This is a genomic window from Acidovorax radicis, assembly GCF_020510705.1.
In the GTDB taxonomy this organism is placed as follows: domain Bacteria; phylum Pseudomonadota; class Gammaproteobacteria; order Burkholderiales; family Burkholderiaceae_C; genus Acidovorax; species Acidovorax radicis_A.
Genome location: NZ_CP075184.1, coordinates 345,459 through 401,872, shown reverse-complemented (window position 1 = coordinate 401,872; position 56,414 = coordinate 345,459). Strand labels below are relative to the sequence as shown.

57 protein-coding genes (2 of these 57 cut by a window edge) are annotated in these 56,414 nt (G+C 63.4%); 22 read left to right on the top strand and 35 right to left on the bottom strand.

All coding sequences use genetic code 11. From position 1 onward, the window contains the following. The 18 genes from rplP to KI609_RS01705 all read right to left on the bottom strand — a co-directional run. Positions 1-346, bottom strand: partial view of a 50S ribosomal protein L16 gene (rplP, locus tag KI609_RS01790; RefSeq protein ID WP_010467180.1) — the 5' portion only. It extends 71 nt beyond the left edge of the window; the window shows 346 of its 417 coding nt (coding positions 1-346); the start codon lies at positions 344-346; its stop codon lies off the left edge, out of view. Positions 347-348: 2 nt separating this feature from the next. Next, positions 349-1,230 (bottom strand): 30S ribosomal protein S3, encoded by an 882-nt coding sequence (gene rpsC / locus KI609_RS01785; protein WP_226446517.1) that lies wholly within the window; start codon positions 1,228-1,230, stop codon positions 349-351. A 15-nt stretch (positions 1,231-1,245) separates the two neighbouring features. Continuing rightward, on the bottom strand, positions 1,246-1,578 hold the full coding sequence (gene rplV, locus KI609_RS01780; protein ID WP_007847806.1) for a 50S ribosomal protein L22: 333 nt from the start codon (positions 1,576-1,578) through the stop codon (positions 1,246-1,248). 9 nt (positions 1,579-1,587) lie between these two features. Next, on the bottom strand, positions 1,588-1,863 hold the full coding sequence (gene rpsS, locus KI609_RS01775) for a 30S ribosomal protein S19 (protein ID WP_099739882.1): 276 nt from the start codon (positions 1,861-1,863) through the stop codon (positions 1,588-1,590). 10 nt (positions 1,864-1,873) lie between these two features. Continuing rightward, positions 1,874-2,698 (bottom strand): 50S ribosomal protein L2, encoded by an 825-nt coding sequence (gene rplB / locus KI609_RS01770; protein WP_226446515.1) that lies wholly within the window; start codon positions 2,696-2,698, stop codon positions 1,874-1,876. A gap of 2 nt (positions 2,699-2,700) precedes the next feature. Then, positions 2,701-3,015, bottom strand: coding sequence for a 50S ribosomal protein L23 (rplW, locus tag KI609_RS01765; protein WP_010467173.1), 315 nt, complete (start codon positions 3,013-3,015; stop codon positions 2,701-2,703). Beyond that, positions 3,012-3,632 (bottom strand): 50S ribosomal protein L4, encoded by a 621-nt coding sequence (gene rplD / locus KI609_RS01760; RefSeq protein ID WP_008906425.1) that lies wholly within the window; start codon positions 3,630-3,632, stop codon positions 3,012-3,014. Before rplD ends, rplW begins: the two co-directional genes overlap by 4 nt. Then, positions 3,632-4,306 (bottom strand): 50S ribosomal protein L3, encoded by a 675-nt coding sequence (gene rplC / locus KI609_RS01755; protein ID WP_100412088.1) that lies wholly within the window; start codon positions 4,304-4,306, stop codon positions 3,632-3,634. Before rplC ends, rplD begins: the two co-directional genes overlap by 1 nt. Before the next feature lie 212 nt (positions 4,307-4,518). Continuing rightward, on the bottom strand, positions 4,519-4,830 hold the full coding sequence (gene rpsJ, locus KI609_RS01750) for a 30S ribosomal protein S10 (RefSeq protein WP_005796953.1): 312 nt from the start codon (positions 4,828-4,830) through the stop codon (positions 4,519-4,521). Between the two features lie 26 nt (positions 4,831-4,856). Next, positions 4,857-6,047, bottom strand: a complete 1,191-nt coding sequence (gene tuf, locus KI609_RS01745) for an elongation factor Tu (protein WP_226446513.1) — start codon at positions 6,045-6,047, stop codon at positions 4,857-4,859. 217 nt (positions 6,048-6,264) lie between these two features. After that, a complete protein-coding gene (gene fusA, locus KI609_RS01740; protein ID WP_226446511.1) occupies positions 6,265-8,367 on the bottom strand; it encodes an elongation factor G in 2,103 nt (700 codons plus the stop codon). Between the two features lie 151 nt (positions 8,368-8,518). After that, positions 8,519-8,992 (bottom strand): 30S ribosomal protein S7, encoded by a 474-nt coding sequence (gene rpsG / locus KI609_RS01735; RefSeq protein ID WP_092700195.1) that lies wholly within the window; start codon positions 8,990-8,992, stop codon positions 8,519-8,521. A gap of 159 nt (positions 8,993-9,151) precedes the next feature. Next, a complete protein-coding gene (rpsL, locus tag KI609_RS01730) occupies positions 9,152-9,529 on the bottom strand; it encodes a 30S ribosomal protein S12 (protein WP_226446509.1) in 378 nt (125 codons plus the stop codon). A gap of 286 nt (positions 9,530-9,815) precedes the next feature. Then, on the bottom strand, positions 9,816-10,988 hold the full coding sequence (locus tag KI609_RS01725; protein ID WP_226446507.1) for a D-alanyl-D-alanine carboxypeptidase family protein: 1,173 nt from the start codon (positions 10,986-10,988) through the stop codon (positions 9,816-9,818). A gap of 96 nt (positions 10,989-11,084) precedes the next feature. Then, positions 11,085-11,738, bottom strand: coding sequence for an alpha/beta hydrolase (locus KI609_RS01720; protein WP_226446505.1), 654 nt, complete (start codon positions 11,736-11,738; stop codon positions 11,085-11,087). A 105-nt stretch (positions 11,739-11,843) separates the two neighbouring features. After that, positions 11,844-12,203, bottom strand: coding sequence for a (2Fe-2S) ferredoxin domain-containing protein (locus KI609_RS01715; protein WP_226446503.1), 360 nt, complete (start codon positions 12,201-12,203; stop codon positions 11,844-11,846). A gap of 205 nt (positions 12,204-12,408) precedes the next feature. Then, positions 12,409-13,521, bottom strand: a complete 1,113-nt coding sequence (locus KI609_RS01710) for a VanZ family protein (protein WP_226446501.1) — start codon at positions 13,519-13,521, stop codon at positions 12,409-12,411. An 18-nt stretch (positions 13,522-13,539) separates the two neighbouring features. Beyond that, complete coding sequence (locus KI609_RS01705) at positions 13,540-13,977, bottom strand: CopD family protein (RefSeq protein WP_226446499.1); 438 nt, start codon at positions 13,975-13,977, stop codon at positions 13,540-13,542. Positions 13,978-14,316: 339 nt separating this feature from the next. On the opposite strand from KI609_RS01705, the gene hemB reads away from it, so the two are divergent. Both hemB and KI609_RS01695 read left to right on the top strand, forming a co-directional pair. After that, positions 14,317-15,324 (top strand): porphobilinogen synthase, encoded by a 1,008-nt coding sequence (gene hemB / locus KI609_RS01700; RefSeq protein WP_226446497.1) that lies wholly within the window; start codon positions 14,317-14,319, stop codon positions 15,322-15,324. A 68-nt stretch (positions 15,325-15,392) separates the two neighbouring features. Then, entirely contained in the window at positions 15,393-16,526 is a 1,134-nt protein-coding gene (locus KI609_RS01695; protein WP_226446495.1) for a magnesium transporter CorA family protein, read from the top strand. Between the two features lie 190 nt (positions 16,527-16,716). On the opposite strand, the gene KI609_RS01690 is transcribed toward KI609_RS01695, so the two are convergent. Beyond that, positions 16,717-17,406 (bottom strand): dienelactone hydrolase family protein, encoded by a 690-nt coding sequence (locus KI609_RS01690; RefSeq protein ID WP_226446493.1) that lies wholly within the window; start codon positions 17,404-17,406, stop codon positions 16,717-16,719. Between the two features lie 86 nt (positions 17,407-17,492). Here KI609_RS01690 and KI609_RS01685 point away from each other — a divergent pair, with 86 nt between their 5' ends. From KI609_RS01685 to KI609_RS01655, 7 genes are all read left to right on the top strand, one after another. Beyond that, positions 17,493-18,269, top strand: a complete 777-nt coding sequence (locus KI609_RS01685) for an SDR family oxidoreductase (RefSeq protein WP_413463361.1) — start codon at positions 17,493-17,495, stop codon at positions 18,267-18,269. 178 nt (positions 18,270-18,447) lie between these two features. Further along, positions 18,448-19,083 carry a MarC family protein gene (locus KI609_RS01680; RefSeq protein WP_226446489.1) on the top strand — a complete coding sequence of 212 codons (636 nt, stop codon included), beginning with the start codon at positions 18,448-18,450 and terminating at the stop codon, positions 19,081-19,083. A gap of 152 nt (positions 19,084-19,235) precedes the next feature. Further along, the gene (locus KI609_RS01675) at positions 19,236-19,925 is read left to right on the top strand and encodes a winged helix-turn-helix domain-containing protein (protein ID WP_226446487.1); all 690 of its coding nucleotides are present in this window, start codon (positions 19,236-19,238) and stop codon (positions 19,923-19,925) included. 66 nt (positions 19,926-19,991) lie between these two features. Then, positions 19,992-21,473: a two-component system sensor histidine kinase CreC gene (creC, locus tag KI609_RS01670; protein WP_226446485.1), complete on the top strand. Its 1,482-nt coding sequence runs from the start codon at positions 19,992-19,994 to the stop codon at positions 21,471-21,473. 74 nt (positions 21,474-21,547) lie between these two features. Then, on the top strand, positions 21,548-22,357 hold the full coding sequence (locus KI609_RS01665) for an alpha/beta fold hydrolase (RefSeq protein ID WP_226446483.1): 810 nt from the start codon (positions 21,548-21,550) through the stop codon (positions 22,355-22,357). Between the two features lie 175 nt (positions 22,358-22,532). Then, positions 22,533-24,053 (top strand): cell envelope integrity protein CreD, encoded by a 1,521-nt coding sequence (locus tag KI609_RS01660; RefSeq protein WP_226446481.1) that lies wholly within the window; start codon positions 22,533-22,535, stop codon positions 24,051-24,053. Further along, a complete protein-coding gene (locus KI609_RS01655) occupies positions 24,050-24,382 on the top strand; it encodes a hypothetical protein (RefSeq protein WP_226446479.1) in 333 nt (110 codons plus the stop codon). The genes KI609_RS01660 and KI609_RS01655 overlap by 4 nt, the downstream gene beginning before the upstream one ends. Before the next feature lie 88 nt (positions 24,383-24,470). Here the strand turns inward: KI609_RS01655 and KI609_RS01650 are convergent, their stop codons facing one another. The 4 genes from KI609_RS01650 to KI609_RS01635 form a co-directional block, all read right to left on the bottom strand. After that, positions 24,471-25,517 carry a GGDEF domain-containing protein gene (locus KI609_RS01650; RefSeq protein WP_226446477.1) on the bottom strand — a complete coding sequence of 349 codons (1,047 nt, stop codon included), beginning with the start codon at positions 25,515-25,517 and terminating at the stop codon, positions 24,471-24,473. Between the two features lie 207 nt (positions 25,518-25,724). Then, positions 25,725-26,231 carry a hemerythrin domain-containing protein gene (locus KI609_RS01645; protein WP_226446474.1) on the bottom strand — a complete coding sequence of 169 codons (507 nt, stop codon included), beginning with the start codon at positions 26,229-26,231 and terminating at the stop codon, positions 25,725-25,727. Positions 26,232-26,471: 240 nt separating this feature from the next. Next, positions 26,472-27,053 carry a hypothetical protein gene (locus KI609_RS01640; RefSeq protein ID WP_226446472.1) on the bottom strand — a complete coding sequence of 194 codons (582 nt, stop codon included), beginning with the start codon at positions 27,051-27,053 and terminating at the stop codon, positions 26,472-26,474. Between the two features lie 159 nt (positions 27,054-27,212). Next, positions 27,213-27,431 carry a CsbD family protein gene (locus KI609_RS01635; protein WP_226446469.1) on the bottom strand — a complete coding sequence of 73 codons (219 nt, stop codon included), beginning with the start codon at positions 27,429-27,431 and terminating at the stop codon, positions 27,213-27,215. Between the two features lie 389 nt (positions 27,432-27,820). Here KI609_RS01635 and KI609_RS01630 point away from each other — a divergent pair, with 389 nt between their 5' ends. Next, positions 27,821-29,683, top strand: coding sequence for a DUF1800 domain-containing protein (locus KI609_RS01630; RefSeq protein WP_226446466.1), 1,863 nt, complete (start codon positions 27,821-27,823; stop codon positions 29,681-29,683). Between the two features lie 51 nt (positions 29,684-29,734). Further along, positions 29,735-31,192 carry a DUF1501 domain-containing protein gene (locus KI609_RS01625; protein WP_226446464.1) on the top strand — a complete coding sequence of 486 codons (1,458 nt, stop codon included), beginning with the start codon at positions 29,735-29,737 and terminating at the stop codon, positions 31,190-31,192. An 87-nt stretch (positions 31,193-31,279) separates the two neighbouring features. Here KI609_RS01625 and KI609_RS01620 read toward each other — a convergent pair whose 3' ends face one another. The 4 genes from KI609_RS01620 to KI609_RS01605 all read right to left on the bottom strand — a co-directional run bounded on the left by KI609_RS01620 (position 31,280) and on the right by KI609_RS01605 (position 35,135). Continuing rightward, positions 31,280-31,996: an ABC-type transport auxiliary lipoprotein family protein gene (locus KI609_RS01620; RefSeq protein ID WP_226446462.1), complete on the bottom strand. Its 717-nt coding sequence runs from the start codon at positions 31,994-31,996 to the stop codon at positions 31,280-31,282. A 14-nt stretch (positions 31,997-32,010) separates the two neighbouring features. Next, the gene (locus KI609_RS01615; RefSeq protein ID WP_226446460.1) at positions 32,011-32,976 is read right to left on the bottom strand and encodes an MlaD family protein; all 966 of its coding nucleotides are present in this window, start codon (positions 32,974-32,976) and stop codon (positions 32,011-32,013) included. Further along, the gene (locus tag KI609_RS01610) at positions 32,976-33,857 is read right to left on the bottom strand and encodes an ABC transporter ATP-binding protein (protein ID WP_226446457.1); all 882 of its coding nucleotides are present in this window, start codon (positions 33,855-33,857) and stop codon (positions 32,976-32,978) included. Before KI609_RS01610 ends, KI609_RS01615 begins: the two co-directional genes overlap by 1 nt. 153 nt (positions 33,858-34,010) lie before the next feature. After that, positions 34,011-35,135, bottom strand: a complete 1,125-nt coding sequence (locus tag KI609_RS01605) for an MlaE family ABC transporter permease (protein ID WP_226446455.1) — start codon at positions 35,133-35,135, stop codon at positions 34,011-34,013. 277 nt (positions 35,136-35,412) lie between these two features. Here KI609_RS01605 and KI609_RS01600 point away from each other — a divergent pair, with 277 nt between their 5' ends. Further along, a complete protein-coding gene (locus KI609_RS01600; RefSeq protein WP_226446453.1) occupies positions 35,413-37,092 on the top strand; it encodes a GMC family oxidoreductase in 1,680 nt (559 codons plus the stop codon). Positions 37,093-37,143: 51 nt separating this feature from the next. Here the strand turns inward: KI609_RS01600 and KI609_RS01595 are convergent, their stop codons facing one another. Next, positions 37,144-37,491, bottom strand: a complete 348-nt coding sequence (locus tag KI609_RS01595) for a hypothetical protein (RefSeq protein ID WP_226446451.1) — start codon at positions 37,489-37,491, stop codon at positions 37,144-37,146. A 172-nt stretch (positions 37,492-37,663) separates the two neighbouring features. After that, a complete protein-coding gene (locus KI609_RS01590) occupies positions 37,664-39,046 on the bottom strand; it encodes an ammonium transporter (RefSeq protein ID WP_226446449.1) in 1,383 nt (460 codons plus the stop codon). A gap of 365 nt (positions 39,047-39,411) precedes the next feature. Here KI609_RS01590 and KI609_RS01585 point away from each other — a divergent pair, with 365 nt between their 5' ends. The 5 genes from KI609_RS01585 (at position 39,412) to KI609_RS01565 (ending at position 44,073) form a co-directional block, all read left to right on the top strand. Beyond that, positions 39,412-40,170: a sulfite exporter TauE/SafE family protein gene (locus KI609_RS01585; protein WP_226446447.1), complete on the top strand. Its 759-nt coding sequence runs from the start codon at positions 39,412-39,414 to the stop codon at positions 40,168-40,170. Between the two features lie 287 nt (positions 40,171-40,457). Then, positions 40,458-41,222, top strand: a complete 765-nt coding sequence (locus KI609_RS01580; protein WP_226446443.1) for an ABC transporter substrate-binding protein — start codon at positions 40,458-40,460, stop codon at positions 41,220-41,222. 72 nt (positions 41,223-41,294) lie between these two features. Continuing rightward, positions 41,295-42,077: an amino acid ABC transporter permease gene (locus KI609_RS01575; RefSeq protein WP_226446440.1), complete on the top strand. Its 783-nt coding sequence runs from the start codon at positions 41,295-41,297 to the stop codon at positions 42,075-42,077. Beyond that, positions 42,074-42,817: an amino acid ABC transporter ATP-binding protein gene (locus tag KI609_RS01570; RefSeq protein ID WP_226446438.1), complete on the top strand. Its 744-nt coding sequence runs from the start codon at positions 42,074-42,076 to the stop codon at positions 42,815-42,817. Before KI609_RS01575 ends, KI609_RS01570 begins: the two co-directional genes overlap by 4 nt. A gap of 362 nt (positions 42,818-43,179) precedes the next feature. Next, positions 43,180-44,073: a DMT family transporter gene (locus KI609_RS01565; protein ID WP_226446435.1), complete on the top strand. Its 894-nt coding sequence runs from the start codon at positions 43,180-43,182 to the stop codon at positions 44,071-44,073. Positions 44,074-44,152: 79 nt separating this feature from the next. Here the strand turns inward: KI609_RS01565 and mrdA are convergent, their stop codons facing one another. The 4 genes from mrdA to KI609_RS01545 form a co-directional block, all read right to left on the bottom strand. Next, the gene (gene mrdA, locus KI609_RS01560; protein WP_226446434.1) at positions 44,153-46,093 is read right to left on the bottom strand and encodes a penicillin-binding protein 2; all 1,941 of its coding nucleotides are present in this window, start codon (positions 46,091-46,093) and stop codon (positions 44,153-44,155) included. A gap of 85 nt (positions 46,094-46,178) precedes the next feature. Further along, positions 46,179-46,697, bottom strand: coding sequence for a rod shape-determining protein MreD (gene mreD / locus KI609_RS01555; protein ID WP_226446433.1), 519 nt, complete (start codon positions 46,695-46,697; stop codon positions 46,179-46,181). A 37-nt stretch (positions 46,698-46,734) separates the two neighbouring features. Beyond that, on the bottom strand, positions 46,735-47,658 hold the full coding sequence (gene mreC, locus KI609_RS01550; RefSeq protein WP_226446432.1) for a rod shape-determining protein MreC: 924 nt from the start codon (positions 47,656-47,658) through the stop codon (positions 46,735-46,737). 128 nt (positions 47,659-47,786) lie between these two features. Next, on the bottom strand, positions 47,787-48,830 hold the full coding sequence (locus KI609_RS01545) for a rod shape-determining protein (RefSeq protein WP_226446431.1): 1,044 nt from the start codon (positions 48,828-48,830) through the stop codon (positions 47,787-47,789). Positions 48,831-49,046: 216 nt separating this feature from the next. Between KI609_RS01545 and gatC the strand changes: the two genes are divergently transcribed. From gatC to gatB, 3 genes are all read left to right on the top strand, one after another. Further along, positions 49,047-49,346 carry an Asp-tRNA(Asn)/Glu-tRNA(Gln) amidotransferase subunit GatC gene (gene gatC / locus KI609_RS01540; RefSeq protein WP_226446428.1) on the top strand — a complete coding sequence of 100 codons (300 nt, stop codon included), beginning with the start codon at positions 49,047-49,049 and terminating at the stop codon, positions 49,344-49,346. Between the two features lie 11 nt (positions 49,347-49,357). Then, the gene (gatA, locus tag KI609_RS01535) at positions 49,358-50,854 is read left to right on the top strand and encodes an Asp-tRNA(Asn)/Glu-tRNA(Gln) amidotransferase subunit GatA (protein ID WP_226446426.1); all 1,497 of its coding nucleotides are present in this window, start codon (positions 49,358-49,360) and stop codon (positions 50,852-50,854) included. A 112-nt stretch (positions 50,855-50,966) separates the two neighbouring features. Then, on the top strand, positions 50,967-52,427 hold the full coding sequence (gene gatB, locus KI609_RS01530; protein ID WP_226446425.1) for an Asp-tRNA(Asn)/Glu-tRNA(Gln) amidotransferase subunit GatB: 1,461 nt from the start codon (positions 50,967-50,969) through the stop codon (positions 52,425-52,427). A 112-nt stretch (positions 52,428-52,539) separates the two neighbouring features. Here gatB and KI609_RS01525 read toward each other — a convergent pair whose 3' ends face one another. Continuing rightward, positions 52,540-53,196, bottom strand: coding sequence for a DUF4124 domain-containing protein (locus tag KI609_RS01525; RefSeq protein WP_413463407.1), 657 nt, complete (start codon positions 53,194-53,196; stop codon positions 52,540-52,542). A gap of 26 nt (positions 53,197-53,222) precedes the next feature. Next, the gene (gene pyrE / locus KI609_RS01520) at positions 53,223-53,921 is read right to left on the bottom strand and encodes an orotate phosphoribosyltransferase (RefSeq protein WP_226446423.1); all 699 of its coding nucleotides are present in this window, start codon (positions 53,919-53,921) and stop codon (positions 53,223-53,225) included. 10 nt (positions 53,922-53,931) lie between these two features. Here pyrE and KI609_RS01515 point away from each other — a divergent pair, with 10 nt between their 5' ends. Continuing rightward, on the top strand, positions 53,932-54,735 hold the full coding sequence (locus KI609_RS01515; protein WP_226446421.1) for an exodeoxyribonuclease III: 804 nt from the start codon (positions 53,932-53,934) through the stop codon (positions 54,733-54,735). 28 nt (positions 54,736-54,763) lie between these two features. After that, on the top strand, positions 54,764-56,414 hold the 5' portion of the coding sequence (locus KI609_RS01510) for a GspE/PulE family protein (protein WP_226446419.1). It continues 290 nt past the right edge of the window; only the first 1,651 of its 1,941 coding nucleotides appear in the window; the start codon lies at positions 54,764-54,766; its stop codon lies off the right edge, out of view.

The following is a 56,414-nucleotide window of genomic DNA, read 5'->3' as shown; positions in this document are numbered from 1 at the left end:
CACGGGCCAGTTCTTCGGGCACACCGACGATCTCGAAAACGATCTTGCCGGGCTGGATTTCAGCCACGTAGTACTCGGGGTTGCCCTTACCGTTACCCATACGCACTTCTGCGGGCTTGGTAGAGATTGGCTTGTCCGGGAACACGCGGATCCAGATACGGCCGCCACGCTTGACGTGACGGGAAATCGCACGGCGTGCAGCTTCGATCTGGCGGGCCGTCAGACGGCCACGGTCGGTGCACTTCAGGCCGAAATCACCGAACGCTACGGAGGCTCCCCGTGTAGCGACACCAGTGTTACGACCCTTTTGCTCCTTGCGGTATTTGCGGCGAGCAGGTTGCAGCATCTTTATTCTCCTTTGCCGTCCGCTGCTGTAGCGGGCGCGTCAACTTTACGAACGCGCTTAACGGCGGTTGCATCGGCGCCACCGGCGCCGACGGGCTTGTCGCTGCCATCGGCCGGTGCGGTGTTGCCACCGACAGGACGACGTGGACCGCGACCTGCGCCTGGACGGTCGCCACCTGGGCGGCCATCACGGCGTGGACCACGTGGGCGGCGCTCGTCGTCTGGACGCGGTGTTTCCACTGCGGGCAGATCATTGCGACCCAAGGTGTCACCCTTGTAGACCCAGACCTTGACGCCGATCACACCATAGGTGGTCTTAGCTTCGGAGGTACCGTAGTCGATGTCGGCGCGCAACGTATGAAGTGGCACGCGGCCTTCACGGTACCACTCGCAGCGAGCGATTTCGATACCGTTCAGACGACCGGACGACATGATCTTGATGCCCTGGGCACCCAGACGCATGGCGTTCTGCATGGCGCGCTTCATGGCGCGGCGGAACATTATCCGCTTTTCAAGCTGTTGCGTGATGCTGTCGGCGATCAGCTTGGCATCGATTTCAGGCTTGCGCACTTCTTCGATGTTCACTGCGACAGGCACGCCCAGGCGAATGGCGAGTTCCTTCTTGAGGTTCTCGATGTCTTCACCCTTCTTGCCGATCACCACGCCCGGACGAGCCGAGTAAATGGTGATGCGGGCGTTCTTGGCAGGACGCTCGATCAGGATGCGCGACACAGCCGCGTTCTTGAGCTTGGCCTTCAGGTACTCGCGCACCTTGATGTCTTCGGCCAGCATGCCCGCGAAATCACGGTTGCTGGCGTACCAACGGCTGGACCAGTTGCGGCTGACCGCAAGGCGGAAGCCGGTAGGATGGATTTTTTGTCCCATAGTCTTCCCGAGCCTTTAGTTGCCAACCGTCACGTACACATGGCACGTGGGCTTGCTGATGCGATTGCCGCGGCCTTTGGCGCGCGCGGTGAAGCGCTTGAGCGTGGTGCCTTGTTCGACGTAGATGGTCTTGACCTTCAGTTCGTCGATGTCAGCACCATCGTTGTGTTCGGCATTAGCGATGGCCGACTCCAGAACCTTCTTGACGATTCCCGCAGCTTTTTTCTGCGTGAAGTTCAGGATGTTCAGAGCCTGGTCTACCTTCTTGCCGCGGATCAGGTCAGCGACCAGACGGCCCTTGTCGACCGACAGACGGACGCCCCGGAGGACTGCACGTGTTTCAGACATGGTCGTTCCTTACTTCTTCGCTTTTTTGTCAGCGGGGTGACCCTTGAAGGTGCGCGTCAGGGCGAATTCGCCCAGCTTGTGGCCCACCATCTGGTCTGTGACATAAACAGGTACATGCTGCTTGCCGTTATGCACGGCAATGGTCAGACCGATGAAATCGGGCAGAACCATGGAGCGACGCGACCATGTCTTGACAGGTTTCTTGTCCTTGGTGGCGACGGCTTTTTCAACCTTGGCCAGCAAGTGATGGTCAACAAATGGACCCTTTTTAAGAGAGCGAGTCATCTGTTACCCCTTACTTCTTGCGACGCGACACGATCATGATCTGTGTGCGCTTGTTGTTACGGGTGCGATAACCCTTGGTCAGATTGCCCCAAGGATCGACTGCATGGCGGCCTTCGCCGGTGCGGCCTTCGCCACCACCGTGAGGGTGATCCACAGGGTTCATGGCCACGCCGCGAACCGTAGGACGAATACCCATCCAGCGCTTCACACCGGCCTTGCCGAGTTGGCGCAGGCTGTGTTCTTCGTTGGCGACTTCACCGATCGTGGCGCGGCACTCGATATGAATCTTGCGCACTTCACCCGAACGCATACGCACCTGGGCGTAGATGCCTTCACGGGCCAGCAGCGTAGCCGAAGCACCAGCCGAACGGGCGATCTGGGCACCGGCACCGGGCTTGAGCTCGATGCAGTGGATTGTCGAACCGACGGGGATGTTGCGGATAGGCAGCGTGTTGCCAGCGCGGATCGGAGCTTCCGAACCAGACAGCAGGGTTGCGCCCACTTCCAGGTTGCGGGGAGCAATGATGTAGCGACGTTCGCCGTCGGCATAACACACCAGAGCGATGTGGGCCGTACGGTTTGGATCGTACTCAATACGCTCAACCTTGGCGGCAATGCCGTCCTTGTTGCGCTTGAAGTCCACCACACGGTAGTGGTGCTTGTGACCACCGCCCTTGTGACGGGTAGTAATGTGACCGTTGTTGTTACGACCGGCCTTCTGGAACTGAGGCTCCAGCAGGGGGGCGTAAGCTTCACCCTTGTACAGGTGGTCACGGGTAACCTTCACCACAGCACGTTGGCCGGGCGAAGTAGGTTTCATCTTGATGACAGCCATGATTACGCGGCCTCCCCAGACAGGTTCAGCTCTTGACCTGGCTGCAGCGTGACATATGCCTTGCGAACGTTGTCGCGGCGGCCGATAGTCTTGCCGAAACGCTTGGTCTTGCCTTTGGTGTTCACCACAGAAACGCCCTTGACCTCAACCTTGAACATCAATTCCACAGCGGCCTTGATTTCTGGCTTGGTAGCGTTCTGCAGCACCTTGAACGTCACTGCATTGGACTTTTCAGCAACCATGGTGGCCTTTTCGGACACGATGGGAGCGACCAGCACTTGCATCAGACGACCTTCGTCAAACTTGAGTGTGCTCATGCGAACATCTCCTTGAGTTTGTCGATTGCACCCTTGGTGACGAGCACTTTCTTGAAACGCACCAGCGACACGGGATCGGCGTAACGGGGCTCAACGACGAGCACGTTCACCAGATTGCGCGAAGCCAGGTACAGGTTTTCGTCCACTTCATCGGCGATCACCATCACCGATTGCAGGTTCATCGCCTTGAACTTGTCAGCCAGGACCTTGGTCTTGGGCGAGTCCAGCTTCAGCGAGTCGACCACAGCCAGACGGCCTTCACGGGCCAGCTGCGACAAAATCGCAGACATGCCAGCGCGGTACATCTTCTTGTTGATCTTCTGTGTGAAGTTTTCGTCAGGCATGTTCGGGAAAATCCGACCACCCCCACGCCACAGAGGCGAGGAAGTCATACCTGCACGTGCGTTACCCGTACCCTTTTGCTTGAAAGGCTTCTTGGTCGAGTGACGAACTTGCTCGCGATCCTTCTGGGCGCGAGTGCCTTGGCGTGCGTTGGCCTGATAGGCCACGACGATCTGGTGAACCAGATCTTCGTTGTATTCACGACCGAACACGGTTTCAGGGACATCCAGCTTGGATGCGCCTTGGCCTTGGTCATTCAGGAGTTCGAGCTGCATTAGTTCGCTCCTTTGGAAGATTTGGCCTTGACCGCTGGACGAACCGTCACGAACCCACCCTTGGAGCCCGGAATAGCGCCCTTGATCAAGAGCAGTTGACGCGCTTCGTCGATGCGGATCACATCGAGGTTTTGCGTGGTCTTGGTGACATCGCCGAGGTGGCCCGTCATGCGCTTGCCGGGGAACACGCGACCGGGGTCTTGTGCCATACCGATGGAGCCAGGAACGTTGTGCGAACGGCTGTTACCGTGCGACGCGCGCTGCGACTTCATATTGTGGCGCTTGATGGTACCGGCGTAGCCTTTACCAATCGAAGTGCCTTGCACGTCGACCTTTTGCCCCACGGAAAACACGGACGTCACAGCCACCGAACCACCAGCTTGGTACTGGGCGGCGGTATCTGCGGTCACGCGGAATTCCTGGATTATCTCACCGGCTTCCACACCTGCCTTGGCAAGGTGGCCGGCTTCTGGCTTGGTCACGCGCGATGCTTTGCGCGAACCGAACGTGACCTGCAGGGCCACGTAGCCATCATTCTCTTGGGTTTTGATCTGGGTAACGCGGTTATTGGACACATCCACCACCGTGACAGGCACTGCGTCCCCATCATCGGTGAACAGACGCATCATGCCCACTTTGCGACCCAGCAACCCGAGGGAGTTGCTCAGACTCATTTGTTTCTCCAAAACTTCCACCGCCACAACTTCAATTGGCTGCGGCGTTTGCGCTCTCGTGCATGAAAGAAGGTTAATAAAACCCCGCGCGTCGCACCTGCAAGCAGGCGCAAATCGAGCGAAGCCCTAAAGTATAACGCGAACTGCTTTTTCAAGCAAGTTCGCGTTATTTCAGACACCACAAGGCAGGAGAACCCGCCTTGCAACGACTATTACTGCAGCTTGATTTCGACGTCCACGCCTGCGGGCAGGTCGAGCTTCATCAGAGCGTCAACGGTTTTGTCCGTTGGGTCCACGATGTCCATCAGACGCTGGTGCGTGCGGATTTCCAGCTGGTCGCGCGACGTCTTGTTGACGTGTGGCGAGCGCAGGATGTCGAAACGCTTCATGCGCGTTGGCAAAGGCACGGGGCCTTTGACAATGGCGCCGGTACGCTTGGCGGTATCAACGATTTCAGCGGCGGACTGGTCAATCAGCTTGTAATCGAAAGCTTTCAGACGGATACGGATTTTTTGCTTGGACATGGCAAGTTCCTTGTTCTGCTTATGAATTAAGCAATGATCTTTGCCACGACGCCGGCGCCGACGGTACGACCGCCTTCACGGATGGCGAAGCGCAGACCTTCTTCCATGGCGATGGGGTTGATCAGCTTCACAGTGATCGACACGTTGTCGCCAGGCATGACCATTTCCTTGTCGGCTGGCAGCTCGATGGCACCAGTCACGTCGGTCGTGCGGAAGTAGAACTGAGGACGGTAGTTGTTGAAGAAGGGCGTGTGACGGCCACCTTCGTCCTTGGACAGAACGTACACCTCAGCGGTGAAGTGCGTGTGGGGCTTGATCGAGCCGGGCTTGCACAGCACTTGGCCGCGTTCCACGTCTTCACGCTTGGTGCCGCGCAGCAGCAAGCCAACGTTGTCGCCTGCTTGACCTTGGTCCAGCAGCTTGCGGAACATTTCCACGCCGGTGCAAGTGGTCTTGACGGTGTCTTTGATGCCGACGATTTCGATTTCTTCGCCGACCTTGACGACGCCGCGCTCGATACGACCGGTCACGACGGTGCCGCGGCCAGAGATCGAGAACACGTCTTCCACAGGCATCAGGAAGGCACCGTCCACAGCGCGCTCAGGCGTGGGGATGTAGGTGTCCAGCGCTTCGGCCAGCTTCATGATGGCTTCTTCGCCCAGAGGACCCTTGTCGCCTTCCAGGGCGAGCTTGGCGGAACCACGGATGATCGGGGTGTCGTCGCCAGGGAAGTTGTATTTGTCCAGGAGTTCGCGCACTTCCATTTCGACGAGTTCGAGCAGCTCTTCGTCGTCCACCATGTCGCACTTGTTCAGGAACACGATGATGTAAGGCACGCCCACTTGGCGAGCCAGCAGGATGTGTTCGCGGGTCTGGGGCATGGGGCCGTCAGCGGCCGAGCACACCAGGATGGCGCCGTCCATCTGGGCAGCGCCGGTGATCATGTTCTTCACATAGTCGGCGTGGCCTGGGCAGTCCACGTGGGCGTAGTGGCGGTTGGCCGTTTCGTATTCCACGTGAGCGGTGTTGATCGTGATGCCGCGGGCCTTTTCTTCTGGAGCCGCGTCGATCTGGTCGTAAGCCTTGGCTTCACCGCCGAACTTGGCCGACAGCACCGTGGCGATGGCCGCCGTCAGTGTCGTCTTGCCATGGTCCACGTGACCGATCGTGCCCACGTTGACGTGGGGCTTGGTACGTTCGAACTTACCTTTTGCCATTTTCAAATCTCCAAAGAGCAATGCCTGTGTCAGGGTTTAACGTCTGCACCCGGTTGCTGATTCGTCCCGCACAGGGCAACAGGACGGCACCGGGTCGCAGATTGCAAGAATATTGCTACTATTTACATAGCTGTCAGCGCTTGATTGACAAGCGCTGACAGCCAACTTCAGTCAAAAAATCGAAAAGCCTGCCGGAGCAGACTTTTCCCCGGCACCTTTATTTGGCGCGGGCAGCCATGATGGCTTCGGACACGTTGCGGGGCGCTTCGCTGTAGTGCTTGAATTCCATCGAATACGTGGCACGGCCTTGCGTTGCGGAACGCAGCGTGGTCGAGTAGCCGAACATTTCCGACAGAGGCACTTCAGCGCGGATCGCCTTGCCGCCGCCAGGAATGTCTTCCATGCCTTGCACCATGCCGCGACGTGAGGACAGATCGCCCATCACGTTACCGGCGTAGTCTTCAGGCGTTTCCACTTCCACGGCCATCATGGGTTCCAGAATGACCGGGCCGGCCTTGCGGCAACCTTCCTTGAAGCCGAAGATGGCAGCCATCTTGAACGCCAGTTCGTTCGAGTCCACATCGTGGTACGAACCGAAGTGCAGCGTGACCTTGACGTCCACCACGGGGTAGCCAGCCAGCACGCCTTGCGTCACGGCTTCGGTGATACCCTTTTCCACGGCCGGGATGAATTCGCGAGGAACCACACCACCCTTGATCGCGTCGACGAACTCGATGCCCTTGCCGGCTTCGTTGGGCTCGATCTTGAGCACCACGTGACCGTACTGACCCTTACCGCCGGACTGGCGCACGAACTTGCCTTCGGCTTCTTCCACCGTCTTGCGGATGGTTTCGCGATAAGCCACTTGGGGCTTGCCCACGTTGGCTTCCACGCCGAATTCGCGCTTCATCCGGTCCACAATGATTTCCAGATGCAACTCGCCCATACCAGCGATCAGCGTTTGGCCGGACTCTTCGTCGGTCTTCACACGGAACGATGGATCTTCAGCGGCCAGACGTTGCAGGGCAATGCCCATTTTTTCCTGGTCAGCCTTGGTCTTGGGCTCAACGGCCTGCGTGATCACAGGCTCAGGGAACACCATGCGTTCCAGAATAATGGGCGCGCCGATATCGGACAGGGTTTCGCCTGTCGTCACGTCCTTCAACCCCACGCAAGCAGCAATGTCGCCCGCACGGATTTCGTCCACTTCAACGCGGTCGTTCGCCATCATCTGCACGATACGGCCGATGCGCTCTTTCTTGCCCTTGATCGAGTTGTAGACCGTATCGCCCTTGGTCAGGACGCCCGAATACACGCGAACGAAGGTCAACTGACCCACGAACGGATCGGTCATCAGCTTGAACGCCAGCGCAGAGAACTTCTCGCCATCGTCTGCCTTGCGGGTAACGGGCTTTTCGTCTTCGTCCGTACCCGTCACGTCCGGGATATCCACGGGCGAAGGCAGGTAGTCGATCACGGCATCCAGCATGCGCTGAACACCCTTGTTCTTGAAAGCCGTGCCACACAACATCGGGTGAATTTCAGTCGCGATCGTGCGGGTACGCAGGCCGAGCTTGATTTCGTCTTCAGAGAGAGAGCCCTCTTCGAGGTACTTGGTCATCAGATCTTCCGACGCTTCAGCCGCAGCCTCAACCATCTTCTCGCGCCACTCTTCGGCCAATGCCTGCAGATCTGCGGGGATCTCGGCATAGTCGAACTTCATGCCCTGCGAAGCTTCATCCCAGAGGATGGCTTTCATCTTGAGCAGGTCAACCACGCCCTTGAAGCCTTCTTCGGCACCAATCGGGATCACCACAGGCACGGGGTTAGCCTTCAGGCGCAGCTTCATCTGGTCATAGACCTTGAAGAAGTTGGCACCGGTACGATCCATCTTGTTCACAAAGGCCAGACGTGGCACCTTGTACTTGTTGGCCTGGCGCCAGACGGTTTCCGACTGGGGCTGCACACCACCCACGGCACAGTACACCATACAGGCGCCGTCCAGCACGCGCATCGAGCGCTCCACTTCAATCGTGAAGTCGACGTGGCCGGGGGTATCGATGATGTTGAAGCGGTGCTCAGGGTAGGAAAGGTCCATACCCTTCCAGAAGCAGGTCACAGCAGCCGAAGTAATCGTGATGCCGCGCTCTTGCTCTTGCTCCATCCAGTCCATGGTCGCCGCGCCATCATGCACTTCACCAATTTTGTGGTTCACACCGGTGTAGAACAGGATACGTTCAGTCGTCGTAGTCTTGCCAGCGTCAATATGGGCCGAGATACCGATATTGCGGTAGCGCTCGATGGGGGTCTTGCGAGCCATGGTGAATCCTTGGATGGGTCGTGTTATTCGGGGGACAGGGGCGCCATTGTGACGCTGCAGCCCGTCAATTTTGTGACCGCCTCAATCGCCACAAGGCTGCAGGCAAAAATGCTTGCAGCCTTGCACTTGACGACAAAAACGGCTCGTCGGTTTAGAAGCGGAAGTGGCTGAATGCCTTGTTGGCTTCGGCCATGCGGTGAACTTCGTCACGCTTCTTCATGGCACCGCCACGGCCTTCAGTGGCTTCAAGCAGCTCGTTGGCCAGGCGTTGGGCCATCGACTTTTCGCCACGCTTGCGGGCGGCTTCCTTGATCCAGCGCATCGACAGCGCCAGACGACGGACAGGGCGCACTTCCACAGGCACCTGGTAGTTCGCACCGCCGACACGGCGCGACTTGACCTCCACCATGGGCTTGACGTTGTTGATGGCAACAACAAAAGCTTCCAGAGGATCCTTGTCAGGGTGCTTCTTTTCGATCAGTTCCAGGGCGCCATAAATGATGCGCTCTGCCACTGCTTTTTTGCCGCCTTCCATGATCACGTTCATGAATTTGGACAGCTCTACGTTGCCGAACTTAGGATCCGGCAGGATTTCACGTTTGGGGACTTCGCGACGACGTGGCATTTTTCACCTCATATTGCTTCAGTTGGCATCTTTTCAGACACCGCGAGATTCATTCAGAACCCCACTTACTCGACCCACACGAAACATTCGCGCTTGGGGTCACTTCGTTTGATACCGCCAGCCAGGCGAATCAAACACCGATTTCTGGCAAACCAGGGCTTACTTAGCCTTTGGCTTCTTCGCGCCGTACTTGGAACGCGACTGCTTGCGGTCTTTCACGCCTTGCAGATCGAGCGAACCACGCACGATGTGGTAACGCACACCAGGCAAGTCCTTGACACGACCGCCACGAACCAGCACCACGCTGTGTTCCTGCAGGTTGTGGCCTTCGCCGCCGATGTAGGAGATGACCTCAAAACCGTTGGTCAGGCGCACCTTGGCGACCTTACGCAGAGCGGAGTTAGGCTTCTTAGGCGTCGTGGTGTACACACGGGTGCACACGCCACGGCGCTGTGGAGAGTTTTCCATCGCAGGGCTTTTCGAGTTGGTCTTTTCGACCTCGCGCCCCTGACGGACCAATTGATTGATGGTTGGCATGAAATACGTCCCTAAACGTGAATTTTTCGTAAAAACGAAAACGTGAATCCCCTCGGAAATTCCGAAAAGCCTTCTAATGTAGCAGCTTGCCCTCTTGGTGGCAAGCTGCTGGCGTGATGGCGCAGCGGCTTCGGATACCCGCTATCCCCACATCTGCAAGGGTTGCGAAGGGATGCGACCCGCACCGGCCCGCTCCCCAAAGAGCACAAAGCACGCCGACGGCGGGAAATGGGTCAGCCCTGGCCAGGGGCCACGCCCTGTGCGGCCGGCCTTTTCACCAAAGCAGTTATTTGATCCAGAGACGGATGGCGTCCCACGCACGGCCCAGAACGCCCGCCTGCGCCACTTCTTGCAGCGCGACCAGCGGCACCTCGGCCAGCGTCTGATCTCCCAGCGATACCTTGAGCGTGCCGACGGACTGGCCCTTGGCAAAGGGCGCTACGAGCGGGTCTGGCCGCACGATCTGGGTGGTGATCTTGCCAGCGCTACCCGAAGGCACGGTGACCACAATGGCCTCTTCCCGGCCAATCTTGAGCGTGCTCTCTGTGCCCTTCCAGATGGCCGGCGTGGCCGCCGCCTTGCCCGCATCAAAAAGCTTGACCGCCTCAAAGGCCGTGTAACCCCAGTTCAGCAGCTTCTGGCTTTCATTGGCCCGCGCGTTTTCACTGGCGGCGCCCAGCACGATAGACAGCAGGCGCCGTTGGCCCACCCCGGGGAAGTCACGCTTGGCCGTTGACACCAGACAGTAGCCCGCTGCCGCAGTGTGACCGGTCTTGAGGCCATCCACCGTGGGGTCGCGGAACAGCAGCGCGTTGCGATTGGTGCCGTTGGACGCGGGAGTGCCCGGGTAGCTGTAGTGCTTGGTGGAGTAGTAGTGCATGTACTCCGGGAAATCCTTCATCAGCCGCGCTGCAATCACACTCAGGTCGCGCGCCGTAGTGACGTGACCGGGCTCGGTGAGGCCCTCGGGGTTTTTGTAGCCGGTTCCAGTCAGCCCAAACGCCTTGGCCTGGTCATTCATGAGCTTGACGAAGTTCTCGGCCGTGCCGCCCACCCCTTCGGCCAGGGCCATGGTGGCATCGTTGCCTGACTGCACGATCATGCCCTTGATCAAATCCTCGACCGGCACCTGCATCTTGGGATCGATGAACATGCGCGAGCCGGGCATCTTCCAGGCGCGCACGCTGACGGGCAGCTTTTGCTCCAGCGTGATTTTTTTGGCGCGCAACGCGTCAAACACCAGGTAGCCCGTCATCAGCTTGGTCAGCGACGCCTGCTCCACCGGCGCATCGATGTCCTTGGCCGCCAGAACCTGATTGGCCGTGACGTCCAGCAGGATGTAGTTGCGTGCGGCGATTTCTGGCGGTTGGGGCGCCTGGGCGTGGGCAACGCCAAAAACAGCAGGTGCCACGGCGGCAAAAACGGCAAAAGATCGCAACGCTGACAGGATTCGTTTCATGGGGAAATAAGGGGCTGGAGAGGCTCTGGAAAAGGTTGAAAGAAGAAGAAAAATGGGGCACCAAGACCTGCGCCACAGCAGGCCCGGGCGGGGCTGTCAGGCGCCCGATTGCAGGTGGCGAACCACCAGGCTTTTCAAGAGCGGCAATTGTCCGTGAAAGAAATGCCCCCCTGCGGGGATGACTGTGACAGGCAGTATCTGGGGTCGGGCCCAATCCATCACGGCGGACAGCGGCACGGTGTCATCCATCTCGCCATGGAGCACCAGCGTGCGCGTGTGGGCATCCAACGGAACGGGCGCCACATTAAAACGGCTGGCCGCCGTACCCACCAGCACCGCCTGTTGCACCCGGCCTTCGGGCCAGAGCGCGGCCAGCGCGTGACAGGTCACAAACGCGCCAAACGAAAAACCCGCCAAAGCAAGGGGCAGGCCCTCGCTCTTGGGTGCCACCTGCTCGACCACGGCCAGCAGGTCTTCCAGCTCGCCCCGCCCCTCGTCGTAACTGCCTTCGGTGCCGCCCACCCCTCGGAAGTTAAAGCGCACGGTGGTCCAGCCGCATTGCACAAAGGCACGCGCCAGGGTCTGCACGACCTTGTTGTCCATGGTTCCGCCAAACAGCGGATGGGGATGTGCAATGACCGCCACGCCACGGGGCGCTGTGGCAGAGCCGGCCAGCTGGGCGCCGTCGCGCACGGCCTCGATGGCGCCTTGGGCGCCCGACAGGGTCAGGCGTTCGGTCTGGGCATTCACTGATTTGCTACTCTATTAATAGCTACCAGCGCTTGAACATCAAGCACCAGCGGCCTAAATCACTCTAAGAACGTGTTCACGTTCTAACCGGGGATGGAGCCGATTTCAGCGCCCGAGTTCCGCTGGCGGAACCAGCCGCTCCACGATCTTGCCGTTTTTCAGATGCGACTCGACGATCTCGTCAATGTCCGCGTCGTCCACGTAGGTGTACCAGGTGCCCTCGGGGTACACCACCGCAACGGGGCCGGCGGCGCAGCGGTCCAGACAACCCGCCTTGTTCACGCGCACCTTGCCCGCGCCCGCCAACCCGGCCGCCTTGACCTGCGCCTTGCAGCGGTCAAACCCCGCCTGGGCATTGTGATGGGCACAGCTGTTTTCGCCATTGGGGCGATCGTTCAGACAAAAAAAGATGTGGCGCTGGTAGTAACCGGGCGCAGCGGCCGGTGCGGAAGGGGTGTCGCTCATGCCTGCATTTTAGGAGTCTGTCGGACTTGGAGCGTCGAACGCGAAAATGGGCCCCAGCGAGGACAGTTTTTGCCGGATTTGCAGCCCCATAGCCCGGCTATGGGGCAAGAAGACGGTAAAAAATGGACCGCTGCGGTCCATTTGCAGCCGACGATTTCCAAGTCCGACAGGCTCCTATGGATGCGCCAAACCCCACACGGCCGAGTCAGCCTCCACGGCCGAGCGAGGACGGCTCGCGGCGCGAGACGAACACCACGACATACAGCAGCGTGGCATAGGGCCACAGCCACCCAAGCCATTGCCCCAAACCATAAAAGCGGATAAACCGCCCCTGCTCCCAGATTTGCAGCGTCTGCGCAAAATAGGCACTGGTCGGAGCCTGGTTCAACAAGGCCAGGTGCCAGGCGAGCACCAGCAGCAAGAGGGCTCCGCAGGTGCGGCGCGGCAGCGCGAGCATCAGCAGCGCCAGCGCCAAAGCGCCCCACACCCCGATGCGCGCGGGCAATCCCATCCACTCCCATGCGTGTATCGGGCCCCAGCTGAGCGCTGCCGACAGCGCCGTGAGCGTGACGCCCACCGCGACCACCCCCAGCGCAAACAAGGCGCGGCGCGGCGCCTGGCGGATCACACAGTAGCCCAGCAGGCAAGGGATCAGAAGCCCCAGCGTCACACACAGCAACTCGCCGCTGAGTGACAGCGGCTCCAGTGGCTCATCGCGCAACGGCAGCCAGTCCAGAAACGGTGTGTCGGTCAGCAGATCCACCAGCGCCGCCTCCAGCCGCTCCAGCACCTGGCCCAGCCCGAACGGCAGCGCCGCCGGAAACAGCAGCGCCAGGGGCCAAAGCGCCAGCAACACCATGCCACCCGTGGCATCCGAGACAAACCAGCGCGCCCGAAAATGGCTCCAGCGGTCCACCGCGCCCACACGCTCCAGCAGCGAGGCGCACAGCGCCCCCGCCAACGTGCCTGCAGCATTGAGCACCAGGTCCATGTTGGAGGGCACACGCCGGGGCAGGTAGATCTGCAAAAACTCCATGGACAGCGATATCAGAACGCCCAGCAGCGTGGCCAACAACACCACCCAGCGCTCCCAGCCAGAACGCAGCATGCCCAGCACCAGCAGGAAGCCAAGCGGCGCATAACCGGTGACGTTGATGGCCACATCAAACCCGGTCCAGTACGGCGGCGGCAGCGGGGCCAGCAGAAATACCAGCGGGTCGATACCCTGGGCCCGCCAGCCGTCAAACGGGAACAGGCTGGCAAACACGATGAGCGCCGTGTAGATCAGCGCCAGCGGCCAGGCAGAGGTCTTGTGCATGCAGCCCCTGCGCGTCGGTCAGAACGGCTTGACCACCACCAGCACCACCGCAATCAGCAGCAGCACCACGGGGACTTCGTTGAACCAGCGGAACCAGACGTGGCTGCGGCGGCTGGTGCCGTCGGCCAGCTTGCGCAGCAGCACACCACACGCGTGGTGGTAGCCGATCACCAGCAGCACCACGGCCAGCTTGGCGTGCATCCAGCCGTTGCCCTGTGACGCCGGACCACGCCCGATGCCATAGCCCAGCCACAGCCAAAGGCCCAGCGCCACGGCAGGCACAGCCAGCATGGTGGTGAACCGCATGAGTTTGCGCGCCATCAGCAGGAGGCGTTCGCGCTCGGCCACAGAGCCTGGCGCCACCATCGCCATATTGACGAAGATGCGAGGCAGATAAAAAAGACCGGCAAACCAGCTGGCCACGAAGACGATGTGAAAGGCTTTAACCCAGAGCATGGCCGCAGTTTACGTGGCTGCGGCCCCTCAGAACGTGTTCACGGTCTCAGAACCTGTTCACCAGGCCGGGCAAAAAAAACCGGCAAATCCGCCGGGCCCAAAAAAGCCCGTGTTGCATCGCTGCACCCCAGGCCCCGCTCAGGGAGGAACGCGGGGGGCGGCAAGCCGCCCGGCGCCAATTTAGCACCGGGCATTGGGTGTTACAAGCGGCAGCGTCGCAATGATGTTTGAAACCGGCGCGCCCCATACCAGTGCACCCGTGGATCCGGCTTCGCCGGTCCAGGGGGTGCGTCCCCCTTTGGGGGAAGCCGCGCAGCGGCTCAGGGGGATAATCTCGCGATGCATCTCCAAAGCCCCGCCCCCTTCCCCCAGAACCGCCCGCGCCGCCTGCGCCGCGATGCCTTCACCCGCAACCTGGTGCGCGAAAACGCCGTATCGCAGCACGACCTGATCTACCCCGTGTTCGTGCACGAGGGCCAGGGCCGCAGCGAGGCCGTAACCTCCATGCCCGGCGTGAGCCGCCTGAGCCTGGATCTGCTGCTGCCCGTCGCCGAGGACTGCGTGAAGCTGGGCATTCCGGTGCTGGCACTGTTCCCGGCCATCGACCCGTCGCTCAAAACGCCTGACGGCAAAGAGGCGCTGAACCCCGACGGCCTGATCCCGCGCGTGGTGCGGGCGCTCAAGAAAGAATTCCCCGACCTGGGCGTGATGACCGACGTGGCGCTGGACCCGTACACCAGCCACGGCCAGGACGGCGTGCTGGACGAGACCGGCTACATCATCAACGACGACACCGTGGAGATCCTCACCGGCCAGGCGCTCACGCATGCCGAGGCGGGCGTGGACATCGTCGCGCCCAGCGACATGATGGACGGGCGCATCGGCGCGATCCGCGAGGCCCTGGAGATACAGGGCCACATCCACACCCGCATCATGGCCTACAGCGCCAAATACGCCAGCGCCTTCTACGGCCCCTTCCGCGACGCGGTGGGCACGCGCGGCGCCCTGGGCAAGGCCGACAAGAACGTCTACCAGATGGACCCCGGCAACAGCGACGAGGCCCTGCGCGAAGTGGCCATCGACATCGCCGAAGGCGCCGACATGGTGATGGTGAAACCCGGCATGCCCTACCTCGATATCGTGCGCCGCGTGAAGGACGAGTTCCATGTGCCCACCTTCGCCTACCAGGTCAGCGGCGAGTACGCCATGATCAAGGCCGCTGCGGCCAATGGCTGGCTCGACCACGACGCCGTGATGATGGAAAGCCTGCTGGCCTTCAAGCGCGCGGGCGCCGATGGCGTGCTGACGTACTTTGCGCGCGATGCAGCACGATTGCTCCTGAAATAGTAGCTACTAGCGCTTACCTGTAAAGCGCTAGCGGCATTTTTTTAGTTAAACTTCACGCCCGGGCATCCATGCGCATTTTTCACATCCACAGCAACGGCGCGCAGGAGTTGTCGTTCCTGCCCGCCGAGATGCCGGCACAGGGGTTTATCTGGATCGCCTGTGCGCGGCCCGCTTTTCACGATCGCCTGGCCGAGATCCAGGGCCGACTCCAGTCGCTGGTGGGTCTGCAGCTGGTGGACCTGCATGTGTCCGATTTGCTCAATGCGCAGTTGCCCTCCCATTACGACTACACCTCGCAATACGACCTCCTGGTGTTTCGCAGACTGGCCACCGCACATGCGAGCACAAGCCAGGGTACCCCCGAAGAGCAAGGCGCTGAGCCCCCGTCGCTCAAGCGCACCGGCCCACCGGTGCTGCGGCGCATTGACACCAGCCCCGTAGGTTTTGCGGTGTTTGACCAGTTGCTGCTCACGGTGCATCCCACCGATTGCGCAGTGCGCGACGCCTACGCCACCCGCCTGATGGCGGCCCTGCCCGCCAGCCCCAACGAAGGCCGCATCAGCCCCGTGCCCGGCGCCCGCGTGCCCACCAGCCCGGCCGATCTGATGCTGCGTGTGGTCAACCTCATGGTGGACGGCTATCTGGACCTGCGCCGCGAACTCACGCGCCAGCTCGACCACTGGCAAAACGAGCTGCTCAAGCCCCGCGCGCGCTATGTGAACTGGACCTCGCTGCTCGAAGCGCGGCTGGCGCTGCACAAGCTCGACGAGATCTGCGAAGACCAGCGCACCGCCGTGCAGGACTGGATCGACGCGCTGGAGACCTGGGCCCTGCCCGACACCCCCCTGGGCCTGCGCGAGCTGGACCTGCTCAAGGTGCGCAGCCGCGACGTGCTCGAACACATCGAGCGCGTGGTGCACCACGTGCGCCGACTGGAGCAAAGCACCGAAACCGCCGTGCAGATGCACTTTTCGGTGCAGAGCAACCGCACCAACGACATCATGCGCACCCTCACGGCACTGACCGCCGTGTTTTTGCCGCTCAACCTGATCGCGGGCATCTTTGGGATGAACTTCGAGTTCATCCCGCTGGTGCACAAGTCGGATGGTTTCTGGTGGGCCATGGGGGCAATGGCTTTGATCGCGCTATCGCTGGTGGCGCTGTTTTGGCGCAAGCAGTACCTGTCGCGCACGCGAAGGTGACATGACGCGCGCGCGGCCGCCACGGGTGTCTTCCAAAGGCAAAGGCGGCCACGACCCCACCACGGCCCCATTTGTCGCCTTTAACTATCAAATGAATAGCTAAAGACGCTTTCACATCAAGCGCTTCAGCCAGAAAGTGTTGAAACCCCCTTCAACAGGCGGCCCGCACCGCCTCGGCCAGCGCGCCACCTCAGGCCAGATGGCGGTCAAAGAACGCCAGCGTGCGGTCCCATGCGACCGTGGCAGCGGCTTCGTCGTAGCTGCCGCGCTGGTCGCAGTTGAAGCCATGGTCGGCCGCGTATACATGCACGTCGACCTCGGGATGGACCTTGGCGAACGCCTGCACGCTATCGAGCGGGATCCAGTGGTCGCGCTCGCCAAAGTGGGCCAGCACCGGCACCTGGGGTTGGCGGGCCACCTCGTCGGGGGTGGTCACACCGCCGCCGTAGTAGGGCACGGCTGCCGACAAGCCCTTGAGCTGGCAGGCCGCGCGCCAGGTCAGCAGGCCGCCCCAGCAAAAGCCCACGATGCCCACCTTGCGACCGCTTTGCTGGGCGGCGTAATCGATGGCGGCCTGGATGTCGGGCATCACGCCCGGTGCGGGCAGGGTGTCCACTGCGGTCTTGAGCGCCATCCCCGCCTGCATGTCCTCAGCGGTGTAGCCCAGCTCCACCCCTGGCTTGACGCGCTGGAACGTGGCGGGCGCCACGGCCAGATACCCCCGCGCGGCCAAGCGGTCGGCCACCGAGCGGATGTGCGAGTTCACGCCAAAAATCTCCTGCACCACCACCACGGCGCCCCGGGGCGTGCCCTCGGGCTGGGCCACCCAGGCAGGCACCACAAAACCATCACTTGACGCCAGATCGACAAACTGTCCCATGCTGAATGCTCCTTGATAAGAATGGTGATCGGATTGGCCGCGATGCGGGCAAAGGCGCTGCGCGGCGGGGCGCAGAACCTGTTCCAATGCGCCATTCTTGCAGGAGACCCTATTCCGTGGAGAAGATCGCATTAATCACCGGCGCCAGCCGGGGCATTGGCGCCGCCACCGCCCTGCTGGCAGCAAAAAATGGCTGGGCAGTGGCCGTCAACTACCTCGCCAACGAGGCAGCCGCGCAGGCCGTGGTTGATGACATCCGTGCCGGCGGCGGCACGGCCATCGCCGTGCAGGCCGACGTGGCAAACGAGGCCGAGATCCTGGCCATGTTCCAGGCCGTGGACACCCAGCTGGGCCGCATCAGCGCCCTGGTCAACAACGCCGGCGTGGTGGACGTGACCGCCCGGGTGGACGAGATGGGCACCGAGCGCCTGCGCCGCATGTTCGACACCAACGTGATCGGCAGCATCGTGTGCGCCCGCGAGGCCGTGCGGCGCATGAGCACACGCCATGGCGGCAGCGGCGGTGCCATCGTCAATGTGTCCAGCGCCGCCTCGCGCCTGGGCTCGGCCCACCAGTATGTGGACTACGCGGCGGCCAAGGGCGCCATCGACACCTTCACCATCGGCCTGGCGCGCGAGGTGGCGGCCGAGGGCATCCGCGTGAACGCCGTGCGCCCGGGGCTGATCGAGACCGACATCCACGCCAGCGGCGGCCTGCCCGACCGCGTGCGCGACCTGGCCCACCAGGTGCCCATGCAACGCGGCGGCACGGCGAGCGAGGTGGCCGAAGCCATCGTCTGGCTGATGTCACCGGCGGCCAGCTACACCACGGCCACGCTGATGGATGTGTCGGGCGGGCGCTGAAGGCCCTCCGCCACCCGGTGGCGGGCCCGCTGCAGCGCAGCATGCCCGAGGGCCAAACCGCGCAGAAAACACCGCATACTCGCGCACAGCCCGGACAGTGCCACCCTCGCCTGCCCACAGTCCGAGCCCGACAAACCACCCTGCACACTGGTGCACACTTGCCCTTGGGAGCGCCCTGATGGACCTCAAACCCCTGATCACCCTGCTGGCCATCGTGAACCCGCTGGCCATCGTCCCGTTTTTCATCCACTACACGCAGGGCTTCTCGTACCCGCAGCGGCGCCGCACCATCCAGGTGGCCAGCTTCAGCGTGTTCTGCGTGATTGCGGCCTGTGCGCTGCTGGGCCTGCAGATCCTCGACTTCTTCAACATCTCGCTGCAGAGCTTTCAGGTGGGCGGCGGCATGCTGCTGCTCATCAGCGCGATGAACATGCTCAACGCCCAGCCCGCCGAGGCCAAGCCTACCACCAACGAATACGAAGAAGGGGCCGAGAAGGCCGCCGCCGGCAGCAGCATTGCCGTGGTGCCGCTCACCATCCCGCTGCTCACGGGCCCGGCCAGCATGTCCACCGTGGTGATCTACGCCGACCGCGCACAGGGCGTGTGGCAGACGCTGGCGTTGGTGGGCTACGGTGTGGTCATCGCGCTGGCCACGGCCGTGTGCTTTGCACTGGCCGACCCGATTGCACGCGTGCTGGGCAAGACCGGCATCAACGTGATGACCCGGCTGATGGGCCTGATCCTGGCCGCGCTGGCCGTGGAAGTGATGGCCGATGGCCTGGGCAAGCTCTTTCCCATCCTGATCGCGCGCTGAAAATGAGGCCCCCCCTGAGTCGCCTGCGGCGCCATCCCCCCGAGGGGGGACGACGCCTTCACTGCGGGGCGGCCCTTGCTCGGCGTCCCTGGCTTAGGCCATGCCAGTCTCGACCGCTGCGGATGGCACGCAGCACAACGGATGCTTGAGGTATGTCCGCACGGCTGCTGCTGCTCGAAGACGACCCCGCCATTGCCCGCACCGTGGCCTATGCGCTGGAGCGCGACGGGCTGGTAGTGACGCACAGCCTGCTGGTGCACGATGCGCGCCAGCAGCTGCAACGCAGCCGGTTTGACCTGCTGGTGCTGGACGTGGGCCTGCCCGATGGCAGCGGGCTTGATCTGCTGCGCGACGTGCGCAACGCCGCGCCCACGGCGGCCCTGCCCGTGCTGATGCTCAGCGCCCACGGCGAAGAGATCGACCGCGTGCTGGGCCTGGAGCTGGGCGCCGATGACTACCTGACCAAACCCTTCAGCCCGCGCGAGCTGGCCGCCCGCGTGAAGGCGCTGCTGCGCCGGGCGGGCCACGGCACGGCATCCGCCCCGCTGGCGCCCAGCCCGCTCTTTCACGACGACGAGGCCGGGCAGCGCATCAGCCTGCGCGGCCAGCCGCTGCCGCTCACGCGCCGCGAATACCGCCTGCTGGCCCACCTGTTGCGCGGCGCAGGCCGCATCCATTCGCGCGACACGCTGCTGGCCGCCGCCTGGGGCGACGACAGCGAGAGCACCGACCGCACGGTGGACACACACATCAAAACCCTGCGCGCCAAGCTGCGCGAGGTGGACCCGGCCCGTGACTACATCAGCACCCATCGCGGCATGGGCTATTGCCTTGATTTTTGAATCCAAAAAAGCCTCTGACGCTTATCCAGCAAGCGTCAGCAGCTATTATTTTTGAAGTAACGCACCATGCGCCTCGGCATCCGCCTGCTCTTTGCGTTCTTTCTGATCAACGGCATCGCCGCCTTCTTTGTGCTGCGCGTGTTCATGGCCGAGATCAAGCCCAGCGTGCGCGAGGTGATGGAAGACATGATGGTGGACACCGCCAACATCCTGGCAGAGCTGGCCAGCGATGACCTGGCGGCCGGGCGGTTGAACGGCCGGGCGGGCCACAACAACGACAGCAGCGCGTTTGCGCAGCATGTGCGCCGCTATGCCACGCGCCCCATCGATGCGGCGATCTGGGGCTTCTCCAAGCAATCGCTGGACTACCGCATCTACGTGACCGACACCACCGGGCGCGTGCTGTTCGATTCGGAAAACCGTGCCGTAGGGGCTGACTATTCGCAGTGGCGCGACGTGGCGCTCACGCTGCGTGGCGAGTATGGAGCGCGCTCCACCCGCGATGTGGACGCCGACGACACCAGCGGCGTGATGCATGTGGCCGCGCCTATCTACGTGCAGCAAGACGGCGTGCGCAAAATTGCCGGCGTGCTCACCGTGGCCAAACCCACGCGCACCGTGCAGCGCTTTATCGACCGCGCCGAACGCAAGGTGTTCATGGGCGGCCTGCTGCTGCTGGCCCTCTCGGCCGCCGTGGGCGTGGCCGTGACGCTGTGGATGGTGTGGAACGTGCGCCGCCTGCGCGACTACGCCTTGAGCGTGCAGGGCCCTGCCGACGGCGAGCGCCGCGATCCCAACCAACCCCAAGCCGTGGCACTGGCCGTGCCCCAGGTGCCGGGCGAGCTGGGCGACCTGGCCCGCGCCATGGACCGCATGCGCGCCCGGCTGGAAGGGCGCGACTACATCGAAGGCTATGTGCGCGCCCTTACGCACGAGCTGAAAAGCCCGGTGGCCGCCATCCGGGGCGCGGGCGAGCTGCTGCAGGACGACCTGCCCGCCGCCGACCGCGCCGAATTCGCCACCCAGGTGGTGCAGCAAACCGAGCGCCTGCAACGCATCATCGACCGCCTGCTGGAGCTCTCCAAACTGGAGCAGCGCCACCACGCCGAAGGCCGGGCGCCCGTGGCGCTGCACGACTGCGCAGAGGCGGCCATGGCACAGACCCGGGCCCGCGCCGGGCAACGCGGCATCCGCCTGACACTGGACGGCCAGGGCAGCACCGGCCCCTGGGAGGCCGAACTGGTGACACTGGCCCTGACCAACCTGCTCGACAACGCGATTGACTTTGCACCCGCCGGAAGCACGGTGCGCGTGGAGCTGGACGGTGCCACGGTGGCCGTGCGAGACAGCGGCCCCGGTGTGCCCGACTACGCGCTGCCACGCCTGGGCGAGCGCTTTTTCTCCACGGCCCGGCCCGGGGGCGAGCGCAGCGGCTCGGGCCTGGGCCTGGCCATCGTCCAGCGCGTGATGGCGCTGCATGGCGGCCAGATGGTGGTGCGCAATACGGCGCCGGGATTGCGGGTGACGCTGCATTTTTCTTCACCCTGAAGAAGCGCACGTTCAAGAGGTGCACTTTCGCACCGCTGCCCGTACATTTGGATTCTTTTCACCGGGAGACATCCATGCCGTTTCGCTCGCTTCTTTTCAGCGCCGTTGTGGTGGTGCTTTCGCTGTTTGGCAACGCCGTGGTCGCCGCAGAGCCCAAGCTGGGCGTACTGATGCTGCACGGCAAAAACCCCGGCGACAACCGGGACCCAAACTTTCGCCCGACGGTTTACAAACTGGAGCGCGAAGGGTGGGTGGTGAGCTTCCCCAACATGCCATGGGCCAGCACGCGTTATCTGGAGGGCAACTGGGATCTGGCGATGTCGGAAATCGATGCGCAGGTCAAGCAGCTACGCGCCAATGGCGCTGAAAAAATCGTATTGATGGGGCACAGCCTGGGCGCACCAGCCGCCATGAGTTATGCCGCGCGAGGTGGCGACGTGCAAGCGCTGGTGCTGCTGGCGCCCGGCCATGTGCCCGCAGGTTATTACCGCAACCCGCGACTCAAGAGCGTGCACGACAGCGTCGATGAAGCCCGCGCGCTGGTGGCTGCGGGCAAAGGCGCCGAGCGCGGTCGATTCAATGACATCAACCAGGGCCGGCAGTTGAGTGTGACGACCACCGCCGCCGACTACCTGTCGTATTTTGATCCGACATCCGAGGCGGAGATGTCTGTGACGGCGCCCCGCATTCCACCCTCGACGCCCGTGCTCTCTGTGGTGGGTGACGCGGACCCTCTTTTTGCGCATTTGCGGGCGTACTACGTGGACAAACTCCCCGCCCATCCGCACAGCCGCTTGCTCGAGGTCAAAGCCACGCACCTGTCCACCCCCGAAGTCGCCTACCCCGACGTCGTGGCGTGGATGAAGCAGGTCACGGCCAACTGAAGCGCTGCGGGCGCGGACAGAGTTCACGCGTCTGCGCCCGTCGGCCAGCCACCTTTTGCGGCCATAGCGCATCGCCTTCGGCGGCGCCCCACTTCACACTGGCCTCACAAACTTCATAGCGCCCTCACACCGGCCCACAACACTGCCTCCACAACATTCACTTGTGGAGGATCTCTTGTTCAAACACCCCCTGATCACCAAACTGGCTGCGCTGGCAGTCATCACCGTGCTGCTGCTCTTTGGCCTGGGCATGATCGAAAACGTGGTGCGTGACCGATTGCGCTACCGCAGCCTCACCGCGCAGAGCGTGGCCGACAGCCTGGCCGGGCCGCAGACGCTGATGGGACCGATGATCCACAGCGCCTGTGTGGAGAGCTGGGACGAGGAAACCGGCAAGGGCGATGACCGCCGCATGGTCGAAAAGCGCCGCGAGTTCATCCTCACCGCCATGCCAGAACAGCTCAAGCTGAGTACAGGCGCCGCCATGGAAGAGCGAGCGCGCGGGCTGCACAAGGTGAACACCTTCAACCTCAAGGCCCACGTCACGGCGCAATGGGGGTCGCTGGCCAGCCTGTTGCCGCAGAGCAGCATGAAAAATTCACGCATGCACTGCGGCGCGCCCATCGTGATGATGGCCGTGGGCGACGCGCGCGGCATCCGCACCGCACAGTTCACGATGGGTGCGCAGGCGCTGGCCCTCAAGCCCGGCACCTTCCACCCCACCTACAGCCGGGGCCTGCATGCCGTGCTGCCCGAGGCGGTGCGCGGCAAGGCCGATGGCCTGACCGCCACGCTGGACCTGGAACTGGTGGGCACCGAGCGCCTGGCCATCGTGCCGCTGGGCGGCAATACCGAGGTGCTGATGACCAGCAGCTGGCCGCACCCGTCGTTCGCAGGCCGCTTTCTACCGTCGGAGCGCGAGGTCAAGAAGACCGGCTTCTCAGCCCAATGGCGCCTGTCGTCACTGGCCACCACGGCGCAGGCCGATATTGCGAACGGCAAGCGCATTTGCCTAGGCACGGATGAAGGCAGCGACTATGCGCCCGGGGGGGCGACCCCCAGCGACTGCGCCGACAGTTTCAGCGTGGCCTTCATCGACCCGGTGAACCCTTATTCCCTGTCGGACCGCGCGACCAAATACGGCGTGCTGTTCATCGCCCTGACCTTCGTGGCCGTGGGTCTCTTCGAGTTGCTGGGCAGTGGCCCCCACGCTCCGCCGCTACGCGGGTCGCTGCCCCCCGAGGGGGCCGCTTTTTCGTCTTGGGGCGGCCCGGCGACGAAAAGGCTGCGCGTTCACCCCGTGCAGTACCTGCTGGTGGGCAGCGCGTTGTGCAGCTTCTTTTTGCTGCTGGTGAGCCTGTCGGAGCACCTGCCCTTTGGCATCTCGTACGCGGTGGCCGCCAGCGCCTGTGTGCTGCTGCTGGCCTATTACGCCAGCCACATGCTGGGCGGCCTGGCGCGCGGCATTCCGCTGGGCGCTGGCATCGCGCTGCTGTACGGGCTGCTGTATGTGCTGCTGCAGCTGGAGCAGACGGCCTTGGTGGTGGGGTCGATTGCGCTGTTCCTGGTGCTGGCTGCCGTGATGGTGCTTACCCGCAAAGTGAACTGGTACGGACTGTCGCCAACCAGCACACCCAGCCGCCCCGTGCCGCCAGCCCCACCACGCCCCGCAGCCCCACGAACGGAGGCCGTATGAGCCCCAGCGCCACACCGACCGCCTGGGCGCAGCACCTGGCCCAGCACCCGGCTGCGCCCGGCCCTTGTGACGCGGCACACCCGCCGCTGCTGACCGCCGCAGAGACCGAGCGCGTACAGCGCCACCGCGATCAGTTGATGCGCGCCCTGCGGGCGCGGGACCGGGGCGCTTTGCTCAGCGCCAAGCAGCAGGTGCTGGAGGCGGCGTTCTGCCCCCAGGACGGGCACAGCCGGGGCACAGCGGCGGATTCACCGGCCTTGCGGCACGCGCTGCGCGATCTATCGTGGCGCATGGCGGCGCTGCTGCTGCCACGCCATTCACCGCACTGAACCCGCAGCCCATTACAAGCGAAAAGTGGCTGTAGCGCTTATCTGATAAGCACTACCAGCTATCGAATAATGAGCACCCCTTCTGCGACTACAGCACGACGGTGCGGCTACGCCCCTCGCGTTTGGCGGCATACAGCGCGGAATCCAGCAAGCGCAAAGTCATGTCGAGCGGGCGCAGCGGGTCAAAGGACGTGAGCCCCATGCTGACCGCCAGCACCAGCGGTGGCTCCATGCCGGGCAAGGGATGGGCGGCCAGCGCAGCATGCACGCGTTGCGCCACCACCTGGGCCTGGTCCACATGGGTGGCGGGCAACAGGGCCAGAAACTCTTCTCCACCCCAGCGGCTCACCACATCGGCCGCGCGGAACTCTTCACGACACAGGGCTGCAAACAGCTGCAGCGCCTGGTCGCCCACATGGTGGCCATACACGTCGTTGACCCGCTTGAAGTGATCAATGTCCATCATCAGCAGGCAGGCGGATTCGCCGCCACGCTGCAGCAACGCCAGCTCTTGCCGCAGCCGCTCTGTGAACGAGCGGCGATTGGCCAGCCCGGTCAGTACATCGGTATGGGCCAGCACAGACATCTGGTGCCGTGCGGCTTCGAGGTCTGCCAACATCTGGCCCTGGCGGTCGTTCGCGCGCTTGAGCTCCAGCAGCCGGATCACCTGGCGTGCCAGCGCGCACAACAGCTCTTGCACCCGTGGGGACAGCTCGCGCGGCCGGTGGTCCAGCACACAGAGCGTGCCCAGCGCATAGCCATCGGGCGTGATCAAGGGCGCCCCGGCGTAAAAGCGCAACGGGTTCTCCTGGGTCACGATGCCGAAGTGCGCAAAACGCGCATCTTTTGCCATATCGGGCACGATGAAAACGCCGGGCTGCCGGATTGCGTACTGGCAGACGGACTGGTTCAGCGGTGTTTCCCGCACCGCCAATCCGCGCGCGGCCTTGAACCACTGGCGGTCGCTGTCCAGCAAGCTGATCAGGGCCACGGGTGCTTCGCACACATGGCCGGCGATGTCGGCCAGCTCGTCATACGCGGGCTCCATCGGCGTGTCGAGAATGCCGTAGCGCTGAAGGGCCTGCAGACGTGCCGTGTCATCGCACGGGGCATCGGGAGAAGATCTATTGGCCATGGAGCAGAGCGGCCATGCCGCCAACACTTGCCTTGAGACTTGGCAGCATGCCACACAAGCGCGGCCAGCGCATGGGTGAAAGCATGCGTGCGGTGGGCCGCTGGCGGCCACCCAAGACGCCGCTCAACGGCAGCCCTCCGAACGGACAACGGGGAACGCCGCACGCCACAGGACACGACCCCGCCCTGCAGGGTATTGCGGGTCAGATCAGGCTGCGGCCTCTTCCTGCGGCTGCTCAGAGTGCTCGGAGCAGGTCGCGCCGCCGCAGCCCTGGATCAGATCGCCCGGCAGCGCCTGCGGTGCGTGCACGACACCCGTGGCGGGATCAAAACCCACGCGGCGCAGGTGCAGCGCCAAGGCCGCGTCCATGCTCTGCGCATGCTGAGGGAACCACAGCGCCAGCTCGCTCGCCATCACGCGTATCGGTTGGAGATCGCCGCTTTCGGCCAGCGCGATGCCTTCACGCATCACCTGCAGCACCACTTTGTGCTGCATGCTGTGGCAGTTGCCCGACGCAAAGCGGGTGGACAACATCCACGCATCTTCCTGCCCAAAATGCTCGGCGGTGTGATCCACCAGCACACGCCAACGCGACAGCAATTGGGGGTCATCGGCATGCGCCACCTCCGCCAGCAGGTCGACGAACTCGCGGTGGGTGTTGTCCATCAAGGGCAGATCAAGGTTCAGCGCATCCGACCATTCGAGTTGGGCCATGGAAATCCCCCTGTATGTTGAGAAAAACGCGCAGCTTAGAAGCGCTGCGGCCAGGCCACATTGACTCAGATCAGCCCGCCGCCGCTCCAGGGGCCTGTTGACGATCTCGCAGGGGATGGCCACCAGGCGCTAAAACCTGCGAACCAGTCCCAGGCCAGACGCAACAATGCCCCGCTCGGGAGCGGGGCATCAGCATTTGCATTGTCAATCCTCAGCAGGCGGCAAGGCCTGCCCGCACGATCAGCTCTTGTTGTACATGCGCTTCATGTCGTCCACACACTTGGACTTGGCATCACCCGACATGGCGTCGCAACGTTCCTTGGCCGCCTTGTAGTTGGCTTCGTTCTTCTCGGCGTTGGCGTCCTTCTTGGCTTCGGCAACGTCGGCCTTCTTTTCGGCCATGCTATCGGCGGGCTTGGCTTGCACTGCAGCCACCTTGGCGTCTTCCTTGGCCTTCACGTGGGCTGCCTTGGCGTCTTTGACGCAGACGTCCTTCTCGTTGCCCTTCATGTCGTCGCATTTTTCCTTGGCCACTTCATAGGCGGCATCTGCACGGGCGTCAGCGACCTTGTGGGTGGCCTTGGCGCTCGGTTTGTACTGCGCTTCGAGCTCGGCCTTGGCGATGTCTTCCTTGCCCTTGGCTTCCTTCACGCAAATGTCCTTGGCGTTGTCTTTCATGGCATCGCAGCTCTTCTTGTCGGCCTTGTAGGTCGCCGAGATGCGGTCCTTTTCAGCCTTGTGCTCTTCCTTGGTCATGGCAAAAGCAGAAGTGGCCATCAGGGCGGCGGCGACAGATGCGATCAGGGTGCGTGTGAATTTCATGGTTTTCTCCTCGGGGATTGAATGGGTAGGGGGTGGTGCTTCGAACCGGGTGACCGGGCCGCCCAGGCAGCGGTGCGACGGGCTCCAAAGGGATGACCCAGGGCCGCAGCGTTGCGGTGCGGGGCGAAAGCCCCGCAAACGGTCGCGGTCGGCCGCCGGTCAGTCGTTAAAGCGGAAGTCGGGGTGGCGGGCCTGCCAATCGCTCAGCTGCTTTTCAGCGGCGTCACGGGCGATGCCTTGGCGCTCCTGGAGCTTGCCCAGGAATTGTTCGCGCTTGCCATCGATGACATCAAAGTCGTCGTTCGTGAGCTTGCCCCACTGTTCGACCATCTTGCCTTTGAATTGCTTCCAGTTGCCCTTGACGGTGTCTTCATTCATGGTGTGCATCCTCGAAATACTTCGCTTCAGCCATCCACTCGGTGCGGGTGGAACACATGCTTGATGCGATGGAGTCCACTGTAGAAACGAATCATCGGGGGCGCCGTAGTCCGTGCCATCCAGCACACGTCAGCAACGGCCTACGGATGTGACGGACAGTGCCGACGATGACGGCGCCTGACGGGATGGGTCGCCTGGAACGACGCGCATAGCCGCCCCAAAGAGCGCCCCGGCGTACACAAGGTGTTGCAAACATTCCTCACCCATTCAAATAAAAATGCCGTTTGTGTAGAGGCCGTTTCGCCTCGTAACACTTGTGCCGCCACGCTACCGCGCTCTGTGATGAAGTGGCCACTGCGCCGCAAAACCTGTTGGCACCACAACCCACTATGAACACCATCCACGATGAGACCATGGCAACCGAGGTTGCACAGGACTTCCACCGCCTCTCCGCCAACAACAGTCCCACCCAACTCCCCTCGGGTGCCGGGCAAAGGGCCATCGGAGCCTCTGCGCTGGCCGCGTCTGCGGCACTTGCCGCCTGCGGCGGCGGTGGCAACAGCAGTGGCGGGGACCTGGGATCGCCCGGGACTTCCCCCGGCAGTGGCACCTATCGATCAGCATCCACCGACCAGGAGGCCGCCCGTTTTCTGCTGCAGGCGCAGTTCGCCGCATCCACCGCCGACATCGCAGCGTTGCGCGCCACCACCTACGCCGACTGGCTCGAAAGCCAGTTCAATGCCCCCGCCAGCCTCTCGGGCTGGGACTGGCTCAACCAGCGTGGTTACGCCGACATCAGCAAGGACACGGCGTATTACGACAACAGCTACCCGGCCGACTACATGATCTGGTACCAGCTCATGAAGTCGCCCGACGGGCTGCGCAAGCGGGTGGCACTGGCGCTGTCAGAGATCTGCGTGGTGTCAACGTCTGGCGTGGACGTGAGCTGGCGCAGCCACGCCATGGCGTGGTACTGGGACCAGCTCGTGAACAACGCCTTTGGCAACTACCGGTCGGTGCTGCAGGACGTGACGCTCAACGCGGCCATGGGCTACTACCTCAACACGCGTGGCAACCAGAAGGAAAACACCGCCACGGGCCGCCAGCCCGACGAGAACTACGCCCGCGAGGTCATGCAGCTCATGTCAATCGGGCTCGCCGAACTCCACCCCGATGGAACGCCCAAAAAAGACAGCGCGGGCAAACCCGTCGACAGCTACACCCTGAGCGATGTGAGCAACCTTGCACGCGTTTTCACCGGCTATGACTACGACCAGTCGCAGAACACACCCAGTGCCGTGCCGGGCACCACCCGCACCGTTCCCAGCCCCACTTTCGCGCGCCTGCCCATGGCGCTGACCGCGTCGCGCCACTCCACGCTGGCGGCCACCTTTCTGGGGACCTCCGTGCCCGCCAACACGGCCGGGCCCGCAGCGCTCAAGATCGCACTCGACGCCTTGTTCAACCACGCCAATGTGGGCCCGTTCATCGGCAAGCAGCTGATTCAGCGCCTGGTCACCAGCAACCCATCGCCCGCCTATGTGGCGCGCGTGGCGGCGGCCTTCAACAACAACGGGACGGGCGTGCGCGGGGACATGCGGGCGGTCATTCGCGCCATCTTGCTCGACGATGAGGCCCGCGCCCCGGCAGGCCTCACGGCGCCCGGCTTTGGCAAGCTGCGCGAGCCGATGCTGCGGCTGGTGCAGTGGGGCCGCACCTTTGGCCTTGAATCGGCCAAGGGCAGCTGGAAGATCGGGGATCTGAGTGACCCCGGCTCCCGCCTGGGCCAAAGCCCGCTGCGCTCGCCGTCGGTGTTCAATTTCTTCCGGCCTGGGTATGTGCCGCCCTCCACGGCGCTGGCCGCCGGGGGCGCCGTGGCGCCGGAGTTTCAGCTGGTCAACGAAAGCAGCGTGGGCGGCTACCTGAACTACATGCAGGGCGTCATCCGCAACGGCCTCTATGTGAACGCCCCCGAGCTGCCCAACAACGCCAGCACCAGCGGCAATGGCTACGACCTCAAGGCCAGCTACGCCAGCGAACTGGCGCTGGCCGCCGACGCTGACGCGCTGGTGGCGCGCATCAACCTGCTGATGTGCGCAGGCCAGTTGTCCAACGCCACCACCCAGCTCATCGCAAACGCCTTGAAGGCAACACCCGTCACGGCGGCGAGTACCGACAGCACCAAACTCGACCGCGTGGCGGCGGCCATCTTCCTGGTGATGGCTTCGGCCGAATACCTCGTCCAAAAGTGATTGCCGCCGGCACCACACGCACGCCCCTCACCGAACCCAAGAAGCCACGCCATGCACCTGCTTCAACCAGAACTCCACAGCCGCCGCGCGTTCCTGCGCCGGTCCACCCAACTCGGCCTGGCCGGCACTGCCCTGCCCTTCGCACTGAACCTGGCCGCGATGGGCGAGGCTGCGGCCTTTAGCGCCAGCGACTACAAGGCGCTGGTCTGCGTCTTTCTGTACGGGGGCAACGACTATGCCAACACCGTGGTCACCTACGACGACGACAGCTACAACCGCTACAGCACCATCCGCGGCGGCGGCTCCGGGCAGACGGCGGGCGGCATCGCGCTGGCCCGGGCCGACCTGGCACCCACGCTGCTCACCCCCACCACCCCACTGCCCGGTGGGCGCCAATACGCGCTGCACCCTGCCATGGGGGGGCTGGCGAGCCTGTTCAACAGTGGCAAGGCGGCCGTGCAGCTGAATGTGGGCCCGTTGGTGGTGCCGCTGACGCGTGCGCAATACAACAGCGCCGACCGCGCCGCGTACCCGGTGCCGCCCAAGCTGTTTTCGCACAACGACCAGCAGTCGGTGTGGCAGTCGTCCTCACCCGAAGGCTCCACCGTGGGCTGGGGCGGCAACTTGGGCGACCTGGCGCTGTCGTCCAACGGCAACTCGCTGTTCACCTGCATCTCGGTCACGGGCAATGCGGTGTTCCTGTCGGGCGACTCGGCCCTGCAATACCAGGTGAGCACCAACGGTGCCGTGCCCATCAATGGCGTCAAGAGCAAGGTGTATGGCTCTTCGGCCGTGCAATCGGCGCTCGCATCACTGATTCAGCAGCCCCGCAGCCAGGCGCTGGAGAACGAATACAACCGCATCACCTCGCGCACCGTCACGGCGGAAAGCCAGGTGACCGGTGCGCTGTCGGGTGTCACGCTGGGCACGGCGTTTCCGGCCAACAACGCGCTGGCCACGCAGTTGAAGATGGTGGCCCGCCTGATCGGTGCCCGCACGGCGCTGGGCAGCAAGCGCCAGGTGTTCATGGTGTCGCTGGGCGGGTTTGATCTGCACGACAACCTGATCGCGCAGCAACCCGCATTGATGCAGCGGCTGAGCGAGGCGATGACGGCCTTCTATAACGCGACGGTGGAGCTGGGCGTGGCGGACAAGGTCACGGCCTTCACCGCTTCCGACTTTGGGCGCACCTTGAGCTCCAACGGCGACGGCTCGGACCATGGCTGGGGCAGCCACCACCTGATGGTGGGCGGTGCTGTCAAAGGCAAGGCGTTTTATGGCAGCGCCCCACCCGTCAGCATCACCAATACCGCCGCGCCCGACGACCAGTGGCATGTGGGCCAGGGCCGCCTGCTGCCCACCACGTCGGTCGCTCAATACGCGGCCACCTTGGCCAAATGGTTTGGTGTGGCCGACGCGGAAATGGCGAGCGTGTTGCCCAACATCGTGCACTTTGGCGCACCGGCGGGCCGGCCGGACTACCCGGTGGACATGGGTTTCATGGGCTAGGGAAGTCCCCGGGAAGGGATGCACCTGGACGGGTCTTGCCTGCAGCGGCATCGGCGGCGACTGCTGCCCGCCGCCGCAGCGGCAGCATCAACGGCCGGTTTGATCGACCCACGCCGCCAGTTCGCTGGCCACCTTGGTCGATGCCTCGGCCAAGGCGGCCACGCCGCCTTCGGCGTCTGCCGTGCGTGCGGGTTGCTGCACGATGAACACCCGCTGGCCGAGCAGCGATTCGCCCGTCGGGGTCAAATCAACCAGCGTGGCCCGCAGCCGCACCGTGCCGGTGCTTTCTGTCGGGCTGGTGAAGAGGTGGCTGAACTCCTCCAGCTCACAGCGCAGCACCAGGGGCAACTTGCCGCCTTGCGCGCTGTTGCGCGACAGGGCGGCACCATCGTCGGCCTGCAGGATGGGGCGGCTGTGGCCCAGTTCTTCACGCAGGCGCTGCTGCACCAGCTGCGCGGGCGGCTGGCTCCAGCGGGCCTGGCTGTAGGGGCGCAATTGCTGGGCACCCGAATAAGCGAGGCGGTACAGCACGGCATTGCTGCCATCGGGCAAACCGGTGGCTTCGATCTCGGCCAGCGCCAGTGGCGCCCGCATCGCCTGGGGGGCCAGTGCGGCGCGTGCCTCAGCGGGGCTGGCGGCCGTGGCACCGGGGCCAAAGTCGTACAGCAGGGGCCGCGCAGGCGGGCTGGGCAAGGCCGAGCAACCCGCCAGCAGCAGGGATGCGGCGCCGAATTTCAAGTAAAAAATGGCTCTAGCGCTTGATGAATAAGCGCTAACAGCTCTGTTTTTTATAGCATTTTTCATGGACTTTCCGTTCCTCAGGGTGCGGCAAAACCGGCCTCACCGGGGCCAGGGGGGACGCGGCCGGAGCCATAGATGAAGAGCTGGGGGTTGTCCGTCACGCCGCCCGCCGCACGGCTGAGGCGCCGCGCAGCGCGCGAGGTGTCGTCCGCGGCGCGGTTCAGGCGTGGCAGCGTGGTGGTGCCGAACTGGTCGGCGGTGCGTGCCAGGGCCTGCGTGCCCAGGGTGATCTGGTCGATGGCGCCCCCCTCGGCGTTCAGGCGTTGTGTGGTCTGGCTGATGTCGCTGGCCAGCGTGGACACGCTGGTGCCCGCCTGTTGCAGCGCTTGCAGCGTCTTGCGCGCGTCGCCCGCCAGGGGTGGCAGCGCTGCCAGCGCGGGGTCCAGGTGTTGGGCCACGGTGGTGTCGAGCCGCTGCGTGAGGGCGTTGACGCTGCCCGCAGCGTCGCCGATGTTGGTGATGGCGGCGGTCAGCTTTTGCTGGTTGGTATCACTGAGCAACTCGTTGACGCGACGCGTGGCTTCTTCCACCTGGGCCAGAATGGCCGGGCCCTGTTCGGCCAGTTTGCCGAACGGCGAGGGTTTGAGCGGCAACCGTGGCAGCCCGCTGGGGCCGGGCGGCAGCTGCGGGTAGGGCTGATCGGCATCATCGAGCTGCACATGGGCCAGCCCGGTCACGCCCTGGTAGCCCAGCACGGCAAAGGTGGTGGGGTTGATGGGGGCTTGCTCGTTGACGGCGATGCGGATCAACACATTGCCGGTCACCTGGGGGTCGAACCCAATGCGGGTGACCTTGCCCACAGCCACCCCCTTGTAGCGCACGGCGGCCTGGGGCTGCAGGCCCGTCACGCCGTCGCGGGTGGAGAGCTCGTACTGCTCGTAGTTGGAGTCATCGCGCGTGAGCCAGACGGCCAGCCCCGCGAGCATGGCGGCCACCACCAGCACAAAAAGGCCTGCGGCCAGGGCATGGGATTTGTTTTCCATCAGAGGGGTTCCTTGTCAGGCGTGGACGCCACAGCGTGCGCCACAGGCGGCTGTGGTGTCGCAAGCGAAGCGAGGGGCGCCATCGCGCGCCGGCCACGCTCGCCCATGAAAAAGTGCTCGATGAAGGGGTGCTGAAAATGCGCCACTTCTTGCGCCGGGCCCGTCACCAGCACCCGCTTGTCGGCCAACACGGCGACGCGGGTGCTGAGCGCAAACAGGGTGTCGAGATCGTGCGTGACCATCACCACCGTCAGGCCGAGGGCTGCGTGCAGCTCGCGCAGCAAGGCGCAAAAATCGTCCGAGCTGCTCGGGTCCAGCCCGGCGGTGGGCTCGTCGAGCAGCAGCAGCGGGGGGTCCATCATGAGCGCGCGCGCCAGCGCCACGCGCTTGACCATGCCGCCTGACAAATCAGATGGCATGCGGCTGGCGTGCTCGGGCTGGAGGCCCACCATCTGCAGCTTGACCAAGGCTGCGTCGCGCGCCAGGTCATCGGGCAAGGTGCCCTGCTCGCGCAGCGCAAAGGCCACGTTGTCGAGCACATTGAAGGCCGAAAACAGCGCACCGTGCTGGAACAACATGCCCACGCGGCTGGCCGCGCCCTCGCGCCCCATCTCGGACGCGGGGCGCCCCAGCACGGTCACCGTGCCCCGCGTGGGCTGGGCAAGGCCCAGAATCTGCCGCAGCAACACGGTCTTGCCGGTGCCCGAGCCCCCCACCAGCGAGAGGATTTCGCCCCGCTGCACGGTGAACTGCAGGTCCTGGTGCACGGTAAAGGTCTCGTCGCCTTTGCCAAACTGCGTCCAGAGGCCTTGCACGTCCACGATGGGCGGCTCGCCCGGTGCCACGGGGATGTGTTCGGGCTTGGCGATGCGCTCAACCATGGCCGCAATCCCCGTCCACCATCAATAGGCCCACAGCGCACGATACCGGCGCGTCCCCATGCCAGTGCCACCGTGGAGCTGGCTTTGCCAGGCCACGGGTGGCGTCCCCCCATCGGGGGGATGACGCGAAGCGGCTCAGGGGGGGCTTCCTGGTCATATGCCGATGTTCTTGAACGCCACCGCAAACAGCGCGTCCACGACGATGACCATGGTGATGGAGCTCACCACCGATGCCGTGGTGCCTTCGCCCAGGCTCTGCGTATTGGGCTTGACGCGCAAACCCCAGTGGCAGCCGATGAGCGCAATGAACGCACCAAACACCACCGACTTGGCCATGGCCAGGCCCAGGTTGCCAACCTTCACGGCGGCGGGCAGTGCCTGTACAAAATAAGCAGGCGAAATGTCCATGGCAACGTCTGCGGCCAGCATGCCACCGGCCAGGGCCGCCAAAGTGGTCCACAGGCTGATGAGTGGCATGGCCAGCGCCAGCGCCAGCGTGCGGGGCATCACCAGCCGAAAACCGTGCGGAATGCCCATCACGCGCATGGCGTCCAGTTCTTCGGTCACGCGCATCACGCCAATCTGCGCCGTGATGGCCGAACCCGAACGGCCCGCCACCAAGATCGCAGCGAGCATGGGGCCCAACTCCCGGATCAGCGAGATGCCCAGAATGTTGACGATGAATGACTCGGCCCCAAACTGCCGCAGCTGCAGGCTCATCAGGTAGGCCAGCACCACGCCGATGAGAAAGCCCACCAAGGCCGTGATGGGAAGTGCCGTAGCCCCCATGCGGTAGAGGTGGCCCGATACATCGCGCCACGGGCCACGGGCGGGGTTGCGTAACAGGCGCCCAATGTCCAGCACCATGCGGCCGATCATCTCAACCAGGTGGCGCGCGTGATCCACGGCATGCAACACCATCACCCCGAGATGATCGACTTGCGCCCCCAGCCGCCAGGGCTCGGGCGGCGGCGGCGCGGTGGTGAATTGCGCCACCCGCGACAGAATGCTGCGCTGGCTGTCTGTGCACTCAAGCCGCACTGGCCAGGCGTGCTGCCAGTGGCTCCAGAGCAGCTGGGCCCCTACATGGTCCAGCCACTCCAGCTCTCGCAGGTCCCAGCCCAAAGTGGGCGCCGCCGGATGCTCGCGCAACTGCTTCGACACGGCCCGCCAGTGCGCCTGTGTGCCCAGCTCGGCGGCGCCCCAGCGCCCACGCAGCTGCGCCCACGTCCCGGGGGGCGTATCGGTGTGCGCGATGCGAGGTGCGTGATCGGTCATGGGTGGGCAGCTGTGGCTGCCATAGAGCAATGAAAGAGGACGGGCAGCGTGCATGGTAGCGGAGCGCATCACGCCAACCCCGTAGGACATCGGCCCGCCAAACACAGGGCAGCCTGGAAGGCCATGTAATTATTATCAAATTGCCCTCTAGGGCAATAGCAACAAGCGCAAGCAGCTACCATATTTGTAGCAATAGGCACACACCCTATCGACAGGGGCCGAACGATCCGCACAATGGCCCACCGATACAACCCTTGCATTGCCTGCCACCCTGCCCATGAGCGACACCACGTTTGACACCATCATTATCGGCGGGGGCACTGCAGGCGCCTTGCTATCCAACCGCCTGAGCGCCGACGGCCGCCACCGGGTGCTGCTGATCGAGGCAGGCCGCAAGGACGACTATCACTGGATTCACATCCCCGTAGGCTATCTGTACTGCATCGGCAACCCGCGCACCGACTGGCTCTACAACACCGAACCCGATGCGGGGCTGAACGGCCGCACGCTGCGCTACCCGCGTGGCAAGACGCTGGGCGGCTGCAGCAGCATCAACGGCATGATCTACATGCGCGGCCAGGCCCGCGACTACGACCAGTGGGCCGAGCTGACCGGCGACGCCAGCTGGCGCTGGGACAACACCCTGCCCTACTTTCGCCGCCACGAGGACCACTGGCGCCTGGACCAGCCCGCGGGGGTCAACGAGAACTTCAAGCGCCTGCACGGCAACAAGGCCACGGGCAGCACCGGCGAGTGGCGCGTGGAGAAACAACGCCTGCGCTGGGACGTGCTCGATGCCTTTGCCCAGGCCGCGCAGCAGGCCGGCATCCCCGCCACCGACGACTTCAACAGCGGCACCAATGAAGGCGTGGGTTATTTCGAGGTCAACCAGAAAAACGGCTGGCGCTGGAACACGGCCAAGGCCTTTTTGCGCCCCACGTGCTACGGACGCCCCAACTTCGAGATGTGGACCAGCGCGCAGGCCGCCAAGCTGGTCGTAGAGACGCAGGCCGATGGCCGCAAGCGCTGCACCGGGGTGCAGGTGTGGGACGGCACAGAGATGGTCACGGCCAGCGCCACGGGCGAGGTCATCCTCTGCGCGGGTGCCGTCAATTCACCGCAGCTGCTGCAGCTGTCGGGCATTGGCCCGGCGGCGCTGCTGCGCCAGCATGGTGTGGACGTGGTGCACGACCTGCCCGGCGTGGGCGCCAATCTGCAGGACCACCTGCAGATCCGCGCCGTGTTCAAGGTGCAGGGGGTGCAGACGCTCAACACCATGGCCAACTCGCTGCTGGGCAAGGCCAAGATCGGTTTTGAATACGCCACCAAACGCAGCGGCCCCATGAGCATGGCCCCCTCCCAGTTGGGCGCGTTCACGCGCAGCAGTGCAGATCAGCTCCACCCCAACATCGAATACCACGTGCAGCCCCTGTCGCTGGACGCCTTTGGCGAGCCGCTGCACCGATTTCCGGCGTTCACCGCCAGCGTGTGCAACCTCAACCCCACGAGCCGGGGCACGGTGCACATCAAGAGCGCCGACTTCAAGGCCGCGCCCGCCATCGCGCCCAACTATCTCTCCACGCCCGAAGACCGCCAGGTGGCCGCCGACAGCCTGCGCGTGACGCGCCGCATCGCGGCCCAGCCCGCCCTGGCCAAATACCGGCCCGAGGAGTGGAAGCCCGGCGTGCAGTTTGAAAGCGACGAAGACCTGGCCCGCCTGGCTGGCGACATTGCCACCACCATCTTCCACCCCGTGGGCACCACCAAGATGGGGCGCGACGAGGACCCGATGGCGGTGCTCGACGCTCAGATGCGCGTGCGCGGCATTGCCGGCCTGCGGGTGGTGGACGCAGGCGCCATGCCGACCATCACCAGCGGCAACACCAATTCGCCAACCCTCATGCTGGCCGAGAAAGCCGCTGAGTGGATCCTGCAGGCGCGCAAAACGGCACTCTGACGCCCTCCCCAAGAGCCTACGCCGGGCAAGGGCCCGTGGGTGGTGCCGACTTCACCGGATGCCACCCACGTAGCGCGGCAGCTCTGGCGCGGGCTGCGGCGGGCTGGGCGGGGGTGGCGGTGGTTCCATGTGCTGGCGCACGGCCTGCGTTACCACGTCCTTCATCGGGCGGTGTGGTGCAACGGTTGGTGCGGCATGGATGGCGTGGTCCAGGCGGTCGGCCCACTCGGCCAACTCGGGCACGGCGTCTTCCCGGGCACGCTGGCGCGCAAACCGCACAATCTCCAGCGCATAGTCGGCGTTGACTGCCATCCATTCGGTATCGGTCACACGCCCCGTCTTGCGGCGCAGCAACACATGCAAATGGGCCGCAATGGCGAGCTTGTCGGAATCGGACATCGTGGGGCTCCTTACTGCATTTCAGTCATCCATTGCGCTGCGCACCGATCGCTGGGCATGACACTGACACTGGCGCTGCCCAGGCCAGAGCCCCCGTGGAACTGGCTTTGCCAAGCCACGGGTGGTGTCCCCTCCAGGGAGCAGCCGCGAAGCGGCTCTGGGGGGCTTGCATCTATCCGCCCAGGCGTTCGCGGTGCTGGGCAATGTCGAGCCCGGTCTGCTCGCTCTGCGGGTCTACACGCAATCCCATCGCAAAGTTGATAAGCCACAGCAAAAGGGCCGTCACCACCAGGCTGTAGGCCATCACGGCACCCACACCGATGGCCTGGGTCAGCAAACTGCCCGGCCCCCCTCCCACCGTCTTGTTGGCCAGCACGCCCGTGAGCAGCGAGCCCACAATGCCACCGATGCCATGCACACCAAAAACGTCCAGCGAGTCATCCACCCGCAGCAGCCGCTTGAGCCCCGTGGCGCCCCAGTAGCACGCCAGCCCGGCCACCAGCCCAATCACCACCGCAGAGCGCAGCGTGACAAAACCCGCAGCCGGTGTGATGGCCACCAGCCCCGCCACCAGACCAGAGCACAGCCCCAGCAAGGACGGGCGGCCCCGCACCACCCATTCGCCCAGCATCCACGACAAGGCACCTGCCGCTGCCGCCAGGTGCGTCACCGCCATCGCCAGACCGGCGCGCCCGTCCGCCGCCACGGCAGAGCCGGCGTTGAAGCCAAACCAGCCCACCCACAGCATGCCGGCGCCCGCCATAGTGAGCCCCAGGTTGTAGGGTTCGAAGGGCTCGCGACCATAGCCCGTGCGGCGGCCCAGGAACCAGGCGCACACCAGCCCGGCCACGCCCGCATTCACATGCACCACCGAGCCCCCGGCAAAGTCGAGCGCACCCATCTGGGCGAGCCAGCCGCCGGGCTCCCACACCCAATGCGCCACGGGGGCATAGACCAGCAGGCTCCACAGACCAATGAAGATAAGCATGGCGGAAAACCGCATGCGCTCGACCAACGCGCCCACCAGCAGCGCGGCGGTGATGATGGCGAACGTGAGCTGGAACATGGCGTACACCGACTCGGGGATGTGCGGTGCCACATGGCTCACGGCCAGCTTGCCGCCTGCCAGATCGAAGTCGAGCCCCGTGAACCCTGCGCGCTCCCAGCCGCCCAGCCACGCGCTGCTTGGCGTAAAAGCCAGCGAATACCCCGCCGCAAACCACAACAGACTGACCAGTGCAGCGATGGCCACCACGCTCGCCATGGTATTGAGCACGTTCTTCTTTCGCACCATACCGGCATAAAACAGGGCAATGCCCGGCAGCGTCATCAACAGCACCAAGGCGGTGGACGTCAACATCCATGCGGTATCGGCCGCGCTCACGGTGTCCTGGGCCACCAGCGTGGGGCGCTTCAGTGGCGCCGCAGCGGCTGTCGCCACCGCCTGGGGGGCAGGGTTCGCCGTGGCCTGCGGCGCTGTCTGGGCCATTGCACTGGCGTACAACCCGAGACTCAACCAGACAATTGCCATCAACCGGTGCATGAATGCCCGCATATATGCTGCCTTTCGCAAATTGTTACAAGCGCGTTGCACGAGCCATGCCAACCAACGCCCCCCGATTCGGGGCAAAAGCAGCTACGGACGCCCTGCAAAGGGGGTCGGGAAACCACCAATGCACCAGCGAAGTGCAGCCGTTAAAGTCACGTCACTCGAAAGCGCGCTCCGGTGTGCCAAAGCGAGGGGCCCGAGGAGACATCTTCTAATCAACTACCAAAATTCAAACACCCAATGAGGTGTGACTTTTTTCCAGGCGCTGGCGATCCCAGCGCCTTTTTCTTGCCTGTTATCTGCGCATTCGGTACCCAACGCCCCGCCAAATGCTCCTCAATCGATAGCTAGCAAGGTGCGACAATCCTGCGATGGAATGGATTTTTATCACCTTGGCCTCGCTGCTCGCAGGTTTTGTGGATGCAATTGTGGGTGGGGGCGGACTGGTGATGGTCCCAGCTCTTTTTGCAGCGTTTCCGGCCGCGCCACCGGCCACGCTGCTGGGAACCAACAAGGCCGCCTCGGTGTGGGGCACGGCGATGGCCACGTGGCAATACAGCCGACGGGTCCACGTTCGTTGGACCGCCATGCTGCCAGCGGCGGGCGCAGGGTTTGTGGGCTCATTTGCTGGCGCATGGGCGGTCACGATCATGTCCGCCGACTTTCTACGCAAGCTGCTGCCGCTGGTGCTGCTGGGCGTGCTGGCCTACACCCTGGCCAAGAAAGAACTGGGCCGGCACCACACTCCCCGCTTCGCAGGCCGCCAGGAGGTCCTCGTCGCCAGCCTGGTGGGTGTGACCATCGGGTTTTATGACGGCTTCTTCGGGCCTGGTACGGGCAGTTTTTTCGTTTTTCTTTTTGTGCGCCTGCTGGGTTACGACTTTCTCAATGCCTCGGCATCGGCCAAGCTGCTCAACTGCGCCACCAATATTGCGGCCATCTTGCTGTTCGCGGCCAAGGGGCATGTGTGGTGGCACTTTGCCGTGACGCTGGCCATCGCCAATGTGGTGGGCAGCCTGCTGGGCACCCACCTGGCACTCAAGCATGGCACCGGGTTCGTGCGGGGCATCTTCGTCGTGGTGGTGAGCGCCCTCATCTTGAAAACGGGCTATGACGCTTTTTTGCGGTGAAGCGCAGGTCAGCGGTGTGCAAAGGCCGGTGCGGAGCACATGGCTCTATTCACTGGTGTTGTCCCACTCGGTGAAACCCCTCTAAACCTGTTGTGATTTGGCACACAAAATGCAGCTTGGAGCCATCAACTGCGCCAAGTGAAAATTCCGCATATTTATAATCGTTACCACTTGATGACGGCAGGATTCGCCATTTGCGATGACCGCATCAACAAACCCCGCCTCCGGCCGGCTTACCCGCCTGCCGGTTTTTTTGTACCTGAGATACCCCCGACAGGACGTTTTCCATGAAATTGTTCAAGGTTGCCGCCACCGCCCTCGCGCTTTGCGCCGCATTCGCCGTTCAGGCCCGGTCCGTGGAAGAGATCAAAAAAGACGGCAAGATCGTCATCGCAACAGAGGGCCAGTTTGCACCCTTCAATTTTTTCCAGGGCACCAAGCTGACCGGGTTTGAAGTTGAAGTGGCAGAAGCCGTGGTCAAGAAAATGGGTGTAAAGCTGGAATGGAAAACGCTGGGCTTTGACGCCCTGCTGACCGGCCTGGCACAAGACCGCTGGGACGTTGTCATCGCCTCGCACGGCGTGACCGAAGAGCGCTCCAAGGCCGTCACGTTCGCCGCGCCCCACTACTGTTCGGGTGGCATCATTGTCGCGCTGGACCCCAAAATCCGCACCGCCGCTGACCTGACAGGCAAGACCGTGGCCGTACAGACCGGCACCAGCTACCTGCAAAACGTGCAGAAGCTCACCGGTGTGAAGGACGTGAAGAACTTCCCGCAAGACACCGACGCGCAGCGTGCCCTCATCTCCAAACGCGTGGACGCCTGGGTGAGCGACAAGTTTGTTGCCAAGGAAGCCGCCGCCAAGAACGCCAAGGCGGGCTTCAAGCTGGGCGACATGTTGTTCGTTGAGCGCATCGCTCCTGCAGTGACCAAGGGCAACACCGGTCTGGCTGAGGCCTGGAACAAGGCCTTCGACGAGGTCCTGGCCGATGGCAGCTATGCCGCCATCTCCAAGAAGTATTTCAACGAAGACGTGCGCTGCGCGAAATAACCTGACCTAGAAGGACCTTCCGGCGCCCGTGGCCCTCCTTGACGGAAGGCCACGGGCGCCGGCCTCATTTCCATGCTGACCGCAATCTGGCCCCCACAGTGGAGCCGCCAGCAACGCAGCAATGCCACGCTGGTGACAGCCCTTGTGCTGATGGTGCTCGCGCTGGCCCTGCTCGGCTGGCTGCTCTCGTTCTTCCCCGATCCCATCGGCCCCAATGCCCAGGCTTTCTCCGACGGCGCTCGCACCACTCTGTGGCTCACGCTGACGAGTGGCAGCGTCGGCCTGGTGCTGGGCACGGCCGCCGCACTGGCTCGCACCGCCCGCTGGATCGGGTTGCGCTGGATCGCCAGCTTCTACATCTGGGCCATCCGCGGTACGCCACTGCTGGTGCAGATTCTGTTCGTCTATTTCGCGCTGCCGGTGCTGGTGCCTGGCGCCAATCTGCCCGATTTCGCGGCCGCTGTGGTGGCCCTGGGACTGAATGTCGGCGCCTACAACGCCGAAGCGGTGCGCGCAGGCCTGCTGGCGGTGCCCCGTGGTCAGACCGAAGCCGCCAGAGCCCTGGGTCTGGGGCGCATGTCGGTCTTCATGGATGTGGTGTTTCCGCAGGCATTCAAGATCTCGCTGCCCCCGCTGGTCAGCAACTTCGTGGCGCTGCTCAAGGATTCTTCGCTGGCCTACGCCATCGGCGTGGTGGAGCTGACCAATGTGGGCAACCGCATTCAGTCGGCCACATTTCAGCCCATCGCCACGCTCACGACCGTGGCCGTGACCTATCTGCTGCTGACCACCTTGGTCACCCAGATATCGAATGCCGTCGAGTACCGCTTTGACGTGGAAGGGCGCAACCAATGAGTGCACCTACCCCATTTATTGTGGCCGATCGGGTCTGCAAAGCGTTCGGTGCCCACCAGGTGCTGCGCGAGGTCTCCACCGTGTTCAACACGGGCGAGGTCACGGTGATCATTGGTGCGTCGGGCTCCGGCAAGAGCACGCTGCTGCGTGCCATCAACCGGCTGGAGCCTCATGACTCAGGGCATATCACCATCGACGGCGTAGAAGTCACCGACGACCAGCAGACGCTGCAAAAGCAGCGCAGCGAGGTGGGCATGGTGTTCCAGCAGTTCAACCTGTTCGGTCACATGTCGGTCCTGGACAACGTGACGCTGGCGCCACGCCGTATCCGCCATATCCCCCGAGCCAAGGCCAACGCGCAGGCCATGGCCCTGCTGCGCCGCGTGGGCATGCAGGACCACGCGCACAAGTACCCCTGGCAACTGTCGGGCGGCCAGCAGCAACGGGTGGCGATTGCACGGGCACTGGCCATGGCTCCGAAGGTGATGCTGTTTGATGAGCCCACCTCGGCGCTCGACCCCGAGATGGTGCAAGAGGTGCTGGACGTCATGCGCGAACTGGCGCGCGGCGGCATGACCATGATTGTGGTTACTCACGAGATGGGTTTTGCCCGCGAAGTGGCCGACCGTGTCATGTTCTTCGACCAGGGATGCATCATTCATGATGCGCCGCCCCAAGAGTTTTTCAACAACCCTGCCAACGACCGCATTCGCGCTTTTATCGGCCGCATGAGCAACTGAGAAGCAGGTCGGTCTGGCGCCGCCAACACGCTTGCGCTTGACAGGGCTTCGCGGGAATCCAAGACCATCACCCTGGGTTTCATTCAGAGGCACAAGGATCTTTGATCTGGTCGCCAAAGAGTCGATGGGGACGCAGTCCAGCATCCGTGCAGCGCGGGTCACCGAGCAGCGCATGAACAGTGCTTGGAGGCGTGGCTGGCTCGTTGGCTTGAATGACGCCCCGTGGGGGTGAGCCTGCGGGGCCACCCCAAGGACAGTGCGACATACCGCCAGCGTGCCGGACGGCCAAACCGTCGTTGGTCTTCACGTTGTATTTGTTTCTTTTTCAGGTTGGCTGCTAAACCGGCCAGCCCAGTTTCTTTATGCGCCCAGAACGTTCCGGCCTCGTGGCCTTGCTGTTAGTGACGATGGTGTGGGGCACCACCTTTCCCGCGATGAAATTGCTCACCACCGAGCTCGATGCCCTACAGATCATTTGGTGGCGATTTCTCATCGCGCTTGTGGTTCTTGGTCCGCTGTGGTGGGGTATGCGCCGCCATGAAAAGCTGTGGGGCTGCGCTCTGGGCGTGTTGCTGTTCATGGCCTTCTGGCTGCAAATCGAGGGGCTGGCGCGCACCAGCAGCAATCGCAATGCATTCGTCACCGGGCTCAATGTGCTGGTGGTACCACTCATCGCAATGGCCGTGATGGGCCGCCGCTACGGCTGGCAGTTGTGGGCCGCGTGTGGCATGGCCCTGGCGGGCATGGTATTGATGTTTCATGAGGATGCCCCCTGGAACCTGGGCGATACGCTCACCTTGTCCAGCACCGTGTTTTATGCCATTTACATCCTCGTGCTGGAGGAATGCGCCCGGCGCACCGCCAAACAACCGCTGCGGGCCACCCGCATGGCGGCCGCACAGGCGGCGGTAATGGCAGCGGCATCGACCCTGGCACTGTGCGTGCGCGACGGTGGCAGCGACTGGACGGCATCGGCCGCACATCTGCCCACCAACGCATGGATCGCACTTTTGTATCTGGGCCTGCTCGCCAGTGTTTTGGTGGTGACACTACAAGCCTGGGGACAGCAGCGCGTGGATGCCATGCGCAGTGCCATCGTTTTTGGGCTGGAGCCTGTCTTCGCGGCACTGACGGCTTGGGTGCTGCTGGGAGAGCAGCTGGGTTGGGCCGGCTTGAGCGGCGCGGCGCTGATCGTGGCGGCACTGGTGTTCAGCCAGTTGTCCCCTTCTGCCGAGACGGCGCCAGCGGCCCTCTGAGATCGTTTCTAGGCAATTCGCGGTGCACGCGCAGAGCACGCGCTGCGCTGACACCTTGGCGCTGCCTGCTTACTGAAGATCACGGGGCCACCAAAGGCACTTCGCTCACTTTGCGAGGCTTGCCAATAGGCGGACCAGACTGCCCCTTCTGCACCGCAGCGATATCTTCCTCACTCGGGTAGTCGCCAGTCAACCAATAGTCAAACACCCGGCGCGCGATGGGTCCGGCGCTGGTCGCACCGAAACCCGCGTTTTCGACAATCAACGCCAACGCGATGGTTGGCTCTTCGGCCGGTGCAAATGCGGCAAATAAGGAATGGTCGCGCTGGTGCTCCTCCAGCGCCTTCGCGTTGTATTTCACATTCTGGCCCAGTGTCATGGCCTGCGCCGTGCCCGTTTTGCCGGCCGATGTATAGGGCGCGCCCATGAAAATACGGGTGCCGGTCCCAGCTTTGTTGACGGCCACCAGCGCGTTGCGTACCAAGTCCACGTTTTTTGGCAGATAGCCCAGGTTGGTACCTGCAGGCTGGATGATCTCGGTCACAACGCCCGTGACCGCATTTTTCACCGCCTTGGCGATGTGAGGGCGATAGCGGGTGCCGCCATTGGCCAGCGTCGCCTCGGCAAGCGCGAGTTGAAGCATCGTGAAGTTGTTGTAGCCCTGACCGATCCCCAGCGACACGGTTTCGCCAGGAAACCAGCGCTTCATGTCTGCGCGTTTGTAGACGTTGCGTTTCCATTCGGTGCTCGGGAGCGTCCCGCGCAGCTCTCCGTTGAGATCGATACCGGTGATCTGACCAAAGCCCAGGGGCTTCATGAAGTCGTGGATATTGTCGACACCCATTTCAACGGCCAGCGAATAAAAATAGGTATTGCTGGAGAACTGGATGGCCCGCAGCATATCCACGCCACCCAGCCCTCCTTCATGGCTGCGGAACGTATGGCCACCAAACGTGTAGTAGCCGGGATCATTGATCACGAGACTGGGCGAGCGCTTACCCAGTTGCAATGCGCCCAACGCCATAAAAGGCTTATAGGTCGAGCCCGGAGGATAGGTGCCGCGCAGCGCACGGTTGAGAAGGGGTTTGTCGATGGACTCGTTGAGCGCAGCCCAGTTCTCGGTATCAATGCCTTCTACAAACAGGTTGGGGTCGAACGTGGGCTTGCTCACCAGCGCCAGGATTTCGCCATTGCGCGGGTCAATGGCCACCAGCGCTCCACGGCGGGATCCATATAACTCTTCGATGAGCTTTTGCAGCTTGATATCGATCGACAGCATGACGCTGTCCCCGGGTGTCGCCGCATGGCTGGAAAGTTTGCGTACCGCACGGCCGCCCGCTGATGTCTCCATCTGCTCGACACCGGTGCCGCCATGCAAGGCAGACTCGAAGCTCTGCTCGACGCCCAGCTTGCCGATGTATTCGGTACCGCGGTAGTTAGCTTCGTCGTCGGAGTCCTGAAGGCGGGTTTTTTCGTTCTGGTTGATACGGCCGATGTAACCGATGGCGTGGCTTCCCACATCACCCAAGGGGTAGTTGCGGAACAGCCGCGCCTTGATGTCCACGCCCGGGAAGCGGTATCGCTGCGCCGCAAAGCGGGCCACCTCCTGGTCGGTCAACCGCGTGCGAATGGGCAGTGACTCGAAGTTGCGCGACTCTTCCATGAGCCGCTTGAACCGCCGCCGGTCGCGGTGCTGGATTTCGACCACCTTCGCCAGCTCGTCGATGGTTTCGTCCAGATCGCCCACGCGCGATGGCGTGATCTCCAACGTGTAGGCCGAATAATTGGTGGCCAGCACCACACCGTTGCGGTCCAGGATGAGGCCCCGGTTGGGCACGATAGGCACCACGGCAGTGCGGTTGCTCTCGGCCTGTGCCGCGAGGTCTTCGTGGCGGACAACCTGCAAAAAAACCAGCCGCGCTGTCAGCAGACAGAACGCCAAAAACACCAGGGCCCCCACCACCACGGCCCGCACCCGAAAGCGCGAGGCATCGGCCTCGCTACTGCGCACTTCCGTCATGAGCGCCAAGCCTCAACCGCGCACAGATCCACAGCCCCGGCGTGCGGAACGGTATGTGGCGCAATGGCATCGACACGCGACATGGTCACAAGGGGCGGTTTTGATCGCTGTCGGGTGGACGACGCTGGGGCGCCAACAGCACCCAGCTGGCCAACGGCCAAAGCAACGACTCCAGCAACGGTGCCATAAAACCCCACAGCCCCGGAAATATGCCCCCCGAGGCCCAACGCAGTAATAGCTCCACGGCGTGCGCCAGCGCAAAGAGCGGCAGCAATTGCAGCGCTTGCGATGGCACACTGAACCACAGCAGGCGTCGGCGTGCCGCCACGGCACCAAAGGACAACACCGTGTAAGACAGCGCATGCTGACCCAGCAATGCCGACTGGCTCACGTCCATGCAAAGCCCCAACACAAACGCCGCCCCCATGCCAATGCGCAGGGGCTGCTGCACACACCAAAAAACGAGCAGCACCATGAGCAGATCGGGCATCCAGACGATGCGCCCGAGTGGCACCATATTGATGGCCAGCCCCATCACCAGACTGACCCAGATGAATGCCGGGTTGACCGGCAGCAGCAGGGGTTCACCACGCGGCATGATCATGGTGATACCCCGCTTTCAATCACAGCACAGGCCGGGGTCATTTACGCGCCCCCTTCCTGGCGGCCTGTAGCGGTGGTACAGATTCTGGGCGTGGCAATCCCGTATCTCCCAGCGGTTTGAGCACCACCACGTGGCGCGCCCCCTGCACCTGCGCCAGTGGCACGCAATAGATGCGGGCGAAGGCGGAATCAGCACTGCGTTCGACACGCACAACCCGCGCCACCGGAAGTCCGGGCGGGTACAAGCCGTCCACGCCACTGGTGGTGAGCAAATCTTCTTCTCGGATATCGGCATTGGCGGGCATGAAACGCAGCTCCATTCCGCCAGCATGCCCGGCCACGGGGTCACCGTAAGCAACACCCCGCACGCCAGTGCGTACGTTCAACACAGGAATAGCCTGATCGCGATCAATCAACAGGGTGACTTCGCTCACGAGCGGAAAAACGCGCGTCACTTGCCCCAGCACCCCCGCCTCGTCCATGACGGGCGCCCCAAGCTCCACGCCACCCATTTGCCCGCGGTCCAGAACCACGCGGCGAGTGAAAGGGTCGGCAGTGTCATAGACAACTTCCGCAGCCTGTGCGGAAGTCTCCAGGCGGTCGCGCAGCGCCAGCAACTTGCGCAGACGGGCGTTCTCCATGACCAGCTGCTCGGCTTGGTTGGCGCGCTGCCCCATCAAAGTCATCTTCCTGCGGGCCGTGTCGAGATCGTCCTGTGCCGCTTGCAGCGACTGGAAATAGCCTGCCCCGTGGGTTGCGAACTCTACCGGCTTGAGCATGAGCCACTGCACGGGGTATAGCACCGTGGCTACAGCCTGCCGAAACGGGCTGGTGAGCTGAAACCGGGCATCTGCCACCATCAGGAATACGGCCAGCGCAGTGAACATGGCCAAACGTGCCAGGGCCGACGGGCCCTGCTTGAAAAAAGGCGGAGCGCTGCGCTCAAGGGTCCCCAGTGACATGACGCGCAGCGATCAGTGTGTGCCGCGCGCAGGCGGCACGTTAGGCACATGCTCAGAAAGAAGCATTGGAGCGGGTGCAATCATGCAGTTCAGAGCGAAATAGCCTGCAGCATACAGGCTGCAACGGATTATTCGCTGGTGAAGATGCTGCCCAGGCGGTCCATGCGCTCTAGCGCAATGCCACACCCACGCACCACGCAGGTCAGCGGGTCTTCGGCCACCAACACGGGCAGGCCCGTTTCTTCGGCCAGCAGGCGGTCCAGGTCGCGCAGCAGCGCACCACCACCGGTCAACATCATGCCGCGGTCAGAAATGTCGGCGCCGAGCTCGGGGGGCGTTTGTTCCAGCGCGTTCTTCACCGCAGATACGATCTGATTCAAAGGATCAGTCAGCGCTTCCAGCACCTCGTTGGAGCTGATGGTGAAGCTGCGCGGCACCCCTTCGCTGAGGTTGCGGCCCTTGACTTCCATCTCGCGCACTTCGGAGCCGGGGAAAGCAGAGCCGATGTTCTTCTTGATGGCTTCGGCCGTGGGCTCACCAATCAGCATGCCGTAGTTGCGGCGGATGTAGCTGATGATGGCTTCGTCGAACTTGTCGCCACCAACGCGGACGCTGCCCTTGTAGACCATGCCGCCCAGCGAGATCACGCCCACTTCCGTGGTGCCGCCGCCAATGTCAACGACCATGGAGCCCGAGGCTTCCGACACGGGGAGGCCCGCGCCAATACCAGCAGCCATGGGTTCTTCGATCAAATAAACCGCCGTGGCGCCAGCAGCTTCTGCGGCATCCTTGATGGCACGGCGCTCGACCTGGGTGGAGCCGCAGGGCACGCAGATGATGATGCGCGGGCTGGGGGTGAACAGCGTGCGCGGGTGCACCATCTTGATGAACTGTTTGATCATCTGCTCGGTGATCACGAAGTCGGCAATCACGCCATCCTTCATGGGCCGGATGGCTTCGATATTGCCGGGCACCTTGCCCAGCATCGCCTTGGCCTCATGGCCTACGGCCTGGATGACCTTTTTGCCATGGGGCCCGCCTTCGTGGCGGATGGCGACGACAGAGGGCTCATCAAGCACAATGCCTTTGTCGCGGGCGAAGATGAGGGTGTTGGCTGTGCCAAGGTCAATGGCAAGGTCGGTGGAGAAATACCGACGGAAAGCTCCGAACATTCAAAAATCCTCTCAGGCACGGCATGCACGTCGGCCTGCCATCGCCAGGTGTGTCAGGGAGTGGGTGGGGTCAAATTTCGCTTTTTTCGCACAAAAACCGGCCTGGAGGAGGGTATTGCGGCAAAGCCGGGATAATACCCCATCCCCTGTGAATAACTCCCTCCGACAAGGTGCGGATCGCAGCTTTACTTCTGGTTTCTTTAGATTCTCCTCCCTATGGCATTGACCCCCCAGGACATCGGCCGCATTGCCAACTTGGCACGGCTTGAGCTGACACCCTCCGAAAGTGAGCGCATGCTAACCCAGCTCAATGGCTTCTTTGACATCGTGGAACAGATGCGGGCTGTGGATACCTCGGGCATTACGCCCCTAGCACACCCCGTTGCGACCATTCAGGATGTGGCCTTGCGACTGCGCGAGGACGTGGCCAGCGAGCCCAATCAGCGTGAAGCGAACCAGCAAAGCGCACCTGCTGTCGAGCGCGGCCTGTTCCTTGTGCCCAAAGTGATCGAGTGAGGAAGGCCCACATGAGCACTACAACGACCAAAGCCCTGCACGATCTGAGCGTTGCCGCACTGGCAACCGGTCTGCGCGACAAGCAGTTTTCTGCCGTGGAGGCCGCCCAGCACTTTCTGGCCCGCGCCCATGCCCACAACCATCTGGGCGCCTATGTCGCCCTGAACGAAGAAGCGACACTGAGCCAGGCCAAGGCAGCGGACGCCCGCATCGCCGCAGGCACCGCGGGCGCGCTGGAAGGCGTGCCGATTGCCCACAAGGACATCTTCGTCACGCGCGGCTTCCCCAGCACAGCAGGCTCCAAAATGCTGGCGGGGTACCAATCTCCCTTCGATGCCACCGTGGTGACCAAGCTCGCCGACGCGGGCGCCGTGACACTGGGCAAGCTCAACTGTGATGAGTTCGCCATGGGCTCCTCCAACGAGAACTCGGCCGTCGCCCCCGTGGGTTTTGATGCACCCGCCCCGGTGCGCAACCCCTGGGACACGAACCGCATCCCCGGCGGCTCCTCCGGCGGCAGCGCGGTGGCGGTGGCCGCGCGCCTCGCGCCCGCCGTGACCGGCACCGACACCGGCGGCTCCATCCGCCAACCCGCCTCGTTTTGCGGCATCACCGGCATCAAGCCCACCTATGGCCGCGCCAGCCGCTACGGCATGATCGCTTTCGCCTCCAGCCTGGACCAAGCCGGCCCCATGGCCCGCAGCGCCGAAGATTGCGCACTGCTCTTGTCCGCGATGTGCGGCCCCGATCCAGACCGCGATTCCACGTCGCTCGACGTGCCTGCCGATAACTTCAGCGCCAAGCTCAATGACAGCATCGAAGGCCTGCGCATTGGCATCCCCGCCGAATTCTTCGGCGAAGGCCTGGCGCCCGATGTGCGCGCTGCGGTCGATGCCACCCTGAAGGAATACGAAAAGCTCGGCGCCCAACTCGTGCCCATCACGCTGCCGCGCACCGAGCTGTCCATCCCGGTCTACTACATCATCGCGCCGGCCGAGGCCTCGTCCAACCTGAGCCGCTTCGACGGCGTGAAGTTCGGCCACCGCGCCAAGGACTACACCGACCTGGTGGACATGTACAAAAAGACCCGCGCCGAAGGTTTTGGCGACGAGGTCAAGCGCCGCATCATGATCGGCGCCTATGTGCTGAGCCATGGCTACTACGACGCCTACTACCTGCAGGCGCAAAAGATCCGCCGCATGATTGCCGACGACTTCCAGAACGCGTTCAAGGCATGCGATGTGATTGCGGGCCCTGTGGCGCCCACCGTGGCCTGGAAGCTGGGCGAGCATGGCAACGACCCGCTGGCCGACTACCTGGCCGATATCTTCACGCTGCCCGCGTCGCTGGCCGGCCTGCCCGGCATGAGCGTGCCAGCGGGCTTCGGCGAAGGCAACATGCCTGTGGGTTTGCAACTGATTGGCAACTACTTTCAGGAAGCCAGGCTGCTGAATGCCGCGCATCGTCTGCAGCAGGCGACCGACTTTCATCTGCGCAGCCCGCTCTAAAAACCATAGCTGGCAGCGCTTTTTACTCAACGGATTTAGCCTCAAATGATGCTGAATCCGTTATTTATCAAGCGCTACCAGCTCCTCTTTTGATAGCCAAGGACAGAACCCCATGTCTGTGAAACTGATTCAGGGGTACGAAGTCGTCATCGGCTTTGAGACCCACACCCAGCTCGCCACCCAGAGCAAAATTTTCAGCCGCGCCAGCACTGCATTTGGTGCGGAGCCCAACACGCAGGCCTGCGCCGTGGACCTGGCTTTGCCCGGCACCTTGCCCGTGATGAACCGCGAGGCCGTGGCCTGCGCCATTCGGCTGGGGCTGGCGCTGGGCTCGCACATTGCGCCCGTGAGCATTTTTGCCCGCAAGAACTATTTCTACCCCGATCTGCCCAAGGGCTACCAGATCAGCCAGTTCGAGATCCCCGTGGTGCAAGGCGGCGAAGTCGAATTCTTCCTCGGCGACCAAAAGAAAACCGTGAAGCTGGTGCGTGCGCACCTGGAAGAAGACGCGGGCAAGTCATTGCACGAAGACTCTGCCCTCGGTGGAGGGGGCCAATCGGGCATCGACCTGAACCGCGCAGGCACGCCCTTGCTGGAGATCGTGACCGAGCCTGACATGCGCAGCAGCGAAGAGGCGGTGGCCTATGCCAAAGAGCTGCACAAGATCGTGACCTGGATCGGGATCTGCGACGGCAACATGCAGGAAGGCAGCTTCCGCTGTGACGCCAACGTGTCGGTGCGCAAACCGGGCGGCCCGCTGGGCACACGCCGAGAGATCAAGAACCTGAACTCGTTCAAGTTCATGCAGCAGGCCATCGACTACGAGATCCGCTGGCAGATCGAGCAGATTGAAGACGGGCACACGATCCAGCAAGCTACCGTGCTGTTCGACCCCGACACGGGCGAGACGCGGGCGATGCGCACCAAGGAAGACGCTGCCGACTACCGCTACTTCCCCGACCCGGACCTGCCGCCGCTGCACATCTCCGAAGCCTGGGTGCAAGAAGAGCGTGCGCTGATGGCCGAGCTGCCCCGCACCATGGCCGCACGTTTTGTGGCGGACTACGGCCTGCCTGAATACGACGCCACCACCCTCACGCAAAGCAAGGCGATGGCGGCATATTTCGAGGCTGCGGCCAAGACCTGCGGACAAGCCAAGCTGGTCAGCAACTGGGTCATGGGCGAGGTATCGCGCCGCCTGAACTTGGGAGAGATCGGCATTGAGCACGCCCCGGTCACGTCCGCACAACTGGCCACACTGATCGGCCGCATTGCCGACGGCACGATCTCCAACAACGCAGCCAAGCAGGTGTTTGATGCGCTGTGGACTGGCGAGTCGAGCGACGTGGATGCCGTCATCGAATCCAAGGGCCTCAAGCAGATGAACGACTCCGGCGCGCTGGAGAAGATCATCGACGAGGTGATTGCCGCCAACGCCGACAACGTGGCGCAATTCCGTGCGGGCAAGGACAAGGCGTTCAACGCCCTGGTCGGCCAGATCATGAAAGCCAGCAAAGGCAAGGCCAACCCGGCGCAGGTCAACGAGCTGCTGCGTGCCAAGTTGAGCGCCTGACGGCACGCCCTGCACTGCGCTTTGCTGTGCGTGCAACCAAAACAAAGGGGCCTCACGGCCCCTTTGTTTTTTCGGCATATCCGGCGGACCGGGAACACCGGTTATTTGAACCTCATCGGGCCGGTGAAGACGCCGTATCGGTCGTCAATGGTGCGCGTTGTGACTCCCACAGTTTGCGCAGTTGGGCCAGTTCAAGATCAAACCGCTGGTGGACCCGCCGCTTTTCCTGGTCCTGGCCCGCGATGAAGCGCATCTGCTCCGCAATGCCCTCCTCGTTCTCGGCGATCTTGCGACGCAGCGACATGGGCGCCTTGGCAGGGTCGCGTTTGTAGAACTCCATCTCCACGTCCATGGCCTTGCGCTGCTCTTTCAGCTCGGCCATGCGTTTCTCGGCGGTGGCGGTGACGTCATCCACCAGCTGAATGGCGGCAAAACGCTCCACATCGTGGGCCGCCTTGTCGGGGTAGCGGGCGGTCAGCACGCGCTCGCGGCGGCGCTCTTCGATTTCGCGGTTGCGCGCCTCGACTTCCTTGCGGCGCTGCACTTCCTGGGCGGCACGCTCGTGTTCGGTGAGCGAGGGGCCGATCTGACGGCGCGTAAGGCCCGACGGACTCAGCTCGCGCTGTTCGCGGTCAAGGCATTCCGGAATCGGCCGGTCGGCGGTGAGTCGGCGCCCATTGCGGTCCACGCACGTGTAGATGCTCGCGGCAGGCGACGCCTGCGCCCACGCCGCTTCGGTGCCGACGGTCGCCAACATCACCACGCCCATGATCCACACCGATTTGCTCAAACCATTTACCCCTCGTTAACGCCATAACGCTGGCGATAGGCCAGCACCTTTTCGTGGTGGGAGCGCATCCCCTCTTCCCCATTTTGCTCAAGGAAGAGCAATAAGTCTGCCAACCGCGCAATGGTGCACACTTGCATGCCCAATTGATGGCGCACGTACTGCACGGCGCTGTGCTCTACATCCTGACCATTCTCTGTGGCTTTTTCCTGCCGGTCCAGCGCAATGGCCACCGCATGCGGCGTGGCGCCAGCGGCGCGGATGATGGCGATGGACTCGCGCGCGGCGGTGCCGGCCGACATGACGTCGTCCACAATCAGCACGCGCCCCTGGAGCGGTGCGCCCACCAGGGTTCCCCCTTCCCCGTGACTTTTGGCTTCCTTGCGGTTGTAGGCAAACGGCACGTTGCGCCCTCGCCGCGCCAGTTCCACCGCGACCGTGGCCGCCAGGGGAATCCCCTTGTAGGCAGGGCCAAAGACCATGTCGAATTCAATGCCGCTGGCCAGCAGGGCTTTTGCATAGAATTCTGCGAGTCGGCCCATCTTGCGGCCGTCGTCAAACAGACCGGCATTAAAGAAATAGGGGCTCATGCGCCCCGCCTTGGTCTTGAATTCACCAAAACGCAGCACGCCCGACTCAACGGCAAAACGTACAAACTCCTGCGCCAGCAGGCCCTGCTCAGAGGTTTGCGCGCCTACATCCACCATGGGGAAATCCTTGTTCAAATTAACCAGCCTCAATCTCAATGGCATCCGCTCGGCCACCAGCAAGGGCGTGGAAAGCTGGATGGCAGCCACGCGGCCGGATTGTATTTGCGTACAGGAAGTCAAGGCCCAGGCGGCTGATATGGCTAACCGCTTCGAGCGCCTGGCAGACCTGCAAGGCCACTTTCAATTTGCCCACAAAAAGGGCTATTCGGGGGTAGGTGTCTACACCCGGTACGAACCCTCGGACGTGGTGGTGGGCTACGGCTCGCCCGAATTCGATGCCGAAGGCCGATATGTCGAGCTGCGTTTTGACACCCCAGCGCGCAAGCTGTCCATCATCAGTGCGTATTTTCCCAGCGGCTCATCCGGCGAAGAACGCCAGCAGGCCAAGTTCCGCTTTCTGGCCGAGTTCCACCCCCATCTCATGCAGCTCAAGCGCGAGCGCGAGTTCATCCTGTGTGGCGACATCAACATTGCGCACCAGCAAATTGATCTGAAAAACTGGCGCAGTAATCAGAAGAACAGTGGTTTTCTGCCCGAAGAACGCGCTTGGATGACAAAGTTGTTACACACAACTGACGAAGGCGGCGGCATCATAGACGTTTACCGTCAGTTACAACCTTCCGCTACGGACACCGCCTACACCTGGTGGAGCAATCGCGGCCAGGCCTATGCCAACAACGTCGGATGGCGGCTGGACTACCACCTGGCCACGCCAGCATTGGCGGCATTGGCACGCACTGAATCCGTTTACAAGGGCGAAAAATTCTCGGACCACGCGCCCTTGACCATCGATTACTCATTCGATCTCTGATCGGCCTCGCAGGCCAGCTGCCCACCCTATGCCCACATCGACGACAGCCACCAGCACACCTTCGACGTTTTTCGAGCCCCAAGATGCGGAAGCCCTCTGGAAACTGGTCAGCACGCCCCACCCGCTGGTGGGCAAGGCCCGGCACCTGGGCGAGGCATTGGTCAACGCCGACATGGTGGCCACAGACGCGCTGATGGCGGGTCTGCAAACGCAACAGGCAGAACGCAAGGCGGGTGTGCAGCGCCTGATCGGCCAGATCCTGGTCGATCAGGGCCACCTGTCGCAAGACCAGCTGCGCGAGGCTATTGCATCGTGGCTGGGGGACTACGTCGTGCACCCGCAGTACCTGCTGCCCGACGCCCCTGCCCTGGCCCTGGTGCCGCGCAACGTGGCCGAGCGCGAGTCGGTGCTGCCGCTGCTGGCGCGCGATGATGCGCTGGTGGTGCTCATGGCGGACCCCGGCGACCGCGCCCTGCTCGACGAACTGCGTTTTCTCACCCAACGCCGCGTAGTCCCGCTGCAGGCGGCCCCCGGCACACTGCTACCCGCCATCGCCAAGGCCTACAGCGTGCATCCCGCAGGGCCGGCCGCCCCATCCGGTCTGGCCGGCAACGGCACCCACTTGCCCCCCTCTGCAGCGCGCGCCACGTCCAAAGAGCTTTTGCTCAACCTCGGAAACACCTCCCCCGACAACGACACCACCGAGGCGGACGTGGTGACCGAGTCCGACAACACCCTGGTGCGCCTGATCAATTCGATCATCGAGGAAGCCATCGCCCACCGTGCCTCTGACATCCATATCGAAACCGAAGCCGCGCCGCAAAACGTGCGCGTGCGCTTGCGCATCGATGGCGACCTGGTGCCTTATCTGGAGCTGTCCTCCCGGTTTCGCTACGCCATGGTGGCGCGCATCAAGATCATGGCGAGCATGGACATCTCCGAGCACCGCAAGCCGCAGGACGGCAAGATCGACTTCTCGCGTTTTGGCGGCCCCCCCGTAGAGCTGCGCGTGGTCACGGTGCCCACTTCGCGCGGGCTTGAGGATGTGGTGCTGCGCCTGCTGGCAGGTGCCAAACCACTGCCGCTGGACCACATCGGCCTGAGCCCGTCCAACCTCGCTGTCATGCGCGAGGTGGTGCAAAAGAGCTATGGACTGGTGCTGGTGGTGGGCCCCACCGGTTGCGGCAAGACCACCACGCTGCACTCGGTGATCCGCGACATCAACACCGCTGGGCGCAAGATCTGGACGGCCGAGGACCCGATAGAAATCACCCAGAGCGGTCTGCGCCAGGTGCAGGTCAACCCGCGCATTGGCTGGACCTTTGCGGCGGCCATGCGCACCTTTTTGCGTGCCGACCCTGACGTCATCATGATTGGCGAAATGCGCGACGAGGAAACCGCGCGCATTGCCATCGAGGCCTCGCTCACGGGGCACCTGGTGTTGTCTACCCTGCACACCAATTCGGCCCCCGAGAGCATTGCACGGCTGCTGGAGATCGGCCTGGACCCGTTCAACTTCTCCGACTCGTTGCTGGCCATCCTGGCCCAGCGCCTGGTCCGCCGCCTGTGCACCGGGTGCCGCGAGCCCTGGACGGCCGACAACGACACCCTGCAGACGATGGCCGCGCAGTACCTTGAAAGCAGCTCCGCCAACACCGACGCAGCGCGCGCGGCGCAAG

Bases quoted from the DNA above. Each gene is read 5' to 3' on its own strand.
- rplC (WP_100412088.1), bottom strand. From the start codon at position 4,306: ATGAGTCTGAGCAACTCCCTCGGGTTGCTGGGTCGCAAAGTGGGCATG.
- KI609_RS01610 (WP_226446457.1), bottom strand. From the start codon at position 33,857: ATGGTTGAGCGCATCGCCAAGCCCGAACACATCCCCGTGGCACCGGGC.
- KI609_RS01565 (WP_226446435.1), top strand. From the start codon at position 43,180: ATGCGCCCAGAACGTTCCGGCCTCGTGGCCTTGCTGTTAGTGACGATG.
- KI609_RS01665 (WP_226446483.1), top strand. From the start codon at position 21,548: ATGCCGTTTCGCTCGCTTCTTTTCAGCGCCGTTGTGGTGGTGCTTTCG.
- gatC (WP_226446428.1), top strand. From the start codon at position 49,047: ATGGCATTGACCCCCCAGGACATCGGCCGCATTGCCAACTTGGCACGG.
- KI609_RS01600 (WP_226446453.1), top strand. From the start codon at position 35,413: ATGAGCGACACCACGTTTGACACCATCATTATCGGCGGGGGCACTGCA.
- rpsG (WP_092700195.1), bottom strand. From the start codon at position 8,992: ATGCCACGTCGTCGCGAAGTCCCCAAACGTGAAATCCTGCCGGATCCT.
- gatB (WP_226446425.1), top strand. From the start codon at position 50,967: ATGTCTGTGAAACTGATTCAGGGGTACGAAGTCGTCATCGGCTTTGAG.
- creC (WP_226446485.1), top strand. From the start codon at position 19,992: ATGCGCCTCGGCATCCGCCTGCTCTTTGCGTTCTTTCTGATCAACGGC.
- rplV (WP_007847806.1), bottom strand. From the start codon at position 1,578: ATGTCTGAAACACGTGCAGTCCTCCGGGGCGTCCGTCTGTCGGTCGAC.
- gatA (WP_226446426.1), top strand. From the start codon at position 49,358: ATGAGCACTACAACGACCAAAGCCCTGCACGATCTGAGCGTTGCCGCA.
- KI609_RS01585 (WP_226446447.1), top strand. From the start codon at position 39,412: ATGGAATGGATTTTTATCACCTTGGCCTCGCTGCTCGCAGGTTTTGTG.
- KI609_RS01620 (WP_226446462.1), bottom strand. From the start codon at position 31,996: ATGAAAAATGCTATAAAAAACAGAGCTGTTAGCGCTTATTCATCAAGC.
- rplD (WP_008906425.1), bottom strand. From the start codon at position 3,632: ATGCAGCTCGAACTCCTGAATGACCAAGGCCAAGGCGCATCCAAGCTG.
- KI609_RS01685 (WP_413463361.1), top strand. From the start codon at position 17,493: ATGCGCCATTCTTGCAGGAGACCCTATTCCGTGGAGAAGATCGCATTA.
- KI609_RS01705 (WP_226446499.1), bottom strand. From the start codon at position 13,977: ATGCTCTGGGTTAAAGCCTTTCACATCGTCTTCGTGGCCAGCTGGTTT.
- rplB (WP_226446515.1), bottom strand. From the start codon at position 2,698: ATGGCTGTCATCAAGATGAAACCTACTTCGCCCGGCCAACGTGCTGTG.
- KI609_RS01605 (WP_226446455.1), bottom strand. From the start codon at position 35,135: ATGACCGATCACGCACCTCGCATCGCGCACACCGATACGCCCCCCGGG.
- mreC (WP_226446432.1), bottom strand. From the start codon at position 47,658: ATGTCACTGGGGACCCTTGAGCGCAGCGCTCCGCCTTTTTTCAAGCAG.
- rpsS (WP_099739882.1), bottom strand. From the start codon at position 1,863: ATGACTCGCTCTCTTAAAAAGGGTCCATTTGTTGACCATCACTTGCTG.
- KI609_RS01595 (WP_226446451.1), bottom strand. From the start codon at position 37,491: ATGTCCGATTCCGACAAGCTCGCCATTGCGGCCCATTTGCATGTGTTG.
- rpsJ (WP_005796953.1), bottom strand. From the start codon at position 4,830: ATGTCCAAGCAAAAAATCCGTATCCGTCTGAAAGCTTTCGATTACAAG.
- KI609_RS01625 (WP_226446464.1), top strand. From the start codon at position 29,735: ATGCACCTGCTTCAACCAGAACTCCACAGCCGCCGCGCGTTCCTGCGC.
- KI609_RS01675 (WP_226446487.1), top strand. From the start codon at position 19,236: ATGTCCGCACGGCTGCTGCTGCTCGAAGACGACCCCGCCATTGCCCGC.
- tuf (WP_226446513.1), bottom strand. From the start codon at position 6,047: ATGGCAAAAGGTAAGTTCGAACGTACCAAGCCCCACGTCAACGTGGGC.
- KI609_RS01650 (WP_226446477.1), bottom strand. From the start codon at position 25,517: ATGGCCAATAGATCTTCTCCCGATGCCCCGTGCGATGACACGGCACGT.
- KI609_RS01525 (WP_413463407.1), bottom strand. From the start codon at position 53,196: ATGGGCGTGGTGATGTTGGCGACCGTCGGCACCGAAGCGGCGTGGGCG.
- mreD (WP_226446433.1), bottom strand. From the start codon at position 46,697: ATGATCATGCCGCGTGGTGAACCCCTGCTGCTGCCGGTCAACCCGGCA.
- KI609_RS01715 (WP_226446503.1), bottom strand. From the start codon at position 12,203: ATGAGCGACACCCCTTCCGCACCGGCCGCTGCGCCCGGTTACTACCAG.
- KI609_RS01640 (WP_226446472.1), bottom strand. From the start codon at position 27,053: ATGAAATTCACACGCACCCTGATCGCATCTGTCGCCGCCGCCCTGATG.
- KI609_RS01575 (WP_226446440.1), top strand. From the start codon at position 41,295: ATGCTGACCGCAATCTGGCCCCCACAGTGGAGCCGCCAGCAACGCAGC.
- KI609_RS01645 (WP_226446474.1), bottom strand. From the start codon at position 26,231: ATGGCCCAACTCGAATGGTCGGATGCGCTGAACCTTGATCTGCCCTTG.
- KI609_RS01630 (WP_226446466.1), top strand. From the start codon at position 27,821: ATGAACACCATCCACGATGAGACCATGGCAACCGAGGTTGCACAGGAC.
- KI609_RS01590 (WP_226446449.1), bottom strand. From the start codon at position 39,046: ATGCGGGCATTCATGCACCGGTTGATGGCAATTGTCTGGTTGAGTCTC.
- KI609_RS01615 (WP_226446460.1), bottom strand. From the start codon at position 32,976: ATGGAAAACAAATCCCATGCCCTGGCCGCAGGCCTTTTTGTGCTGGTG.
- KI609_RS01570 (WP_226446438.1), top strand. From the start codon at position 42,074: ATGAGTGCACCTACCCCATTTATTGTGGCCGATCGGGTCTGCAAAGCG.
- KI609_RS01655 (WP_226446479.1), top strand. From the start codon at position 24,050: ATGAGCCCCAGCGCCACACCGACCGCCTGGGCGCAGCACCTGGCCCAG.
- rpsL (WP_226446509.1), bottom strand. From the start codon at position 9,529: ATGCCAACCATCAATCAATTGGTCCGTCAGGGGCGCGAGGTCGAAAAG.
- KI609_RS01545 (WP_226446431.1), bottom strand. From the start codon at position 48,830: ATGTTCGGAGCTTTCCGTCGGTATTTCTCCACCGACCTTGCCATTGAC.
- KI609_RS01680 (WP_226446489.1), top strand. From the start codon at position 18,448: ATGGACCTCAAACCCCTGATCACCCTGCTGGCCATCGTGAACCCGCTG.
- pyrE (WP_226446423.1), bottom strand. From the start codon at position 53,921: ATGGTGGATGTAGGCGCGCAAACCTCTGAGCAGGGCCTGCTGGCGCAG.
- KI609_RS01635 (WP_226446469.1), bottom strand. From the start codon at position 27,431: ATGAATGAAGACACCGTCAAGGGCAACTGGAAGCAATTCAAAGGCAAG.
- hemB (WP_226446497.1), top strand. From the start codon at position 14,317: ATGCATCTCCAAAGCCCCGCCCCCTTCCCCCAGAACCGCCCGCGCCGC.
- mrdA (WP_226446434.1), bottom strand. From the start codon at position 46,093: ATGACGGAAGTGCGCAGTAGCGAGGCCGATGCCTCGCGCTTTCGGGTG.
- fusA (WP_226446511.1), bottom strand. From the start codon at position 8,367: ATGGCTCGCAAGACCCCCATCGAGCGCTACCGCAATATCGGTATCTCG.
- KI609_RS01690 (WP_226446493.1), bottom strand. From the start codon at position 17,406: ATGGGACAGTTTGTCGATCTGGCGTCAAGTGATGGTTTTGTGGTGCCT.
- KI609_RS01695 (WP_226446495.1), top strand. From the start codon at position 15,393: ATGCGCATTTTTCACATCCACAGCAACGGCGCGCAGGAGTTGTCGTTC.
- rplW (WP_010467173.1), bottom strand. From the start codon at position 3,015: ATGAGCACACTCAAGTTTGACGAAGGTCGTCTGATGCAAGTGCTGGTC.
- rpsC (WP_226446517.1), bottom strand. From the start codon at position 1,230: ATGGGACAAAAAATCCATCCTACCGGCTTCCGCCTTGCGGTCAGCCGC.
- KI609_RS01710 (WP_226446501.1), bottom strand. From the start codon at position 13,521: ATGCACAAGACCTCTGCCTGGCCGCTGGCGCTGATCTACACGGCGCTC.
- KI609_RS01580 (WP_226446443.1), top strand. From the start codon at position 40,458: ATGAAATTGTTCAAGGTTGCCGCCACCGCCCTCGCGCTTTGCGCCGCA.
- KI609_RS01725 (WP_226446507.1), bottom strand. From the start codon at position 10,988: ATGAAACGAATCCTGTCAGCGTTGCGATCTTTTGCCGTTTTTGCCGCC.